Origin of the sequence: Bartonella sp. AP88XZML (assembly GCF_042195565.1) — a bacterium.
Classification (GTDB): domain Bacteria; phylum Pseudomonadota; class Alphaproteobacteria; order Rhizobiales; family Rhizobiaceae; genus Bartonella.
Genome location: NZ_JBHIOQ010000030.1, coordinates 115,344 through 173,014, shown reverse-complemented (window position 1 = coordinate 173,014; position 57,671 = coordinate 115,344). Strand labels below are relative to the sequence as shown.

The 57,671-nt window shown below is 37.1% G+C and carries 37 protein-coding genes, 1 tRNA gene and 1 pseudogene (2 of these 39 cut by a window edge); 17 read left to right on the top strand and 22 right to left on the bottom strand.

What is annotated here, in order from left to right:
- Window positions 1-45: the 3' end of a multidrug effflux MFS transporter gene (locus ACFIK2_RS03680; protein ID WP_375634474.1), read on the top strand. 1,212 nt of this gene lie to the left of the window's left edge; only the last 45 of its 1,257 coding nucleotides appear in the window; its start codon lies off the left edge, out of view; its stop codon occupies window positions 43-45.
- A 339-nt stretch (window positions 46-384) separates the two neighbouring features.
- Here the strand turns inward: ACFIK2_RS03680 and parC are convergent, their stop codons facing one another.
- Together parC and aspS are read right to left on the bottom strand one after the other, a co-directional pair.
- Complete coding sequence (gene parC, locus ACFIK2_RS03675) at window positions 385-2,634, bottom strand: DNA topoisomerase IV subunit A (RefSeq protein ID WP_375642978.1); 2,250 nt, start codon at window positions 2,632-2,634, stop codon at window positions 385-387.
- Window positions 2,635-3,408: 774 nt separating this feature from the next.
- Window positions 3,409-5,202 carry an aspartate--tRNA ligase gene (aspS, locus tag ACFIK2_RS03670; protein WP_375613090.1) on the bottom strand — a complete coding sequence of 598 codons (1,794 nt, stop codon included), beginning with the start codon at window positions 5,200-5,202 and terminating at the stop codon, window positions 3,409-3,411.
- 132 nt (window positions 5,203-5,334) lie between these two features.
- Here aspS and rnd point away from each other — a divergent pair, with 132 nt between their 5' ends.
- Together rnd and ACFIK2_RS03660 are read left to right on the top strand one after the other, a co-directional pair.
- Window positions 5,335-6,489: a ribonuclease D gene (gene rnd, locus ACFIK2_RS03665; RefSeq protein ID WP_375617784.1), complete on the top strand. Its 1,155-nt coding sequence runs from the start codon at window positions 5,335-5,337 to the stop codon at window positions 6,487-6,489.
- Between the two features lie 646 nt (window positions 6,490-7,135).
- A pseudogene (locus tag ACFIK2_RS03660) lies at window positions 7,136-7,320 on the top strand (DNA-binding protein).
- 277 nt (window positions 7,321-7,597) lie between these two features.
- On the opposite strand, the gene ppx reads toward ACFIK2_RS03660, so the two are convergent.
- Complete coding sequence (gene ppx, locus ACFIK2_RS03655; protein WP_375633174.1) at window positions 7,598-9,115, bottom strand: exopolyphosphatase; 1,518 nt, start codon at window positions 9,113-9,115, stop codon at window positions 7,598-7,600.
- Window positions 9,116-9,121: 6 nt separating this feature from the next.
- Window positions 9,122-11,302, bottom strand: a complete 2,181-nt coding sequence (locus ACFIK2_RS03650; protein WP_375642982.1) for an RNA degradosome polyphosphate kinase — start codon at window positions 11,300-11,302, stop codon at window positions 9,122-9,124.
- Window positions 11,303-11,627: 325 nt separating this feature from the next.
- Between ACFIK2_RS03650 and ACFIK2_RS03645 the strand changes: the two genes are divergently transcribed.
- Together ACFIK2_RS03645 and ACFIK2_RS03640 are read left to right on the top strand one after the other, a co-directional pair.
- Window positions 11,628-11,876, top strand: a complete 249-nt coding sequence (locus ACFIK2_RS03645; RefSeq protein ID WP_375617781.1) for a zinc-finger domain-containing protein — start codon at window positions 11,628-11,630, stop codon at window positions 11,874-11,876.
- A 52-nt stretch (window positions 11,877-11,928) separates the two neighbouring features.
- Entirely contained in the window at window positions 11,929-13,176 is a 1,248-nt protein-coding gene (locus ACFIK2_RS03640) for an FAD-binding protein (RefSeq protein ID WP_375634469.1), read from the top strand.
- A gap of 191 nt (window positions 13,177-13,367) precedes the next feature.
- Here ACFIK2_RS03640 and dnaE read toward each other — a convergent pair whose 3' ends face one another.
- Complete coding sequence (dnaE, locus tag ACFIK2_RS03635) at window positions 13,368-16,835, bottom strand: DNA polymerase III subunit alpha (RefSeq protein ID WP_375633192.1); 3,468 nt, start codon at window positions 16,833-16,835, stop codon at window positions 13,368-13,370.
- Window positions 16,836-17,237: 402 nt separating this feature from the next.
- On the opposite strand from dnaE, the gene recG reads away from it, so the two are divergent.
- Entirely contained in the window at window positions 17,238-19,346 is a 2,109-nt protein-coding gene (gene recG, locus ACFIK2_RS03630) for an ATP-dependent DNA helicase RecG (protein ID WP_375633177.1), read from the top strand.
- 391 nt (window positions 19,347-19,737) lie between these two features.
- Here recG and glmS read toward each other — a convergent pair whose 3' ends face one another.
- The 5 genes from glmS to ACFIK2_RS03605 all read right to left on the bottom strand — a co-directional run bounded on the left by glmS (window position 19,738) and on the right by ACFIK2_RS03605 (window position 25,281).
- On the bottom strand, window positions 19,738-21,561 hold the full coding sequence (glmS, locus tag ACFIK2_RS03625) for a glutamine--fructose-6-phosphate transaminase (isomerizing) (protein ID WP_375633178.1): 1,824 nt from the start codon (window positions 21,559-21,561) through the stop codon (window positions 19,738-19,740).
- A 172-nt stretch (window positions 21,562-21,733) separates the two neighbouring features.
- On the bottom strand, window positions 21,734-23,083 hold the full coding sequence (gene glmU / locus ACFIK2_RS03620; RefSeq protein WP_375676890.1) for a bifunctional UDP-N-acetylglucosamine diphosphorylase/glucosamine-1-phosphate N-acetyltransferase GlmU: 1,350 nt from the start codon (window positions 23,081-23,083) through the stop codon (window positions 21,734-21,736).
- Window positions 23,084-23,097: 14 nt separating this feature from the next.
- Window positions 23,098-23,883, bottom strand: a complete 786-nt coding sequence (locus ACFIK2_RS03615; RefSeq protein ID WP_375633180.1) for a cytochrome c biogenesis CcdA family protein — start codon at window positions 23,881-23,883, stop codon at window positions 23,098-23,100.
- 46 nt (window positions 23,884-23,929) lie between these two features.
- Window positions 23,930-24,919, bottom strand: a complete 990-nt coding sequence (locus tag ACFIK2_RS03610) for a carboxypeptidase regulatory-like domain-containing protein (RefSeq protein ID WP_375633193.1) — start codon at window positions 24,917-24,919, stop codon at window positions 23,930-23,932.
- A 38-nt stretch (window positions 24,920-24,957) separates the two neighbouring features.
- Complete coding sequence (locus ACFIK2_RS03605) at window positions 24,958-25,281, bottom strand: HesB/IscA family protein (RefSeq protein ID WP_375639862.1); 324 nt, start codon at window positions 25,279-25,281, stop codon at window positions 24,958-24,960.
- Window positions 25,282-25,389: 108 nt separating this feature from the next.
- On the opposite strand from ACFIK2_RS03605, the gene ACFIK2_RS03600 reads away from it, so the two are divergent.
- The 3 genes from ACFIK2_RS03600 to ACFIK2_RS03590 all read left to right on the top strand — a co-directional run bounded on the left by ACFIK2_RS03600 (window position 25,390) and on the right by ACFIK2_RS03590 (window position 31,048).
- Complete coding sequence (locus ACFIK2_RS03600) at window positions 25,390-26,592, top strand: deoxyguanosinetriphosphate triphosphohydrolase (RefSeq protein WP_375636828.1); 1,203 nt, start codon at window positions 25,390-25,392, stop codon at window positions 26,590-26,592.
- A 30-nt stretch (window positions 26,593-26,622) separates the two neighbouring features.
- Entirely contained in the window at window positions 26,623-28,380 is a 1,758-nt protein-coding gene (gene argS / locus ACFIK2_RS03595) for an arginine--tRNA ligase (protein ID WP_375636827.1), read from the top strand.
- 151 nt (window positions 28,381-28,531) lie between these two features.
- Window positions 28,532-31,048, top strand: a complete 2,517-nt coding sequence (locus ACFIK2_RS03590; protein WP_375676889.1) for an SPOR domain-containing protein — start codon at window positions 28,532-28,534, stop codon at window positions 31,046-31,048.
- A gap of 177 nt (window positions 31,049-31,225) precedes the next feature.
- Here ACFIK2_RS03590 and ACFIK2_RS03585 read toward each other — a convergent pair whose 3' ends face one another.
- The gene (locus tag ACFIK2_RS03585) at window positions 31,226-31,501 is read right to left on the bottom strand and encodes a hypothetical protein (RefSeq protein ID WP_375642999.1); all 276 of its coding nucleotides are present in this window, start codon (window positions 31,499-31,501) and stop codon (window positions 31,226-31,228) included.
- 306 nt (window positions 31,502-31,807) lie between these two features.
- Here ACFIK2_RS03585 and ACFIK2_RS03580 point away from each other — a divergent pair, with 306 nt between their 5' ends.
- A complete protein-coding gene (locus ACFIK2_RS03580; RefSeq protein ID WP_375676888.1) occupies window positions 31,808-32,914 on the top strand; it encodes a branched-chain amino acid aminotransferase in 1,107 nt (368 codons plus the stop codon).
- Window positions 32,915-33,019: 105 nt separating this feature from the next.
- Here the strand turns inward: ACFIK2_RS03580 and glpX are convergent, their stop codons facing one another.
- Window positions 33,020-34,006, bottom strand: coding sequence for a class II fructose-bisphosphatase (gene glpX, locus ACFIK2_RS03575; RefSeq protein WP_375634464.1), 987 nt, complete (start codon window positions 34,004-34,006; stop codon window positions 33,020-33,022).
- A 143-nt stretch (window positions 34,007-34,149) separates the two neighbouring features.
- Window positions 34,150-35,466 (bottom strand): homoserine dehydrogenase, encoded by a 1,317-nt coding sequence (locus ACFIK2_RS03570; protein WP_375633188.1) that lies wholly within the window; start codon window positions 35,464-35,466, stop codon window positions 34,150-34,152.
- A gap of 1,255 nt (window positions 35,467-36,721) precedes the next feature.
- Here ACFIK2_RS03570 and ACFIK2_RS03565 point away from each other — a divergent pair.
- The 3 genes from ACFIK2_RS03565 (at window position 36,722) to ACFIK2_RS03555 (ending at window position 40,340) form a co-directional block, all read left to right on the top strand.
- Window positions 36,722-36,796: transfer RNA gene (locus ACFIK2_RS03565), tRNA-Glu, on the top strand.
- 783 nt (window positions 36,797-37,579) lie between these two features.
- Window positions 37,580-38,794 carry an NADP-dependent isocitrate dehydrogenase gene (locus ACFIK2_RS03560; RefSeq protein WP_375639866.1) on the top strand — a complete coding sequence of 405 codons (1,215 nt, stop codon included), beginning with the start codon at window positions 37,580-37,582 and terminating at the stop codon, window positions 38,792-38,794.
- 118 nt (window positions 38,795-38,912) lie between these two features.
- Window positions 38,913-40,340, top strand: a complete 1,428-nt coding sequence (locus ACFIK2_RS03555) for an MFS transporter (RefSeq protein ID WP_375617767.1) — start codon at window positions 38,913-38,915, stop codon at window positions 40,338-40,340.
- A gap of 44 nt (window positions 40,341-40,384) precedes the next feature.
- On the opposite strand, the gene ACFIK2_RS03550 is transcribed toward ACFIK2_RS03555, so the two are convergent.
- The 8 genes from ACFIK2_RS03550 to ssb all read right to left on the bottom strand — a co-directional run bounded on the left by ACFIK2_RS03550 (window position 40,385) and on the right by ssb (window position 50,522).
- Window positions 40,385-40,549 carry a hypothetical protein gene (locus tag ACFIK2_RS03550; RefSeq protein ID WP_375676887.1) on the bottom strand — a complete coding sequence of 55 codons (165 nt, stop codon included), beginning with the start codon at window positions 40,547-40,549 and terminating at the stop codon, window positions 40,385-40,387.
- On the bottom strand, window positions 40,533-41,585 hold the full coding sequence (locus ACFIK2_RS03545) for an MFS transporter (protein ID WP_375676886.1): 1,053 nt from the start codon (window positions 41,583-41,585) through the stop codon (window positions 40,533-40,535). The genes ACFIK2_RS03550 and ACFIK2_RS03545 overlap by 17 nt, the downstream gene beginning before the upstream one ends.
- A gap of 1,211 nt (window positions 41,586-42,796) precedes the next feature.
- Window positions 42,797-43,915, bottom strand: coding sequence for a tRNA guanosine(34) transglycosylase Tgt (gene tgt / locus ACFIK2_RS03540; protein ID WP_375634460.1), 1,119 nt, complete (start codon window positions 43,913-43,915; stop codon window positions 42,797-42,799).
- Between the two features lie 1,440 nt (window positions 43,916-45,355).
- Entirely contained in the window at window positions 45,356-45,868 is a 513-nt protein-coding gene (locus ACFIK2_RS03535) for a peptidylprolyl isomerase (protein ID WP_375611520.1), read from the bottom strand.
- Between the two features lie 18 nt (window positions 45,869-45,886).
- Window positions 45,887-46,471, bottom strand: coding sequence for a peptidylprolyl isomerase (locus ACFIK2_RS03530; RefSeq protein ID WP_375633838.1), 585 nt, complete (start codon window positions 46,469-46,471; stop codon window positions 45,887-45,889).
- A 2-nt stretch (window positions 46,472-46,473) separates the two neighbouring features.
- A complete protein-coding gene (coaD, locus tag ACFIK2_RS03525; RefSeq protein WP_375633839.1) occupies window positions 46,474-46,980 on the bottom strand; it encodes a pantetheine-phosphate adenylyltransferase in 507 nt (168 codons plus the stop codon).
- Window positions 46,981-47,004: 24 nt separating this feature from the next.
- The gene (gene gyrA / locus ACFIK2_RS03520; RefSeq protein ID WP_375636823.1) at window positions 47,005-49,788 is read right to left on the bottom strand and encodes a DNA gyrase subunit A; all 2,784 of its coding nucleotides are present in this window, start codon (window positions 49,786-49,788) and stop codon (window positions 47,005-47,007) included.
- Between the two features lie 227 nt (window positions 49,789-50,015).
- Window positions 50,016-50,522, bottom strand: coding sequence for a single-stranded DNA-binding protein (gene ssb, locus ACFIK2_RS03515; protein ID WP_375633841.1), 507 nt, complete (start codon window positions 50,520-50,522; stop codon window positions 50,016-50,018).
- Between the two features lie 333 nt (window positions 50,523-50,855).
- On the opposite strand from ssb, the gene uvrA reads away from it, so the two are divergent.
- From uvrA to ACFIK2_RS03495, 4 genes are all read left to right on the top strand, one after another.
- Complete coding sequence (gene uvrA / locus ACFIK2_RS03510) at window positions 50,856-53,771, top strand: excinuclease ABC subunit UvrA (protein WP_375643017.1); 2,916 nt, start codon at window positions 50,856-50,858, stop codon at window positions 53,769-53,771.
- 1,064 nt (window positions 53,772-54,835) lie between these two features.
- Window positions 54,836-55,174 (top strand): P-II family nitrogen regulator, encoded by a 339-nt coding sequence (locus ACFIK2_RS03505; protein ID WP_015856528.1) that lies wholly within the window; start codon window positions 54,836-54,838, stop codon window positions 55,172-55,174.
- Between the two features lie 59 nt (window positions 55,175-55,233).
- Window positions 55,234-56,643, top strand: coding sequence for a type I glutamate--ammonia ligase (gene glnA, locus ACFIK2_RS03500; protein ID WP_375634454.1), 1,410 nt, complete (start codon window positions 55,234-55,236; stop codon window positions 56,641-56,643).
- Between the two features lie 156 nt (window positions 56,644-56,799).
- Window positions 56,800-57,345 carry a hypothetical protein gene (locus ACFIK2_RS03495; protein WP_375621407.1) on the top strand — a complete coding sequence of 182 codons (546 nt, stop codon included), beginning with the start codon at window positions 56,800-56,802 and terminating at the stop codon, window positions 57,343-57,345.
- 34 nt (window positions 57,346-57,379) lie between these two features.
- On the opposite strand, the gene ACFIK2_RS03490 is transcribed toward ACFIK2_RS03495, so the two are convergent.
- Window positions 57,380-57,671: the 3' end of an ATP12 family chaperone protein gene (locus ACFIK2_RS03490; protein ID WP_375643021.1), read on the bottom strand. The gene runs 491 nt beyond the window's last position; 292 of the gene's 783 nt are visible here — the last part of the coding sequence; its start codon lies beyond the right edge, outside the window — the gene reads right to left on this strand; the stop codon is at window positions 57,380-57,382.

Here is a 57,671-nt window from a genome sequence, read left to right as displayed (position 1 = left end):
CGTGGTCATCTTTTTAGGCAATATCATAGTAATCCTAACGAATAAATATTACTACGAAAGATTAATAACATCTCTCTTGAACAATAAGAAGATAAACCTATCAGACAAAATAAAACATCTCCAAATAGAACACTCTTGTGTTAAACATTCACATTGTTTGTTTAAAGGTACAACTCTCGAAATATCAAATCATTTCACGACAGCACCTATAAATGCTGTAATGTTAAAAAACAGTTTTGATTGATTTAACCTGAACAAGATCGAAATAGAAAAAACTTACGCTTTAGGTTTTTCGTTCAATATAAAAATAATAAATTATCTTTATAAATTAATATCTTACACAATCATAAAACCATAGGGAACTTTCCCGTGTATAAAATACATTTAATTGATAAATTTTCCTGATTTTGGAAATCCTCTTGGAACCAAACGCCCGACGCCCGCACGCATTCCCATCCATTCAATGAGATCATCAGCTTGACGGTTAAAGATTCGTTCAGCTGTATCTTGCCAACTTAAGCCTTCTGATAAATTAAAAGTCTTGGCATCAACAACAACACCTTCTTTATAACGCTGTAAACGAACACCCTTACCGCGATTCATTTCTGGTATTTGTTCAATAGAAAAAATAAGCATTTTACGGTTTTCACCGACTACAGCAACATGATCACCATTTACCGGAACACAAAGCTTTACCTTATCAGGAGCTTTCACATTCATCACTTGCTTTCCTTTTCGTGTATTGGCGATCACTTCTGCAGAAGAAACAATAAAACCATTACCGTGAGATGAAACCAAAAGCAATTTTTCCTCGGCGTGATGCACAAAAGCTGTGAGAACATCGTGCTCATCATCCATATCAACTAAGAGACGAATAGGTTCACCATGTCCCCGCCCTCCAGGTAAATTATTTGCACCAATAGCAAAAAACTTCCCCCCCGTACTGATCAGCACAATCTTGTCGGTCGTAAATGCTGGAAAGGCTAACTTTAAACTGTCTCCTTCTTTAAAAGAAAGTGCTTTATAATCGGTCAAATGTCCCTTCAAAGCGCGCATCCACCCCTTTTCAGAAATAACAATAGTAATCGGTTCTTTTTCGATCATTGCTTGTTGAATATCATCAAGATCATGTCTTGGTGCCTCTTCAAACGTCGTACGTCTTTTCCCCAAGAGTGTTTCAGGACCAAAAGTGTTTCGAACTTTTTTGATTTCTTCTGAAATTATTTTCCACTGTTTTATAGGAGAAGCTAACAAATTCTTTAGCTTTTCTTTTTCAGCTTTCAAACTTTCAAATTCTTTACGAATTTCAAATTCCTCAAGCTTACGCAAAGAACGCAAGCGCATATTAAGAATAGCTTCAGCTTGATTTTCTGTTAATTCAAACCGATTAATCAGCTTCTTTTTCGGTTCATCATCTTCACGAATAATCTGAATGACCTCATCGAGATTTAAATAGGCAATCAGATATCCATGAAGAATTTCCAATCGGCTATCAATTTGATCCAGCCGATAATGAGAGCGACGAATAAGCACTTCCTGACGATGTTCAAGCCATTGCTTCAAACTTTCTCGCAAAGAAAGGACATTAGGTATTTTTCCCAAAGACAAAACATTCAGATTAAGGGGAAATCTTACTTCAAAGTCAGTCAATTTAAAAAGAGACTCCATGAGGAGCTCCGGATCAACCGACCGATTTTTAGGAACCAGCACGATTCTGATATCTTCTGCTGATTCATCTTGGATATCCTCAAGCATTGGCAATCGGCGTGCAAGCAATAACTCTGCTGTTTTTTCAATAAGACGTGACTTTTGAATCTGATAGGGAATTTCAGTCACAACAATCACATAAGAACCACGGCTACCAGGCTCCTGATGCCAACGTGAACGCAAGCGAAAAAATCCACGCCCAACACGATAGGATTCCTCAATACTTTTTTTAGGTTCAACTAAAATTCCCCCCGTCGGAAAATCAGGACCAAGAACAAATTGATTTAATTCCTCATCATTTACATCGGGATGCGCAATCAAATGGAGTGCTGCATCACAAAGCTCAGCAACATTATGGGGGGGAATAGATGTTGCCATACCAACAGCAATACCAGAAGAACCATTTGCTAAAAGATTAGGGAAAGCTCCTGGTAAAACAACAGGCTCTTCATCTTCCTCATTATAGGTTAAACGAAAATCAATAGCATTCTCATTAATTCCTTCAAGTAACAATGCAGCCACTTCAGTCATACGTGCTTCCGTATAACGCATGGCAGCAGCATTATCACCATCAATATTACCAAAATTGCCTTGCCCATCAACTAACGGATAACGAACAGCAAAACTTTGAGCCAAGCGCACCAAGGCATCATAAATAGACGCATCCCCATGAGGATGAAATTTTCCCATGACATCACCAACAATCCGCGCACATTTCGCATAAGACTGTCCAGGATTTAGTTTGAGAAGACGCATCGCATGAACAATCCGCCGGTGGACCGGCTTCAATCCATCACGTACATCAGGCAATGCACGGTGTGTAATCGTAGAAAGTGCATAAGCCAAATAACGTTCCTGTAAAGCAGAACGTAATTCTATTGGTTCAATATGTTCTTTATCAAAAGGTAAATTCATTTTATCAGACATAGTATTAAAACAACAATTCCCACAATAATAAGAAATTATTTTATAGGATTTATTTAATGAAATCTTCTATGAGTCGGCTTTTTTATTAAAAGTCAATTACATAAAAACAAACGCTGCAATTAGAACATGAATAGAAAATTATATCAATTTGAAAAATTTATACATATCCTTCCCCCTTGCCCTAAGTAATTTATTGAAAGCTTTGTCAAATCCGACGATAATTTAACTGCCCACAAAGAGTTATTTCATCTTTTCTGGAATGACAAAAGCAGCTTTCAAACATCATCTTTTATTATACAGATAAATTGTATAACAATCCCCTTCAGTTTTTCTATGAAAAACTAAAAAAATGTTCAAAGCTTATGAAATTTAAGCTTTTCAGAGTAAGTCGATAGAATGGAAAATCACATTATTCTCATAAAAACGAAGAGACACAATTCTCTGCTACAACGTTGTAAAAACTTCAATAAAAAAATAAATAATGTATTGACATGTAAAGATAATTTATTTTTTTTCAAATAAAATGAGACTCCCGAATATTATAGAATTCTTTCATTTCTAATTTATTCATGATCAAGCAATCATAATTATTTTCTCACCTATCACAAGGAGAAGAGTCTCTATAGAAACAAGCAATAAAAATGCCTCGTAAAAAATTAAACAATAGCGTTTTGCCTATCTAAATTTTACAAACAGTACACACACACCGATGCTCTTGAGAGGCATCAAAACTTCACTCTACGTAGAAAAGATGAAAACAATCCATTATCAACTTTATGAGCTATTTTTGTGAGTAGGAGCCATGCGGATTCCTAAATCACGTAATTGTGTAGGAGAAACATCAGACGGAGCACTCATCAAAAGATCAAGCGCCTGTTGATTCATAGGAAATAAAGCAACTTCACGCAAATTTTTAACACCTTGCAACAGCATAATGATGCGGTCAATTCCCGCAGCCATACCACCATGTGGCGGAGCCCCATAATGGAATGCACGATAAAGACCACCGAAACGATCTTTCACAACTTCCTTAGAAAGTCCTACAAGTTCAAAAACTTTAAGCATCATTTCTGGTAAGTGATTACGAATTCCACCTGATGCAATTTCATAACCATTGCAAACAAGATCATATTGAAAGGCTTTAATAGTAAGAGGATCTTGACAGGCAAGAGCATTTTCTCCCCCTTGAGGCATGGAAAAAGGATTATGTCCAAAATCAATCTTTTTTTCATCTTCATTCCATTCAAAAAATGGAAAATCAACAATCCACGCCAAAGAGAAACTATCTCTATCAAGAAGATCTAATTCTTCCCCTACCCTTGTGCGTGCTGCTCCGGCAAAAGATGAAAACTTTTTTGGATCGCCAGCTACAAAAAAACAGGCGTCCCCACTTTCAAGTCCAAGCTGTATACGGATTGCTTCAGTCCTCTGTTCACCAATATTTTTGGCGATAGGCCCTGCTCCTTCAAATTTTCCTTCTTCTTCACGCCAGAAAATATAGCCGAGCCCTGGTTGCCCCTCGCCTTGTGCCCATACATTCATACGATCACAAAAAGCACGACTTCCACCCGTTTTAGCTGGAATAGCCCACACTTGTGCATTCTCATCATTCGCTAAAATTTGAGCAAAGACTTTGAAACCAGAATTATAAAAATGCTGAGAAACATCTTCCATAATGATCGGATTACGCAGATCAGGCTTATCAGAACCATATTTTCGCATTGCTTCATCATAGGAAATGCGAGGAAAGCTTTGTGTCACAGTCTTTCCATCTGCAAATTCTTCAAAAATAGAACGCATAATAGGTTCCATAGTTGCTAAAACATCTTCTTGCTCAACAAAACTCATTTCAACATCTAATTGATAAAATTCACCAGGAAGACGGTCGGCCCTTGGATCTTCATCTCTAAAACATGGAGCAATCTGAAAATAACGATCAAAACCTGACATCATCAACAACTGTTTATATTGCTGTGGCGCTTGCGGTAACGCATAAAATTTTCCCTGATGAACACGACTTGGAACCAAAAAATCACGTGCGCCTTCCGGCGATGAAGCTGTCAAAAGTGGCGTCGTAAATTCCGTAAAACCATTATTTTGCATAGCTCGTCTCATAGCCGCAATAATTTCAGTCCGACGCATGATATTTTTGTGCATAGTCTCCCGACGCAAATCAAGAAAACGATATTTTAATCGAATATCTTCTGGATAATCAGGCTCACCAAAAACCGGTAAAGGAAGCTCATCAGATTTTGAAAGAATTTCTACCTCTTGTGCAAAAATTTCAATCTCACCTGTTGGAAGCGTTGCATTAATAACTTCATCAGAACGAGCACATACCTCCCCATCCACACGAATAACCCATTCAGAACGCACTTTTTCAATAACTTTAAAAGCTGGTGAAGCAGGGTCAGCAACAATTTGTGTGATTCCAAAATGATCACGTAAATCCACAAAAAGAATCCCTCCATGATCACGAACACGATGAACCCACCCCGAAAGACGAACTTGTGTTCCTACATCACATCTACGAAGAGCCGCACAATGATGACTGCGATAACGGTGCATGTTTTTTGCCTTTGATTATAATATTCACATGCGCTACAAACGCTTTTTAATAACCATTTGTCAAGATATGAGAATAAAAACTCAGAAATAAAGTCAATAAAGCACAAATTTAATTTATCGAATTATAATAAAATGATGAATCTTATTACACAAACAACAGATCTTGAAATTGCACTTAACGCTCTACGTACCTCTGATTTTGTAACAGTCGATACTGAGTTTATTCGCGAAACAACTTTTTGGCCTCAACTGTGTTTAATCCAGCTCGCATCACCAGATGTCACAGTTTTGATTGATCCCATAGCACCAAATATTGATTTACAACCTTTTTTTGACCTTATGATCGATAAAAAAGTTGTAAAAGTTTTTCATGCTGCGCGCCAAGATATTGAAACAATTTATCATCTTGGAGGTGTTATTCCTTCCCCTCTCTTTGATACGCAAATAGCAGGATCAATTTGTGGATTTGGTGATTCTATCTCCTATGATCAAATTGTACAACGCTGCACGGGGCATCATCTTGATAAATCCTCCCGCTTTACAGACTGGAGTTACCGCCCTTTGTCTGAAAAACAACTGCTCTATGCACTTGCCGATGTAACTTACTTAAGAGATGTTTACCTGTTATTGAAAAAAAGGTTAGAAAAAAATCAACGTGCTCACTGGATGAACGATGAAATAACAATCCTTTTAAATCCTAAAACCTATGATATGCCAGAAGATGAAGCATGGAAAAAAGTGAAAGGAAAAATTAAAAAGCCACGTGAACTTGCTGTATTACAAAAGATAGCAGCTTGGCGGGAACGTGAAGCACGAAAATACAATATGCCACGTCGTCATATCATAAAAGATGAATGTCTTATAGAAATAGCAACCCAACAACCAAAAGATGAATCTGCATTAAAACGGTTGCGCAGTCTTAATAAGAATTGGGATAAACTCTCAATTGCTCAATCATTAATCAAAGCTGTCCACGAAGGATTAGAGGTAGATCTTTCTACTTTACCCCCCATTCCTAAACATAATCCACTCAATGATACGACAGCCGCTGTTATCGATCTGCTCAAAGTGTTATTAAAAATTGTTGCAAATGAAAACAGCATTGCCCCTAAAATTATTGCAACATCTAATGATTTAGAAAAAATTGCCAATGGAGGAATAAAGAAAAATATTCCCGCTATGAATGGCTGGCGCTATGAAATATTTGGACAAAAAGCCGAACAACTGCTAAAGGGCCAGATAGGGTTTTACTGTAACGATGGAAAAATAAACACAAAACAGCTTTAATTTACATTTTCATTTTGAAAAATCCATTATATGCTACTCATTATCTACATCAATTGGTATACCCTATAGGCCAACGGAAATAGGATAAATAAAGCCTACTTCTGACAAAGTTAAAAAATTAAATAGTAAACTCTTATTAAAATGATAGCTAAATCTTTATCAGGTCAATCAAATAGCAATCCCATTAAAAATAATCTAAAAAAACAAACAGCTCCTTATTTAAAAGTTTTGAAAAGAAAAAGTTCTGATATAAAAGCACATTCATTACAAAAATAGCAGCCTAGAAATAGGAACAAACAAAGATATAATGTCTCACGTCACCATATCATATTAAAAAACTACCGAGATTGCAATCTAACAATCAAAAACAAGCCAGCATAACAACTAAAATACCTAACAAAAGCAATATATTGATTTCTAACGATAATCTAGCGTTATTTATATTGAATTAGACCTCCGAATATCGTAAGATTCTCTCATTTCATCTCAATAAGACTCATAAAGTTTCACATAAGAAATTATATGATAAAGCGCTGCTTTTTATAAAATAAACACCTTTCAAAGGATTCAAAAATCATGGTTAATAAATAGTTATGATTTATTTCTATTTTTTATATTGAAAGGATTTTATAATGACTGAAATGATATTCTTTTGACAGACCGTAAAAGTGCAAAACTGTTTCATATGAGTATTTCAACATTCCAGCGTCATGTAACCAATGGATCTCTCCCAAAATCTTTAAAACTTGTTTTTTATCGCGTTGGTTACAATCGAATCTTATCAAGATAATCGAGCAAGCTAAACAGAAACATTATAACGACGCAGCATAAAAAGAAAACCTTTTCACGTAAAAATGGACAAAACTTTTCATTTTCACATGAAGCTTATGAAGTGAAAAATCCATCCTGTGACGCAAATAACAGAATAAAAAATTATGTTTTCTTTTATGAATGCTCAGGCATTAACAAATGCTTTGCGTGGTGTCTAGCATGGGCGCGTTATGGAACAAGTCCTATTGTCCAGCTCATGATGATAGGCTACCTAGTTTATCCCTCGTCAATAGCCCTATATTATAAGACATAAAACACGAATAAATTAGGAAAAAAATCAAAAAATTTCAAAAGCGAGAGGTTGTTTTATTATTTTTGATAACTTCTGTAATCGTCCAAAAGGACGTTCTCCTAATAATCCAGCGTAATTCTTTGGGATCTGCAGGATAATATGATCTGCTTTTCTATGCCACAATAAATGAGGTAAAATTCCTGCAACAGAAGCACTGAAAAGATGAGCAATACGCATAGTTTCGCCAAGAATACGTGCTTTTTTAATTATATTTTGAGTTGCTAATTGAAAAATGGGAAGAGATTCTTTATCAACCAATAAACTCGTATTGCGAAAAAAAACAGCAAGCGCCGCGTAAAGGCGCCCTTCATGAGAAATTCCTGGATAAGATCCTAAAGCTATTTGATTTGCTGCTTCATTACCTCGATAATCTGGATGTATACGCCAACCAATATCCGCAAGAAGACAAGCGGCTTGACGATAACGGCATTCATTTTCCGTTTCTGAAATTCCAAAAACTTCAAAAGCATTCGTCGTAAAATCAATGAGTTCTTCTGCTTGTTTTGGTGAACGTGCCCGTAAAATAGCCATTTCTGTGCATGCTGCAATGAGAGGATCTGAAAGTCGAATCGCCTGCGGCAATCGTGAATAAAGAAAACCTTCACGAACGCCAGCACCAGAAAAGATTATCTTTTCAAACTCCATACACTGAATGAGTTCAATAAGAACTATTGCTCCATAAGATAAAAGTTTTCGACGGTTCTGAGAAACCGCTGCAATCCCTCTCATATTATCAATATTGCCACGTGCTACAAGACGTAAAAAGTTCTCCATTTCAACAGCATCAACTTCATAGCCATGCATAACAGGAAGCCGATAGTGTTTCATTGCCATATGGAGTTTTGCCAAATTACGCCATGTCCCCCCTACTGCATAAAAATAACGTGCTATACCTTTACGAGTACGAACAACAGACGATTTATAAAATTGCTCATGTACAATTTTTGTAGCTACAGCACTATCATTATTTGACATATACTGTAGCCTTAAACCACCCAATGGGAGCGTTATCCCTTCACCAACATCAGAATGATCAATATCAATCAGCTCAAGACTTCCACCACCAAGATCCCCAGAAATACCTTTTGGTTGATAAAAAGTAGACACAACTCCATATGCTGAATACATAGCTTCTTCACTTCCTGAAAGAAGATATATTTTATTTTGCAAAATATCTTCAGCATGCTGAATAAATGCTACGCCATTCTGTGCATCTCGTGCTGCTGCTGTTGCTAAAGTATAGACCTCATCTGCCCCAATCTGTCGACAAAGCGTACGAAACCGTTTCAGTGTTTGCAACGCCATTTTCATCGATTTTTCTTCTAAAAATCCTGTTTTCGCCACACCATGACCGAGACCACAAAGAATCTTTTCATTAAATAAAACTGTTGGTGATCGAACAAGCCCCTCATAAATAACCAACCGAACAGAATTTGAGCCAATGTCAATAACAGCAACAGGCTTACGCCCTTTTAACCGACCTTGAGCATCTCTATATGTCATTGGATTTTAGTCTTTATGTATTTCGGCTCGTTGCCGATGCAACGCAACCAAGCGCGAAACAGAAGACTCAAAAGACTCATTTTCCCCCGCAAAACTTGTATTGGCCATAAAATACTCCTGCGCATTAAATAGACTTTCACCTATCTGCGGTGTAATACGTTTTGATGTTCCATCCTTAAGTATATCAAAGCTTTGTTGATTATCAATGATATTAGCTAACATAATCTGTAAAAGAATTTTTTGACGCACTATTTTATTAAAAACCGGAACCAATATTTCAATACGATAGTCCAAATTACGAGGCATCATATCAGCAGAGCCTAAGTAAACGAGTGCATTTTCATTAGGCAAATCTTGACCATTCCCAAAACAAAAAATGCGACTATGTTCAAGAAAACGCCCGACAATTGATTTTACACGAATATTATCCGAAATTCCTAGAATACCAGGACGTAAACAACATATCCCCCGCACAACCAAATCAATTTGCACCCCTGCTTGACTGGCACGATATAAAGCATCAATAATTTCAGGATCAACCAATGCATTAACTTTCATCCAAATAGCAGCAAACCTTCCCTGTTGTGCATGAACAATTTCTCCCTCAATATGCTCTAAGATACGACCACGCAATGTTAAGGGTGAAAAAGCAATCTTCATTGTTTCATTTGGACGCTCATATTGCGCAATATAATTGAACAATAACGCAACATCATGAGCGATATCATCGTCCGTGGAAAAAAAAGAAAGATCGGTATAAGTTTTAGCGTTAATGGGATGATAATTTCCTGTCCCAAGATGAACATAAGAGCGAAGACGTTTTCCCTCACGTCTCACAGCTAATGACATCTTAGCATGCGTTTTTAATGCAATAAAACCAAAAATAACTTGAACCCCAGCACATTCAAGATCCCGGGACCAACGAATATTTGCTTCCTCATCAAAACGTGCTTTAAGTTCTACCAAAGCAGTCACAGACTTTCCCTGTTCAGCTGCTTCAATCAAAGCGCCAACAATTGGACTATCATTTGATGTACGATAAAGTGTTTGTTTGATTTCCACAACATCAGGATCGCAAGCAGCTTGACGTAAAAATTGGACAACAACATCAAATGTCTCATAGGGGTGATGAATCACAATATCATTTTCACGAATAGCCGCAAAACAATCTCCTTTATGTTCACGAATACATTCTGGAACACGAGAAATATAAGGAATAAATTTGAGATCATCACGGGGAATAGAAACAATTTCTGATACCGTATTAAGCGCTAAAAATCCATCAAGAACATTAATACAATTATCAGGAACAGCGAGACTATTCGCTATAAATTGGCGTAAACTCTCTGGCATTTTTGCGTCAAACTCAACTCGAATAACCTGCCCACGGCGCCGCCTTTTAAGAGCAGTTTCAAAAAAATGAACAAGATCCTCAGCTTCTTCTTCTACTTCAATATCACTATCTCGGATTACTCTAAATGTACCAATTTCTTTAACCTCATAGTTAGGAAATACATATTTAATAAAAAGGCAAATAACATCTTCGGATGCAATAAAACGAAAATGATTGCCTTCTTGAGGAAGAAGAATAAAACGCCTTAAAAGCATTGAAATAGACAACAACACTGTGTGTGAGTTCTGATCAGTTTCTCCAGACAATTGAAGCGCAATAGAAAGCCCTAAATTAGGAATAAATGGAAAAGGATGAGTAGAATCAACAGGCAAAGGTTTTAAAACAGGAAAAATTGTCTCAAGAAAATATTTTTCAAGCCATGACTTTTCAATTTCTGAAAGATCATCAGAACAAATAATTTCAATATCATTCTTTTTTAATTCATCACGTAAAACATTTAATTCTCGTAGTTGGTGAGCCTGCAGCTTTGAAATCTCAGCTAATACAATATCAAGTTGTTCCTGTGGAGTGTGCCCATCTGCACTGCACGCTGTAACGCGAGCACGAATTTGAGCTGCTAGTCCTGCAACACGAACCATAAAAAACTCATCAAGATTTGCAGCTGAAATAGAAAGAAATTGTAGACGTTCTAATAAAGGATGTTTCGAATTAGCCGCTTCCATCAAAACACGATTATTAAATTGTAGCCATGAAAACTCTCGATTAATAAACCGTACCGGATTTTTCATTGTTATATTCGATATAGAAATTTTATCTACCACCCTCTGTTCCATATATCCTAAATAATTTTCTTTTACATTTTCTAAAATCCCTGACGAAATATCTCACATAATATTTGATAATATGTTATCATCATAATAATATATCAATGCCTAACTTCCCTCATCATTTTTCCATTTAATATTTTAAAATACTTGGAATTATTGCTATGCGCAAAGCACTAAAAGTAAAACAACTATTCTAATATAGCATAAAAGAAGAGAAATTTGTCTTAAAAAGCAGCTTGCATTATTCTACGCTTTATTACAAACTCACGCCTATAAAATAGAAGAGCCCAATCATAGCTGATGAGAAAATTTATTCTGGAGTTTGTACGCCATGTCTGATCACAACATTCCTCATTTTCAAAATGACCTTGGATATAAAACAATCGAAATTGGTGTGAAAGAATTTATGTGTGTAGGCGCTACACAACCATTCGATCATCCTCATATCTTTATCGACATGGGAACAGCAGATGAGAAAATTTGCCCTTACTGCTCAACCCTTTATCGTTATGTTCCCTCACTATCATACAATCAAACAAACCCAACAGGATGCTTATATAATCCAGAAAAGCTATTATAATTGCGTTTTTTGGCTTTCTTAATAACTACTCTTTTAATTCTGCTTGTTTAATATGAAATCATTTGTAGAACAATCACCCATCATCGTTGGGGGAGGAATTGCTGGTTTAAGCACCGCTTTAGCACTCGCTCATAAAGGAATTGCAAGCACCATTATCGAAAAGTGTAAGCAACTTGAAACGATAGGCGCTGGTATTCAACTGACACCAAATGCAACATCTATTCTTGCTCGCTGGAAACTTCTTAACAAACTCTCTGAAGTCGCGACAATCCCACATTTTTTTGAGTTAAAAGATGGATTATCTTTAAAAATACATCTACGGGCTCATCTTATTAATCTAACAGAAAAATATTGGAAAGCCCCTTATCTGACGATTCACCGCGCGGCTTTACAAAAAATTTTATATAATGCAGTGATTGAAAATCCTTTGATCAAATACAAAGCAGGCGAAACGATTTTATCTTCTACCCAATCTGCAAGCAACATTAAAATCACGACAATAAAAACAGATACGGCAACAGAACAGCTTTATTCAACGCCCCTCCTGATCGGATGTGATGGCGTTTGGTCAACATTACGGCAACAATCTCCTTTTCATGAAAAAGCAAATTTTAGTGGCTTTATTGCTTGGCGTGCAACAACAACATCTGATAATCTTCCTCAAAACTTTCGTTCTTCATTGCAAAATATGAAGACAATTACGGCTTGGATGGGATCAAAAAATCATCTTGTTGTCTACCCCATTCAATCGTCAGAAAAAATTTTTAATTTTGTCGCCATTACGCATGGAGAAAATTCAAAAGAAGGATGGGCCCATAAAGGAGATAAAGAAAAACTCAAATCTCTTTTTAAAGATTGGAATTCAAAAATCTTAGAAATCTTTGATCATATTGATGAATGGAGCTATTGGCCACTCTTTCAAATGAAACAAAATCGTTTTATCGGTTTAGAGAGACAAGTATTTGTTGGCGATTGCGCACATGCTGCCTTACCTTTTGCAGCACAAGGTGCCGCTATGGCAATCGAAGATGCCGCCACATTAGCAAAAGCACTTTCATTGAAAGATTTTTCATTAACGAAAGCACTTTCGCTTTACGAAACAATACGCACCCCCCGTATTGCAGCAGTAAAAAAACGCGCAGATTTCAATAGATTAGCCTATCACGCAACCGGTCCCATAGCAATTGCACGCAATCTCATGATGAAAATTCGTACACCAGAGAGCATTATGTCAGATCTCAATTGGCTTTACATGTATGATGCGATGAATTCTATAAAAAATAATGATAAAAACTTATAAAATTCTTCCGGCACTTTGAATATTACGAAAGAACGAGATTTTTTTAATTTTATGACACTAAAAAATATCATAATTTACTCAAATAAAAGCAATATTTTTCGAAATCTACAATCCGATTTTAAAAGCTCAATTTTTAGCTCTCCTAAAAGCAAAAACACCACTCAAAATCAGCTCCCATCTTTAATCTTTCTTTAACTCAATTCTACATCAACAACACCCTGAATTAATTTCATAGCATTTGCGACATGTGAATTTACCTTATATCGCTTAGGAAGCGCAATTTCGACTTCTCGCAATTCATCCTCTTGAATTAAAATAAGCCCAACCTCTCCATTCCCCCCAAGATTTAAATTTTGTTCAATTTGTGGAAGCATATCAACTGTTTTTATAAAGAGACGCATCATTTTATGCTGTTGTAATGATTCATTTTCCAAAGACTGAATTGTTTCAATTCGCAAACTAACTCCTTCAGAACGATTTTCTGCGCTCACCGTAATAATAAAAGATTTTCCGGGTTCTAGCATCTCTTCATAATCCGAGAGTGCCTCAGAAAAGAGAACTGCTTCATATTGTCCACTTGTATCAGAAAAATGAATAATTCCCATTTTTTTACCAGATTTTGTTTTGCGCACGCTTTTTCCCACAACAGTTCCAGCAAGCCGTGCAGCTGTTGCTCCCCCTTTAACGGCATTGGCAAAATTACCCCAAGTCTGAATGCGTTTTTTGTCCAGAATAGCTTGATACTCCTCCAAAGGATGCGCAGAAAAGTAAAAACCTATAGCTTGAAATTCTCGATAAAGTTTCTCAGCCGGCAACCAAGGGGTTGTTTGCGATAAAATCAATGGTTCTTTTAATCCGCCTGCCATTCCAAATATATCAACCTGCCCGCTAGAATTGTCATCGAGAATACGAAGTGCACGCGCATGAAGGGTTCCAAGATTGGCTAATAAAACCTCACGTGCAATGTTAAAACAATCAAAAGCACCAGCACAAACTAAACTTTCCATCGCACGCTTATTAACAATACGAGGATCAACGCGCGCACAAAAATCTTCCAAATCCTTAAAAATCTTATTCCCACGACAAGAAACAATATGATCTACAACAGTTTCTCCCACACCTTTAATGGCAGCAAGAGAATAATAAATACTGTTATCACCAACCTCAAAAACACGATGAGATGTTTGTATAGAAGGTGCAATAACTTCAATACCCAACCTTAATGCTTCGCGTCGAAAATCATTGAGCTTATCTGTATTCGTCATATCATATGTCATTGAAGCAGCTAAAAACTCAACGGGATAGTTTGCTTTCATATAAGCTGTTTGGTAAGAAACAATTGCATAAGCAGCAGCGTGCGATTTATTAAAACCATAATCGGCAAATTTTGCTAAAAGATCAAAGATAATATCAGCTTGATCTTTATCCACACCACCTGCAACAGCTCCATTGATAAAACGCGTACGCTGTTTTTGCATTTCAGCATGAATTTTTTTCCCCATAGCACGACGTAGTAAATCAGCTTCTCCAAGCGAATAGCCAGCAAGAACCTGAGCAATCTGCATCACCTGTTCTTGATAGACAATAACACCTTGTGTTTCTTTAATCAGATGATCTATCTTAGGATGAATAGAAGAAATTTCCTCTTCCCCATGTTTGCGTGCATTATAGGTTGGAATATTCTCCATTGGACCTGGACGATAAAGTGCAACCAGCGCAATAATATCTTCAATACGGTCTGGCTTCATTCCAATCAACGCCTTGCGCATACCAGAACTTTCCACCTGAAACACGCCAACCGTTTCACCACGTGCCATCATAGCATAGGTTGCTTCATCATTCAGAGGAATATTTGATAAATCTATTTTAGTCCCCTTTCTGGCAACAAAATCGACTGCCATTTTCAAAACAGTAAGCGTTTTTAATCCAAGAAAATCAAATTTTACCAGCCCCGCCTGTTCCACATATTTCATGTTAAATTGTGTAACAGGCATATCAGAACGAGGATCACGATACATCGGGACAAGCTCCCAAAGTGGACGATCTCCGATAACAATCCCAGCAGCATGAGTTGAAGCATGACGATAAAGTCCCTCCAACTGAAGTGCTATATCTAATGTGCGGACAACAACGGGATCTTTTTTCTTTTCCTCTTCAAATTTAGGTTCATCCTTAATAGCATCAGCTAATTCTACCTGACTTCCTGGCGTGGCAGGAATTAATTTTGTAAGATAATCCACCTGACGATAAGGAACTTCTAAAACACGCCCCACATCACGCAAAACTGCACGTGCCTGTAACTTACCAAAGGTAATAATTTGAGCAACTTGATCACGTCCATATTTTTTTTGAACATATTGAATAACTTCTTCGCGCCGCTCTTGACAAAAGTCGATATCAAAATCTGGCATCGAAACACGATCTGGGTTGAGAAAACGTTCAAAGAGAAGAGAAAACCGCAAGGGATCCACATCAGTAATTGTCAATGCATAAGCAACAAGTGAACCAGCACCAGAACCCCGTCCTGGTCCAACGGGAATGTCATGAACCTTTGCCCATTTTATGAAATCTGAAACGATAAGAAAATATCCAGAAAATTGCATACGCGTAATAACTGAAATTTCATAATCAAGCCGCTGTTCATAATCTGCAATCGTATACCCTTCAGCCAACCCTATTGTTTCAAGCCGCATCTTCAAACCAGCTTTAGCCTGATTTAACAACTCACTATCTTCTATTTCTAAAGTAGTTTCTGAATTAACAGATTGTTCTATAAAACGAGGCAATATCGGTTTTCGAAGAGGCGAGGCAATATGACAACGCAATGCAATTTCAACACTATTTTCCAAAGCTTCTGGAAGATCAGAAAACAGTGTAACCATTTCATCTTGTGACTTCAAATAATGATCTGGCGTCACACGTTTGCGATCTGGATTAGAGACAATTTGTCCTTCTGAAACAGCCATCAGCGCATCATGCGCTTCATACCCTTCTCTTTTCAGAAAAAAGGCTTCATTCGTTGCAACAAGAGGAATTTCATGCGCATAAGCCAATTCAATAAGATCAGCTTCTACACTCCGGTCATAAGAACTATGCCGTTGTAACTCCACATAAAGACGATCCGCAAAAGATTTTTTCAAATAAATTAAGCGCTCAACAGCGTGTTCTTTTTTCTCTTCCGCCAAAGAAAGATTAATAGGTCCTCCCTTTCCACCCGTTAAAGCGATTATTCCTTCACTGTGTTCTGACAACCAATCAGCTTTAATATGAGGAGGATCAGTATCACACTTATCAAGATAAGCACGGCTCACAAGACGAACCAAATGAGCATAACCGGTTTCGCTAGCTGCCAAAAGAACAATAGAGCAAAAATCAGAAGGATTACGCCATTTAGCCAAACGTGAATGATCATTTTCATCACAAAAATCAACAGTAAGCTGACAACCAATAATAGGTTGGACCCCATGAGAAAGACAATGCTGTGAAAATTCCAAAGCACCAAATAAATTATTGGTATCGGTAATAGCAACCGCTGGTGCATGATCTGAAATCGTCTGTTGAATAATTTGGGGGATTTTTAAAGCCCCTTCGAGCAAGGAATAAGCTGAATGCACTCTCAAATGAATAAAGCGAGGAAGAGAATTTTTGTTCTCTTGCATTTGCATTTTATTTTTTACCACTCTCACAATTTCCCACTACAAAATAAATGCTAAACAGCAGCCCTTATAAAAGAAAAAACTTCTGTTTATCATCAAACTTTAAAGCTATAAATTCATCATCCTACATAGGAGCAATATCCCAATTTTATTAATATTTATAAGAGAGTTCTATCAAGAAAATGCTTCTATTCACAGCAAATAAACACCTAAAATAAAAAGAAAAACAATATACCTCATCTAAGCACTTTAATTTTTGACCATTTAATTGTATTTTTCTTTAAATATTAATTTCTCTTCCTAAAGTTCAATGTGTAAATAAAGCAACCTCCTCTTTATGACTTTATCCCCAAAAAGCTCTTCTAAAGGTCTAGAAAAAACAAAAAGGGCAGGTTAAATTTGCTCATGCCTCCAAGTCTTCTTACCCCACTTTTTAATTCTATCCGAACTCTTTCTGGTATTACACCTAAAGTCTATGGTTTATTGACCAAACTCTTAGATGTTAATCCCACACAACGCGAAGCAACCCTTATTGACCTTCTTCAATTAATGCCCCATTCCGTTATAGACCGCAGAATGCGTCCCAACATTACTTGTGCAAAAGAAGGAGATACTGTTACGCTCGAAATTATCATCGATCAGCATCAACCACCACCCCGTGGTCACAACCGAATTCCCTATCGTGTTATTGCCCATGATCAGACAGGAAAAATAAATTTAGTCTTTTTTCATGCTCAACCTCTTTGGCTAAAAAAACAACTCCCCGAAGGAAAAAAAGTCATTATATCAGGAAAAGTTGAATGGTTTAATGGACAGCTTTCAATGGCGCATCCAGACTATATTGCCCCAAGCGAACAATCAAATCAGATACCTCTCATCGAACCTGTCTATCCCTCTACTGCAGGACTAACTGTAAAGACACTAAGACGCGCCATACAAAACGCTCTTGATTTTATTCCTCTTCTACCAGAATGGATAGATGAAAATGTAAAAAAGCAGCAAAATTTTCCTTCTTTTTCTGTTGCTTTACGCCGTATCCATGCGCCCATTAACCCCAATGATCTATCCTTAGAAAGTACAGCACGCAAACGTCTTGCCTATGATGAATTGCTCGCTTGTCAATTGGCACTAGGACTCGTGCGTTTGAAAACTAAATCTCTTGTTGGCACTTCTCGACCATCAACAGGAATTTATACTAAAAAATTGCTCAATATCCTCCCCTTTCAACTCACAACCGGACAAAAAAAAGCAGTAGAAGATATCGCAAATGATCTTGCTTCACCAGAACCGATGCTAAGACTACTTCAAGGTGATGTAGGCGCAGGAAAAACTGTTGTTGCATTGATGGCAATGGCACAAATTGCTGAAAATTCAGGACAATCAGCTTTAATGGCACCAACTGAAGTGCTTGCTAGGCAACATTTTGCCACCATCGCTCCTCTTGCCAAAAAGGTCGGATTACAAACAACGCTTTTAACAGGACGAGAAAAAGGGAAATTGCGGACAAATATCGTGAATGATATTCTGTCAGGTCAAGTTTCTATTGTCATCGGAACCCATGCTCTCATACAAAACAGTGTTACTTATAATAATCTCGCTTTAACCATTATCGATGAACAACACCGTTTTGGTGTCCATCAACGTATCGCTCTTACAGAAAAAGGTAATAAAGCTGATATGCTGGTTATGACCGCCACGCCCATTCCGCGCACACTTGTCTTAACAGCTTTTGGTGATATGGATGTATCTAAAATTACCGAAAAACCAATGGGACGACAACCCATTACAACAGCAACGCTTTCTTTGAAACGTCTTCATGAGCTTATAGAGAGAATCGCAATTGCATTAGAAAAAGGAGAGAAGCTCTATTGGATTTGTCCTTTAGTGGAGGAATCGACAGCTCTTGATCTCACTTCAATTGAAAACCGCTTTGCATTTCTCCATGAGTGCTTTGGAGCACACGTTGGTATGATCCATGGAAAAATGTCTACAGCAGAAAAAGAAGCCGCTATGGCATCTTTTAAATGTGGAAATACACGTATTTTAGTTGCAACCACAGTCATTGAAGTGGGAGTAGATATTCCAGATGCTTCGATCATTATCATCGAACACGCGGAACATTTTGGCCTTTCACAATTGCACCAATTACGTGGACGTGTAGGACGAGGCGATAAAAAATCTTCCTGCATTTTGCTCTATAAAGATCCACTGACTAAAACAGCAGCAACACGCCTTAATATTATCCGCAATACAGAAGATGGTTTTGAAATCGCTGAAGAAGATTGGCGCCTACGAGGCGAAGGAGAGCTTTTAGGTACAAAACAATCCGGAGTCCCAGAATTTCATATAGCAAACCTTGCTGTTCATAGCGATCTTTTGTCAATGGCAAGAAAAGATGCTCGTTTATTTTTACAACGCGATCCTCATCTTTCTTCTGAGCAAGGACAAGCTTTACGGTTGCTCCTTTATCTTTTCGGACACAACGATGCTGCACGCCTCTTACGAGCAGGATAATAAAGACCCTCTAATAAAAAACTTAAATACTTTTCTGTTTAAATATGGTTTTCTCTCTTAGAATTACCCATAAATGATCTACGCAGTCTCTTACCATCTTTATGCTTCATGAACGAATAATAAATCAACAGCACTATCTTCTCTCTCAATCTGAATTATTCTTGCATTAAAACAGTAGAAGCAATATTGCGTCTTTTTTTACCATTATGTTCACATAGCTGATCCATTTTTTGATAGGTAAGAAGATATTTTTTGTTTTATCGTAAAGGATTGAGAAAGAAAAAAACTGTCTACAGCATTCTCGTTCAACAGAGAAAAATGGAAAAATAAGCTTTATTATAAATCAATTTCTTACACTTGATTATTCTTCAAAAGATTCAAAAATATACTTTTATTCAACCGTGACTGATTTTGCTAAATTACGGGGTTGATCAACATCTGTTCCTAATAAAACAGCCGTATGATAAGCGATTAACTGAACAGGGAGTGCATAAATAATAGGAGAAATAAATTCTGGAACATCTGGCAAAGTGATCGTTGATAAAGTCTTAAGAAAAGCCACCTCTGCTCCTTTTTTATCGGTTATTAAAATAATACGACCATTACGCGCTACCACTTCTTGCATATTAGAAAAAGTTTTTTCAAACCACCGATCATAAGGTGCAACAACAATAACGGGTATTGTCTCATCCACCAGAGCAATTGGTCCATGCTTTAATTCACCTGCCGCATAACCTTCAGCATGAATATAAGAAAGCTCTTTCAGTTTAAGAGCTCCCTCCAAAGCAATCGGATAAGAAGTTCCACGTCCCAGATAAAGAACACTTTTTGCATTCACCAAATCACGACAAATACATTCAATTTTTCTCTCTAATTTTAAGACCTCATTTAAAATACGTGGAACTTCTGCCAACTGTTGAACCAGTTTCTTTTCCATTTGAGCCGAGAGATAGCCACGTTGTTTAGCAGCACTAAGAGCGAGTGAAGCAAGCGTTGCCAATTGACAGGTAAAAGCTTTTGTTGAAGCAACACCTATTTCCGGTCCGGCAAGTGTTGGGAGAATAAAATCAGCCTCCCTTGCCATTGTTGATTGCTCTACATTCACAATTGTTGCTGTTTTTACACCCCGCTCACGACAATAACGCAAAGAAGCCAATGTATCAGCTGTCTCACCAGATTGAGAAACAAACAGCGATAACACATCAGACGTTATAGGAGGTTCACGATAACGAAACTCCGAAGCAACATCATTATCAACACTTAAAGCGGCAAATTTCTCAAACCAATAGCGCGCAACTAAGGTTGAATAATAAGCCGTTCCACAACTCGCAAAAAGAAGCCGATGAATATTTTTCCAATCAATCAAATTCTCAAGCGGTCTAACGACATAATTTCCAAGGTCAAGATAATGCGCCAAATTATGAGAAATCACTTCAGGTTGTTCAAACATTTCCTTGTGCATAAAATGACGATGATTACCCTTAGAAATCAATAAAGCCCCTTCGAGTAATGTCGTCACAGGACGTTTTACCGGTTGGTTGTTAGCATCATAAATTGTAACACCCTCCCGTGTGAGAACAGCCCAATCCCCATCTTCCATATAGCTAATATAATCAACGAATGGTGCCAAAGCAATCGCATCTGAACCCACAAAAAATTCATCTTTTCCATAACCAATTGCCAGAGGTGGACCAGAACAAGCAGCAATCATAAGGTTATCTTCACCTTCGAAAATAAGAGCAATAGCAAAAGCCCCCTGCAGCCTTTTCCAACTAGTACGCATAGCTTCTTGCGGAGAAAGACCATCTTTTAATGCACGCGTTATTAAATGTGCAATAACTTCCGTATCCGTCTCTGTTTCAAAGATACAACCATCCTCTATGAGTTCCTTTTGCAATTCTACAAAATTTTCAATAATACCATTATGAACAATCGCAAGCTTTTCAGTCACATGGGGATGCGCATTGCGTTCAACAGCAATTCCATGCGTAGCCCAACGGGTATGACCAATCCCTAAACTTCCCTCCAGAGGTGTTTTTTTTAATTTTTCTTCTAAATGAACAAGCTTCCCCTCAGCACGTACACGATAAAGATGCCCATTATGGACTGTTGCCACCCCAGATGAATCATACCCTCTATATTCAAGACGTTTTAACCCCTCAACCAAAAAGGACGTAACACACCTCTTTCCAAGAATTCCAATAATTCCACACATTAAAAAGCTCCAACCCTCATCTTAAGATTTAAATCTTATAAAACAATCCAACAGCCTTTATTTAAAACTATAAATAATAAAATAATTCAAACATGGAGTACGGCAATCTTTAAGAATAAACATCCTATCCATCGTTAGATTAACACGAAACAAAGGAATAGACTGAAAATAATCATTTTTTCTGTTTGTTTTCTAACAAGCGCTCTCGAAATTTTGTCGCATAGCCCTCTTTTATAACCTGTCGTGCACGCCCAAAAGCCATACTGTTCATAGGAATATTTTCAGTAATAACACTTCCTGAAGCAACATAAGAGCCATCCCCTATTACCAATGGGGAAACAAGTGCCGTATTAGACCCAACAAAAGCATGATCACCAATTATGGTTTTATATTTGTTAAATCCATCATAATTACAAGTAATCGTACCAGCTCCAATATTGGTATGTGCACCAATTTCGGCATCACCAATATAACTTAAATGATTGATTTTAGAAGATTCTCCTACCTTAGCTTGTTTGACTTCACAAAAATTTCCAATCTTTACGGACTTCGCCAACTCTGTTCCTGGACGCAAACGTGCATAGGGACCAATCTGTGCATCCTTACCAACCACAGCACCCTCGAGATAACTAAATGCATGAATAACAGCACCAGATTGTACTTTCACGCTTAATCCAAAATAAACATTTGGTTCTATCACCACCCCTGGTTCAATTTCTGTATCATAAGAAAAATAGAGTGTTTCTGGTTTTAAGAGTGTAACACCCGATAACATTAAATCGCGCGCTTTACGTTTTTGCCACAAAGAATCAGCCTCAGAAAGCTCAAGACTGTTGTTAATTCCTACAATATCTTCAAAAGGAACTTCAACAACACGCACATCTAATCCTTCGCGTATTGCAAGAGCAGCAATATCTGTTAAATAATATTCTTTTTTCACATTGTTATTACCAACCTTCTCTAAAAGAGAAAGTGCAAGTTTTCCACGCATAGCGAGTATTCCACCGTTACAAAAAGAAATCTTTTTTTCTTCATCGCTAGCGTCTTTTTCTTCTACAATTGCGATCAATTGACCATTTTTCTCGAGAAGACGCCCATAACCTGTTGGATTTTGGGTATGAAAACCTGCAAAAACAACATCTGCTCCATCAGCAAGCTGTGCACGCATTTGGTTCAATGAATCTTGCTGAATGAGAGGCGTATCCCCAAAAACAATGAGAACATCATCCACTTCCTTTTGCAAAGCTAAACGAGCAGATAAAACAGCATGAGCTGTTCCTAAACGCTCTTTTTGTTCAAAAATCATCGCATCTTTTAAAAATGACTGAACAACGTGCGTAACCTCCTTAGCACCAAATCCCACAACGACTGCTAATTGTGAAGAGCCTGCCAATTCTATTTGTTTTAGAACATGGCATATAAGAGGCAATCCAGCAATTTTATGAAGTACCTTAGGCAGAGACGATTTCATGCGCGTCCCCTCACCTGCAGCAAGAACAATAGAAAGACAACTTCTAACCATAGAAACACATAAGACTAACGAGAAAATCCAAAAAAATTCATAATATCGTGCCAACGAATATCTTCAATATAACTCAACGAAGGATAATGTTCTAAAAGCCAAAATGAAAGATCCTGCATAGAGCCTGTTAAAAACAAAATCCCTGTAAGAATAAGAAAAACACCAATAATTTTTTCAACTTTTCCTAAATGAATACGAAAAGCTCCTAAAAATCGCATAAAACTGCTCGAAAATAAAGCTGCCAAAATAAAAGGAATAGCAAGACCTAATGCATAAACCGCTAATAGAACAGCTCCCTCTCCCACAGTTTCTTTTGTTCCAGCAAGCGTTATAATAGGGCCTAAAATGGGGCCAATACACGGTGTCCAACCAAAAGCGAAAGCTAACCCAATAATATACGCGCCTAAAGGACCAGAAGGTGTTTTTTTGGTCTGAAAACGCGCTTCACGGAATAAAAAAGCGATCTTGAAAATCCCCAAAAAATTTAAACCAAAAATAATAATGACAATTCCAGCAGCAAGGGCGAACCAATCACGATAATAACCGATGAATTTCCCAATTGTGCTAGCACTGGCACCTAAAGCAACAAAAACAGTCGTAAACCCGAGAACAAAAGCAATAACAGAAGACAATAAAGCCCACCGTACAAAGACTTTCTCATCACGATTTTTTGAACGAAAATCATCAATACCAACACCTGCCATATAGCAGAAATAAGGAGGAACTAATGGCAAAACGCAGGGCGACAAAAAAGAGAGTGCCCCAGCAAAAAACACACCAACTGTTGAAATTTCAATCAAAACTCATACCCCGTCTCTCATCATAGTTTACCCCCATGAACAACAATCAATCCACATCTTCATCAATTCGTTGCATATTTTGCTCATTCGCCACCACACTTATATCTTCATCATGACCAGAAACGACTGAAAAAACTTTTTGATAGATTTTATCTTTATTTTTAGCAATTGCAATATACTCTCCCTCCGCTAACACGAGTGAAACATAAGCACCAACTGTTTCATAAACGATATCACCAGAATCATTGGCAAGAGACCAACTTGTATCTGCAAGCGCTTCCCCTCCTTCTTGTCGTACCAGCTTTAAGACAATCTGAGCAGCCTGATGTTCAAGGGTAACTTCTGTCATTTTACCAGCATCCACTTGAATATCCGAACGAGCCGTCGCATTAATAGAACCATAATGGGAAGCAACATGGTAGCGGCCAGCTTTTAAACGCACAACTGATTGGGGTTTAACATTTGATAAAATCACCCCCGTATCATCATTTTCTTTTTCATCCTCATAAATGGTAAAACGTAATTCCTTTTCATTCATTACACCATTGAGCAGTGTTGCATTTAAAATGACTCCACCAGCCTCAAGATTAAAGTTTTTTACAAGACTCTGTCCATTTTTTAAACGAATATGGCGCACAGCACTCATATGACCAAATGAGACATGAACAAGATAATTTCCTGGTTCGAGATCAAAACGCGCACTTCCCCCCTTATAGGTTGCCACTAATGGTAATTTATTATCAATCCCTAGAATAGGGGCATAAACCCGCCAGACAAGCCCTTTTTCAATATCCGGATGACTATTTGTTAATCGAGCATTCAAAATGAGTTGTGTTTGAGATGCTACATTTTCTTTTTCCTGCTCTTGAGACTTTACAATAAAACTCCTTGATTGTCCCTGCTGCTGATCTTTCCCTTCTCCTTCTTCAGAAAAAGCACAGTGGCTCCAGATCAATAAAGTAAGCACCACGCACAACCATACACATCGGTGCACTATTTTTATAAGAATACCCATTCTCACATTGTTGACCAACATGATATTTTTTTCAAGAAACAATATCACAAAGCCATCATTTAAATTGAGAAACTTACACCACAACCACACGATGAAACAGCATTGGGATTGTGGATTTGAAAAGACTGCCCCATAAGATCATCAAAAAAATCAATCTCAGCTCCTTCCATAAAAGGAAGTGATAGTAAATCAATAAACACAACTGCCCCGTCTTTTTTGAGGACGAGGTCATCTTCACACATTTCAGAAACCAAGTCATATTTATAAGAAAAACCAGAACACCCACCACCTTCAACAGAAATACGTAATGCTATTTTATCGGGTTCACGCAAAAGTATCTGTGCAATTTTTTTGGCAGCAACATCTGAAATTTTCACATTCATTTTATATATCCTTGCATTAAACCATCAAGAAAGAGTATCCCATACTCAAAGAGCAGTTTATTTGTCATAAACCACTCTCAATTTTAAGATGATAATGGGCAACTTGCAATGGATATAGGCAATATCAACTTTAATTACCAATCTCGAGCAGTGTACAGTGCTCATCCGCAAACAAGCCGTGGTAGATTATTCCATGAAACGATGAGTACCACACGCTCACCTTTTCAACGAGATAGAGATCGTATTATCCATTCTAATGCATTTCGACGTCTTAAACATAAAACGCAAGTATTTATTGCTGACGAAAGCGATCATTATCGTACTCGCCTAACCCATTCCATAGAGGTCTCTCAAATTGCAAGAACATTAGCCCGTGCCCTGTGTCTTGATGAAGACCTTGCCGAAGCCATTGCCCTTGTTCACGACTTTGGACACACGCCCTTTGGCCATGCTGGAGAAGATGCACTTAATGAAGCCATGGTACATTATGGCGGCTTTGATCATAATGCACAAGCATTACGCATTGTCACAAAACTAGAACAGCGCTATGCAAATTTTGATGGACTTAACCTTACATGGGAAACCCTCGAAGGACTTGTAAAGCATAATGGTCCCCTTTTAGGTCCTCACGCGAAGAATAAGGAAGTTCCTATCGATATTTTACAATACAATGCAGAGCAAGACCTTGCACTCGATTGTTTTGCAGGACTAGAAGCGCAATGTGCTGCTATTGCAGATGATATCGCATACAATGCGCATGATATTGATGATGGTCTACGTTCGCAATTTTTAACACTTGATCAATTTGAACATGTTTCACTAACAGCAGCAATATTAAAAGATATAACAGATGAGCATCCCCACCTCGACCAAACGCGTCGCGGTTACACACTTGTACGAAGACAAATAACAACCATGGTTGAAGATGTTATCAAACAGTCACAAAAAAATTTAGCACGCATCAAACCAACAAGCATAAACGATATTCACCAAGCAAAACAAACTATTGTCACCTTTTCACCGACAATGACCGTTTATGAAAAAGAACTAAAAAACTTTTTATTTAAAAATCTTTACTACCATGAACAAGTTCTTAGTCGTCGCAATGCAGCAAAATGCATTGTACAAAAATTATTCAATTGTTATTATGAAAATCCAAATACAATGCCTGAAAGTTGGCAGAGCAAAACAGTGCACTTAAAAAATCAAGAGTTAGCACGTTTGATTGCTGACTTTCTTTCAGGCATGACGGATCACTACGCTCTACGTGAATATCAGCGTTTATTTGACCATACAGATAATTTCGTCTAATGGCTTTTGGCATCATCATGGAAGCTAAATATGAATATCTTTAAAAACTTCGAAAAAAAAATTAAGAGATCAATTGAATTATCTGATATAAAAGGAAAAAATGGAGAAGATCTAGATTTATCAAAAATCACTGTTGATCCTCCGCGTGATTCATCCCATGGTCATTTATCAACCAATGCTGCTATGGTGCTTGCAAAATCTATTGGAATCAATCCACGTGCACTTGCAGATAAAATCATAGAACTTCTTAAAAATGATTCCTCTATCGAAAATATAGATGTTGCCGGTCCTGGTTTTATAAACATAAAGCTTACAAAATTATTTTGGCAAGATGCTATAAAATCCATGCTTGAATCAGGCACTTCTTATGGTCGTATCCCAATGGGACAAGGAAAACGCGTCAATGTTGAATATGTCTCAGCAAATCCGACAGGACCAATGCATGTAGGACACTGCCGCGGAGCGGTTGTTGGGGATGTTCTCTCCAATTTGCTACAATTTACGGGCTATAACATTACGAAAGAATATTATATCAATGATGCTGGTCAACAAATCGAAGTCCTCGCCCACTCTGTACTATTGCGCTATCGTGAGGCTCTTGGGCAAGAAATTAATGAAATTCCAGAAGGGCTCTATCCTGGAGAATACTTGATACCATTGGGACAATCACTTGCTCAAGAGTTTGGTGACCAACTCCTCACGATGGATAAAGATGAAGCCTTATCTCTTGTGAAAGAACGTGCAATTCATGCAATGATGTCCATGATTCGCGAAGATTTGGCTGCTCTTAATATTTATCATGATATCTTTTTCTCTGAGCGAATGCTTTATGCAGATAATGCACGCGCCATTCGTAACACCATTAACGACCTCACTTTAAATGGTTATATCTACAAAGGAAAACTCCCCCCTCCCAAGGGACAAAATACAGAAGATTGGGAACCAAGTGAACAAACTTTGTTCCGTTCAACAAATGTTGGTGATGACCAAGACCGTGTTTTAGTCAAATCTGATGGTTCTTACACTTATTTTGCTGCTGATGTTGCTTATTTTCGGGATAAATTTAATCGTCATTTTGATGAAATGATTTATATTCTAGGCACAGACCATGCTGGCTATGTAAAGCGGCTAGAGGCAATGGCAAAAGCAATTTCTGGGGATAAAGCTAAATTAAGCGTCTTCTTATGTCAATTGGTAAAACTTTTTCGCAACGGTCATCCTGTACGCATGTCAAAAAGAGCGGGATCTTTTGTCACTCTACGGGATGTTGTCGAAGAGGTTGGGCGTGATCCTGTGCGTTTTATGATGTTATACCGTAAGTGTGAAGCACCTCTTGATTTTGATTTTGCAAAAGTAACAGAACAATCAAAAGATAACCCCATCTTTTACGTACAATATGCAAGTGCACGTTGTCACTCAGTCTTTCGTCAAGCACAAGAAGCGCTTCATATTAAAAGCTTTTCAAATGATACATTAATCGCCCATCTTCATCGATTAACAGATGACCATGAAATATTGTTAATACGCAAACTTTCTGAATATCCACGTATCATTGAACAGGCCGTCGTTCATAAGGAACCGCATCGATTAGCGTTTTATCTTTATGACCTTGCTTCCAGCTTTCACACCCATTGGAATAAAGGGAGTGAAAATCTCAATTTACGCTTTATTCAACCTGATGATAAAGAGTTATCCTTTGCAAGATTGGGGTTGATACAAGCTGTTATCAATATTTTATCATCAGGACTTACCATCATAGGAGTCGAAGCACCAATAGAAATGCGTTGAAAAAGTTCTATAAATACATACAATAGGTACTCTATTGATAAACTTTTTCATGTATCCTTGCATGAGAGGGGGAAAATTTATAATTTTAATATAACAAATCAAAATCAACCATTGATTGCACGCAGATGCAAATCACCATGTGAGAAAAGCTATGAGCGATAACGATCGCAAAAATCTACACGAAACAAAACACGATCATGAACACCATGATCCTTTGGAAAGGCTTACGCGCATTTTTAATCCGCACAAACAAAGCGGAAACCAAAATGAGCAATCTTCTTTACAGACAGATCGATCAACATCTCACCCCGAAACATCATCCCATGATGATGATTTTGATTTGTCCTTTCTAGAAGAGGAACTTGAAAATAATTTAGCACATGACTTACCGCTTGATGATCAAAAAAAACAATGGGACTTGCGTGCAACCAGCAACGCAACAGCCTCAGATATTGCACAAACTGTTTCTTTCAACCATTCAAAACAAAATAATTTATCTGAAGAGAAATATTCTTCACCTAGCAGTCATGATGAAGAACAAATTTTAGATGAGCTTTCTCCATTACCAATCCCAAAGAATCAATCCCCTCAAGAGAAAACAACAGCAACCAGTGCTGATCCGTTTCTTAAAAAAAGTAACCTTATTTCACAATCAGAATCAGAAAATTTCTTTTTTGATAAATCTGAAAGGCGCGAAAATAAGAAAGAGATTCCAGAATCTGTTGAACAAACTAATCGTTTTTCACAAACAAATTCACAACAGCCTAAAACTACGGATATACAACAAACTTATGATGACAATCAAAACCTCTATGACACTCCTGTAAACCATCCCTATAAAATTTCAGCTGATCAAGAAAATTGGATCAAAAAAGATTATCCTGATGTCTCCTCTTCTACAGAGGCAAATGAGTTTTTCTCATCTTCTAATCTTATGTCAGAAAGACAAAACACTGCAAGAAATCAAACAAGAAGTACCTTCTCCTCACCTTTAGATTCTCCACCAGTTGATAGACAATCTTATTTAAAGGGGGCTTCACAAGAAGATCATACAACCAATTATCCCCATTTTTTTGCAGAAAACCCCTCACAACAAAAAACTTATGGCGAAAAAGTTCCGATATATGATGAGGCTCGAGCCCAATACATCAATAACGCCGAAGGTGCCTCTAACCCAAATAGAGAAATTTCATATAATGAAAATAATTTAGATGAGTTTCTTTCCTCATCCCCCTCTTTAAATACAAAACAAACGGATGGCTTTTTTGCCCATAACTATACGCACAGAGATACTCCCCCTCCCAATGTTGATACTTATAAATTTTCAGAGGAAATCGTAGAAAAAACTGGTCCTATTATGGTTCCAGAAGTCCCGTATGAAGCGCCAGAATATGATGTGCCAACTAGTGGTGGTTTAGAAGAAGAATTTGCTGATGTACTTAATGTAGGAAATGTCCAAACGGATAATTTTTCTCAAAAACAACAGAAAAATGAAGTTTTTAGTGAAGTTTTTCATCAGTCTATGCAAAATTCAAAAGAAGGTGTTTATGTAAACTCTAAAGAACAAAATTCCGACTATTTTTCTTCTGACAATATGGAATATAATTTTCCCCTTTTTAGCGAGAATTCATCATATACAAGCTCAGATGAGGTTCCCACGCATCCACCAGCTCCTCCTCCCTTAAAAAGTTTTATTTTTAGTAAAACTTTCGTTAAAGGTATTTTTATACTTATTTTAATAGGAATTGGGTTTTCTGCTTATTCGCATTTTTTTATGCCATCACAAAAAAATGAAGAAACGGTCATTATCCACGCTGATAATACGCCTTTTAAATTCAAACCAGAAACAACTGAAACGAAAAATGATGTTGCACATAATTTAGATATCTATAAACAAACAACTGAACAAAATGAGAAACAAGAAAATACACAACAATTTCTTATTGATAACTCTGAACAACCTGAAAATTTAAAAGAATTAAACCCTGAAGAATCTTCAAACATTTCCTCATCGTCTTTAAATGAATCTGATGTTGAAGATGCAGTCACAGAAGCTATAAATCATACTATTCCAATGCGAGAAGTACAAACTGTTATTGTCAATCAAGATGGTACAGTTACACTAGCCCCCGCGCATCAAACAAACAGCAAAACTGCTGCTCAATCTGAAGAAAGCATTGATCAAGCTTCTAATGAACTTCAAGATTCGTCCCTTGTTTCGTCGCATAATTCTGATATAAACGACCAAGAAAGAGATCATGATCTTAAAAATAATATTGATAAAATAATCGCAGAAAATAATTCTAGCTCAAATATTGAAGAAAAATTTATCCCTATTCCTTCTCATGCAGAAAGAAATACACAAGTTGAAACACCAGCCGCGTCTCGCCCCATATCACCAAACAGAGTCGCAGCACAAAATTCAGAAAGTTATTACGTACAACTTGCATCTCAGCCAACGCATGAGCTCGCTAGAAGTTCTTTAAAAAATATGAAATCTAAATTTGGATTCCTTATCGGTGCCCGTTCTTTAAATATTCAACCCGCTTTTATACCAGGAAAAGGCACTTATTACCGTGTTCGGATTCAAACACAAGACCGTAATGAAGCCATAATCCTTTGTGAAACCATTAAAAGTTCTGGAGGAAGTTGCTTCATCACGCGCTAAACCAATAATGCAACGGTTTTAACAACCGTTGCATTATTTATTTCCATACCATTTAATTACTTATAAAAAACTTCAGAAATTAAAATCGTTCCTCTCTTTTTTATGTCTTTGCGCTGACTTTATTCTTTAGTCTACGTCGATTTTCGTCCTATCTAAAAGATTATATTTATAAAAAAATCACTCCGTACCCTTATAAGTATAAGGTACAGAAGGAAGCGAATTTAAATCTTTTTTGGGCGTTGTTACGCTTTGGCTTGTTTCTGGAGTATTATAACGCGAACTATGTTCAGGAGATTTTGCAAAAAAAGATCCTAAAAAACCAAAAACAAACCAGAGAATAACGACCGCAAGAAGAATAGCAAAAATACCCTTAGCAATTGAAACACGTTGTTCACTATCTCTTCTTTCTGCTGCCATACGTTCTTCATATGTGCGATAATTTTTATCAATCATAGTAGATTCCTTTTCTCAATTCCCTTACCTTTTAATTTCTAGACAATATGCATATATGAAATTATTCAGATACTTATTTTGAGAAAACGATAATTATAGAAAAAAGTTCCAGCTTACTTCATAAAGTTGAGAAAAAGAGGCGAGAGTAGAATTAAAATATCTATCATAGCCTTTGAATTCTATAATAAACCTCTTTGTGTTTTATAATAAAACATTGACACAAAGGTTTTGTTAATAATAGAGTTGTGATCAAAATATCTCATTATTTTTATTAATAAAAATGAAACATACTCAAAAGGTTTTTTTATGAAATCTCCTATATCGTCGCTTCCCTTAAAAATAGAAAAACACCCATCTCCTCTGTCAGAAGAAAAATGTGAAGAAATTTTAAAAAGTCCCGGTTTTGGTCAATTTTTCACAGACCACATGTGTACTATTCAATGGACTGAAGACAAAGGCTGGCATAATGCCATCATTTCTCAATACAAAGCTTTAGAAATTAACCCTGCAAGTACCGTTTTACATTACGGACAGGAAATTTTTGAGGGTTTAAAAGCATATCGAGCAAAAGATGGGCGCATCTTGCTCTTCCGTCCTGATGCCAATGCACAACGCTTTATAGAATCAGCGAGGCGTTTAGCTATGCCAGAATTGCCAAAAGATATTTTTCTGGATGCCGTTCATAAATTAGTAAAAATTGATCAAAAATGGGTTTCTAATCATCCCAACGCTAGCCTCTATATCCGTCCATTTATGTTTGGCAATGAAAACTTTTTGGGAGTCCGCCCTTCTCAAGAATATCTTTTTTGTATCATAGCCTCTCCAGTTGAATCCTATTTCAAAGGAGAAGAAAAATCTGTCAATGTATGGATTGAAACAGATTATAGCCGCGCTGGTCCAGGGGGCACAGGCGCTGCAAAATGTGGAGGAAACTATGCAGCAAGCTTACTGGCACAAAAAACTGCAACTGAAAATAATTGTAGCCAAGTACTCTTTCTTGATATGATTGAACATAAATGGATTGAAGAACTTGGTGGTATGAATGTCTGCTTTATTATGGCAGATAGTACACTTGTAACCCCTGCGCTTAACGGCACTATTCTTCCAGGGATAACTCGTGATTCAATCTTAAGGTTAGCTCAACAAATGGGATTAAAAATAGAAGAGCGTCCTTATTCTTTTGCAGCACTTCAAGAAGATGCAAAGAGTGGACACCTTAAAGAAGTCTTTGCTTGTGGTACAGCTGCCGTTGTCACATCAATTGGTCGTTTTAAATATAAAGGGGGAGAATTTATTATTGGAAATGAAACAGTTGGAGGAGTTACAAAGCAGCTTCGTACACAATTGGTTGGCCTTCAAAAAGGGAACATAGAAGATAAAAATGGCTGGGTTCATTCTGTCCAGCTCTCATAATAATAAGATATTCTCATATCTATAAACGCTTCCATAAAAATAGATTCATGGAAGCGTATTTCCTAGAAAAACTCCCTCTATTTTTAATGACGAAAAAAGAAAGCATTAATCAAATTTTGAATGATCTCTATGCTGCGCTTTAATATTACGGACTGTACCCGTATGGGAGCGCATTATGAGAGTTTCCGTTTGAATGTAACGAGATGTAAATTTAACACCAGAAAGCATATTGCCATCTGTCACCCCTGTTGCTGCAAACAAAACATCACCCTTTGCCATTTCTTCCATTGTATAAGCTTTATTGGGATCACTAATCCCCATTTTAGCTGCACGAGCAATTTTCTCTTCTGTATCTAGCAGCAAACGACCTTGCATCTGTCCTCCAATACAGCGCAAAGCAGCAGAAGCTAAAACACCTTCAGGTGCTCCCCCAATCCCCATATAGATATCAATACCTGTTTCTTCTGGATCAGTTGTATCAATAACAGCAGCAACATCTCCATCCCCAATCAAGCGAATCGATGCCCCTGTTGCACGTACTTCATTAACCAATTTTTCATGACGAGGTCTATCCATAATACAAACAACAATCTGATTAACAGCCACTCCTTTAGCCTTCGCAAGAGCATGGATATTATCGGTAGGACAAGCATCTATATCTACTACTCCCTTTGGATAACCAGGACCAATAGCAATTTTTTTCATATAAACATCAGGAGCGTAAAGGAGATTACCTTTTTCAGCAATTGCAATTACTGCCAAAGAATTGGCAATATTTTTAGCACAAAGTGTTGTTCCCTCTAGTGGATCAAGTGCAATATCGATCGCCAACCCACTTTGAAGACCTACTTTTTCTCCAATATAAAGCATAGGCGCTTCATCCCGCTCACCTTCACCAATCACCACTGTACCATCAATAGGCAATCGATTAAGTTCCTGCCGCATTGCATCTACAGCAGCCTGATCCGCAGCTTTTTCATCGCCACGCCCGCGCCAGCGTGCAGCAGCAACAGCAGCACGTTCAGTAACACGTACCAATTCAAGCGTCAAAATACGATCAAGTCCATTTAAAATCTTCTGAGTTGTGGGCATATGAAAAAATCCTACCGAATGAATACCAGAAAAAATATGAGTCCTTATTAAATACTAAGAATAAAGTTTTTGGCAAAGATGAAAATTTTCCACAAGAAACAAAAGAACTCAAGCTTGCCTTTTTGTCATTATCAAGAAAGTTATCAATTCTCTGCCATAGGCTCAATACGAATAAATTGAGATTTTGCAACAAGATGTCCATCTTTTTCAATTTCTGCAAGTGCCTGTCGTACATTCACCTCTGTTGTTTCATGCGTAATTAAAATAATTGTTTTTTCAATTTGATCTTCTACAAAAGATCTTTGAACAATCGACTCCAATGAGATGTGATTATCAGCCATATGCCTTGCAACCGCGGCAAAAACACCAGTACGATCATGAACATTTAAACGAATAAAATAACCCCCTGCATGATGCGAAATACGTGCTTTTTTATGAGGAGTAAGTTCTAATGCTGGACGTCTTAAAACAGGTGCATACTGAAAACCAGAACGCGCTTTTGCTATATCAGCCAAATCACCAATAACGGCTGATGCTGTTGCCATTCCTCCGGCGCCAGGACCAGAAAACAGTAATTCACCTAATAAATCACTTTGAATAGAAAGAGCATTGGTTACGCCATTTATCTGTGCAATCATTGAAGATGTTGGTACCATTGTTGGATGAACGCGTTGCTCTATTCCAGAATCCGTTTTTAATGCAACTCCTAAAAGCTTAATCCGATACCCTAATTCATCAGCTGCTCGAATATCAATTTGCGAAATATTATGAATTCCTTCAACATAAACATCATCTAACGAAACAGCTGTTCCAAATGCCAAGCTTGTCAACAAAGCTAATTTATGAGCAGTATCATTTCCCTCAATATCAAAACTTGGATCTGCTTCAGCATATCCAAGTCTCTGTGCATCTGCTAAACAATCTTTAAATGAAAGACCTTCCGTAAACATGCGTGTTAATATATAATTACAGGTTCCATTGAGAATACCATAAATTCGCGATATCTGATTACTGACAAGTGATTCTCTCATCGCTTTGATGACAGGAATTCCCCCTGCAACAGCTGCTTCAAAATGAAGAAAAACTCCTTTTTTTTCTGCAATTATAGCCAGCTCTACTCCATGTCGAGCAAGAAGGGCTTTATTGGCTGTTACAACATGATGTCCCGCCTCAAGCGCTCTCTTAACAGCGGTGTACACCACATCCAATTCACCACCAATTAACTCTACAAAAACATCAATCTCATCAGAAGCAGCCAACTCCACGGGTGAATCAAACCATTTTATATCACTGAGATCAATTCCACGATTACGGCTTTTATCGCGCGCACTAACAGCAACGACTTTGATGAATCGCCCACATTGACAAGCTAAACTATTCGCTTTTTCACATAGAGCTCGAACAACTGAAGTACCAACCGTACCAAGTCCCGCAACACCAACTTTTAAAGCTTCTGCCATTATTAACCACTGATCCCTCTCTTCACTGAAAAATCGTTTAAATGATGTGCCAATCAACACAAAGAATACTTACATCCATAAGAACAAAAGAAATACCCCGCTCTATTCACTTCATGTTCTCCAATAGAATTATTCCCGCTTGTTCAATCAACATTCCTAAAAATATAATATTTATTGTCTTCAAAGATTTCAGAATCTTTATAAAATATCTAATTCAGAATGAAAATCTGTAAAACTGATAAATGCAAATTGCCATAAAGAAAAGTTCTAAAAAATAATCAATAACAAGTTAAAGAATATTAAGGACTTAGTAAGAAAGAATAAAAACATCTCTTCTAAATTAACAAATACGGAACAAAAAACATTCTTTCATATGAAAAATTAAGAGAATGGATAAAACAAAGTAGATCAGTAAATAATAACACATTTCTTCCTACCATTCCATAGTTTGAAATATAAATCTTTAATGCAAAAATCTTAATGCACTTATATATCAAAATAGAACCTTACATTAAAGTAAAAAACAAGACTTAATATGTGCACACCATAATTCTGAAATATTATAAATATGGAGAATAAATTTGCAAAACTCAAATATTTTACCTAAACTTACTGCCACCTCTTTGAAAAACTAGCGAATTGAAATGACAAAAATCTCAATCTACCCTTTACCCATGCTAATTCATTTTCAAATAAATAACCTTCTCAACATGTGAGGGAACAAATGAAGGGGTTTTAATTTTAAATTCCTTATAAACATGTAAAAGTAAAGATAAGAAAAATATTTTTAATATATTCTGTAAATAATTGCTTTAATATTTTTATTTTCATCATACAGAATCCATTTATATTTTTTAAAATAAAATTAATCTATGGTTTATGCCTAAAAAAACTTTTGTATGATTGGTATTATTTGCTAATTTGGTAATAAATATTTGTTTTATACTTCCATAAATTATACAGTTTTTTGCTTTATGATAAGCTCAAATGAGAAATCTTCTGTATAAAGGCTCTTTCTAGCAAGTTAAATAATATTCTCATATACAAGCAAAGATAACAAACGATAAAATATGCAAAAAATAAACACACTTAAAATAATGTTTTGATCATTTTTGCCTACTAGTCAAAATGAAAAGAAACAATCCAAACAGGAATTGCTCAAAAATTATTCAATAAAACACACTTTTTTCAAAAAAAATGACACAGAGGGCTTGCGAAGTAAAAAGATCCTCTCTATAAGCCTCATCAATGGTTTGCGCCCATCGTCTAGCGGTTAGGACATCGCCCTTTCACGGCGGAAACAGGGGTTCGATTCCCCTTGGGCGTACCATAATTCTTTTTTCTATGTGTAATACATTCATTTTATTCGTATTCTTAAAAATGAGGAATGCATAAATAAAAACGAGGGAATAAGATTTTTAAAGGGATCTCTTCGTAAAAAAGATACAAGAATCATTAGATAATTGATTTCTTTGTTGCATTTCGAAGATAGTGTTTTACTGCGCAAAGTTAATAACAATAAAAATCGATAAAATATAAAAATTAGAAGGTTCTAGCTCGTGATCCGGTGAGTTTATAAGCCATATTCTTGCGTATACCGTTAATTTTTAAATTAAAACCAGCCACATCATTTATACGTTTCTTCCAACCTTCAAAACTAAAATTCACCCCAAAACACATCTTATATGAAGCATTTTTAATTACGGTGCCTTTTCACATTAAACTTTTCTATAAACAAACAGACCGTAATCTTAGAATTGAAATGCGATATAAAAATAGATTCTTATTCACCTAACACAACAAATCAAGAAACTATAATTTAGAATACAATCAACTTATTAAATGGAAACTCTGATAATAAAAATGCATAATCCTTGACCCCCAGTGATCTAACTACCTTATCTATTAAACAGATTCTTCATCAATCATAGAATAATTATAGATTTGCAAACACATCACTTCTTTTCAAAAATTAAACCCTCCAACAAAATTTACACTCTATTGATCATAGATTCTAAAAGATCATATTTGAGTGCTTTTTTCCCTTATTTTTACTTTTCATTATAAACTTGAAAGTGCTATAAAGTAGTATCGCTTAAAAAAAGGACTTCTAATGGCAAAGATCAAAGTAGAAAACCCCGTTGTTGAACTTGATGGGGATGAGATGACCCGTATCATCTGGAAATATATCAAAGATAAATTAATCCATCCCTATCTCAACATTGATCTCAAATATTATGATCTTTCCGTCGAAAATCGTGATGCAACCAATGATCAGGTCACTATCGATTCTGCCAATGCTATCAAAAAATATGGGGTTGGTATAAAATGTGCAACCATCACACCTGATGAGGCACGCGTTAAAGAATTTAACCTAAAAAAAATGTGGAAATCACCTAATGGCACAATCCGCAATATTTTAGGAGGAGTCATTTTTCGCGAACCCATTATCTGTAAAAATGTCCCTCGCCTTGTTCCTAACTGGACAAAGCCAATTATTATTGGACGTCACGCTTTTGGTGATCAGTACAAGGCAACAGATTTTAAATTTCCAGGAAAAGGGAAATTAAGTATTAAATTTGTAGGTGATGACAATCAAGTTATTGAACATGATGTTTTTGATGCCCCAAGCGCAGGGGTTGCTATGGCTATGTATAACCTTGATGAGTCAATTCGTGATTTTGCTCGAGCATCCTTTAATTATGGACTACAAAGGAATGTCCCAGTTTATCTTTCAACAAAAAATACCATTCTAAAAACTTACGATGGTCGTTTTAAAGATATCTTTCAAGAAATATTTGATACGGAATTTAAAACTGAATTTGAAAATCGTAAATTATATTACGAACACCGCCTCATTGATGATATGGTTGCTTCTGCAATTAAATGGTCAGGAGGCTATGTATGGGCATGTAAAAACTATGATGGTGATGTTCAATCTGATATTGTTGCCCAAGGCTTTGGTTCTCTCGGTCTCATGACTTCTGTTCTTATGACACCTGACGGTAAAATTGTTGAAGCAGAGGCAGCACACGGCACTGTAACACGCCATTATCGTCAGCATCAAAAGAATGAAGAAACATCAACGAACTCTATTGCATCTATTTTTGCATGGACGCGTGGACTAGCGCACCGTGCTAAACTAGATAACAATGAGAAGTTAAAAAACTTTTCCACGACATTGGAAGAAGTTTGTATTAAAACCGTCGAAGAAGGTTTTATGACTAAAGATCTCGCACTTTTGATTGGGCCTAAACAAAAGTGGCTTTCTACAACAGGTTTCCTCGATAAAATTGATGAGAATCTCAAAAAAGCAATGGGCAATTAAGTTATTACTTAAATTAAAATTCAAAGCTCTAAACAGAGCTTTGAATTTCTCTTGGCAAATTCAAAGAAGTACCTTATAAGTAAAAAGAGGATAAATTTTTATTAAATAGCAAAAAACAGTGAAAAAACAGGGCTGGTCTGCGCTTTTATTGGGTAAAAATGGTCTTTGCTTTTTAACGTTTACAGGTGGAGTTGTGTTACACGCCACCAACGTTTATATTGTTATTACTATTTTACCCTCTCTTATGAATCATATTGGGAGTGAAATATATTATTCTTGGGTAGCTACTGTCTTTATTACAGCTTCACTCGTGGGTACTTCACTTGCAACAAAAATATTAGGGAAATTAGGTCCTCGCAATGCGTATGTTATTTCTGGACTTATCTTCACCCTAGGCACTTTTATGTGCAGCATTTCTTCATCTATGCCATTGTTTTTAATAGGACGCTTTATTCAAGGATTTGGAAGTGGTTCTTTGTTATCCCTATCCTATTCCATGGTACGGATTGTTTTCAGCCCATCTTTATGGTCACATGCATTAAGTATTATCTCTGGAATGTGGGGAATATCAACCTTGTTAGGACCAGCAATCGGGGGGCTTTCTGTATATTATGGCCTATGGCGAGCATCCTTTTTGGTCATTGGCGTATTAGCTATATTTTTCTCACTCATCGCCTTTAAATTTTTACCAAAAAAGAATGAAAACGATGTTCCAACACCCCCTCTTCCTCTTCTCCAGCTTTTCATACTCACCTTATTGATTTTTATTATTTCTGTTGGAGGGGCTATGGAGTCTACAATAGCAAAAATTTGCGGATTAGTTATCGGACTTAGTCTTCTCTTTGTTCTAGCAAAAATCGAATCATCTACCCCTCATCCTATGTTGCCCCGCAAATCCTTTTCTTTCTCTTCTGAAATCTTTTCTGTTTACGCATTGATACTTGTTATGACAACAGTCGTATACAGTATAGAACTTTATTTTCCACTTTTTCTTCAAGAGCTTCATGGGCAAGCTCCACTTATTGCTGGTTATATAGCAGCACTTATGAGCCTAGGGTGGACATGTGGAGCCATCTCAAGTGCTGGTGTCTCCACAAAAAAAATTCGCAACATCATTGTATACTCGCCCCTATTAAAACTGTTAGGCATAGTGATTCTTTTATGGCTCATCCCAACAGAAGTTTCCGCGCTTAAATATATTTTTATTATTTGCTTAGCACTGTTTTCTATTGGAATCAGTGCGGGCATAGCATGGCCACATTTGCTCACAAGGATCTTACAATGTGCAAATGATGAAGATGCTCTCCGTGCCAGTGAATCCCTTACCTCTGTACAACTATTTTCAGCGGCCTTAAGTGCAACTCTAGCAGGAGTCATCACCAATCTTGCTGGTCTCTTTAATCCTGGAGGAACAATAGGAATGATCTTAGCAGCAAAAACTCTTCTTATAGTGCTCATGGGTCTTTTATTTTGTCTTGCTATTCCATTAGCACTGCGCATTTCTTACTGCATATTAAAAAACCCAACAGGACATTCCAATAACTAAAAATAAATATAAAAATTCCTTCTTCATTTTAAAAATGAAAAATATTAAGCATGCTTTTCCATATACCATGAGACGCAAAAAACCATTAATCCACACAAAGTTAGAACACTTCCTAAAACAGCTGTATATTCATAATTATAACCCAATTTTAAAACTAATGCTCCAGATTCTGCACCAAGAGCGTTGGCAATATTAAAAGCAGACTGCATTAATGCTCCTGCCAAAATCTGTCCCTGTAGTGCAACATCCATAATTTTTGTTTGTATAGAAGGCATAGCAGCAAAAGAAGTTCCAACAAAAAAGCATCCTATTGCCGCTGTTAACGGAGCATAGGATAAAAAGAAAAAAACAAAAAAAAACAAATACGCTCCAAAGCATAGACAAAAATATCATCGGCGAAATACCAATTTTAACGGCCAATTTAGGCCCCAAGAGATTTCCTACCACCATACCCAATCCAACTAACGGCATGATAAATGGTACCAACTCAAGTGAAACACCAGAAATATGCATTAACGTTGGCTTGATATAAGTAAAAACAGAAAATAATCCTGACGCTCCCACCGAAACCATCAACAAAAGAAGCCACACCTGCTTTTGCTTTAATGCACCCATTTCGTGCAAAGGATTCGTTTTTGGAAAACTTAAATCACAAGGTAAAAAATTCCAAATAAGCAAACAACATAATAAAGCAATCATACCCACAAGGACAAAAGCAATCTGCCAACCAATAAGTTGACCAATCCAAGTAGCACTGGGTGCTCCCAAAACGGTTGCAATTGTTAAGCCAAGCATAACATATCCAACAGCTTTAGAACGTTCTTTCATTTCTACCATTGAAGAGGCAACCATAGCCGCAAGTCCAAAATAGATTCCATGGGGAAGTCCACTGAGAAAGCGTAATACTACTAATATGCTAAAATCAGAAACAAAGGCACTAGCAATATTTGCTAAAGCATAAAAAAGCATCAATCCTATCAAAACAGTTTTGCGTGATACCTGAGCTGTTGCCACAGCTAAAAGAGGTGCTCCAATCACAACTCCTAATGCATAAGCAGAAATATATTGACCAGCGGTAGGAATATCAACATATGAACTTCGTGCTATCTCTGGCAGTAGCCCCATTGCAACAAACTCTGCAGTACCAATAGCAAAACTCCCCACGGCAAGAGCTAAAATTATTAAACGCCGTATTCTCGAATCAATTTCCAATGCAAGAACCTTTTGTTTATAAGAATCCCTCATATCATCACTTCTGGATAGGAGTTTTAACTGTAGATATCTGTAATACACACAAACAAAAATTCAAAACATTGTTATACGCATGCCCAATAGTCCCCAATGAAGTTTTAGAAATATTTTGATATATAAAGCATTTTATGAAGCTTTAGGTAAGATTCTTTAATGGAAAATCTTTGAAACCCTCAAGGTTATAAACGTATTCACCTATTTTTATCAGATCTGCCAAATAATAAACTTTGTCTCCTATTTTCAGCAGTTCCAATTTTACAGTGAAACCTTTTTTTGCAACTATATACTATACCCTATAAATAATTCTAAAATTTGTCGAATAATGCACTTCAAACAAGTGAACCACATCTCATTATTATCTTGATATAAGGATTAAACTTCTCCAAAACTTATTGTTTCTTTGTTTTTGCTACCTGAATGCAGATCCTCCAAATCGATAAGCTATAATTTCAACTTTACGCCATTCTTATAAATTATTATAGATTCTTTTAAAAATTCTCATGATAATAGTACTTGGTTTCTAGATTTATTAAATATCCTCTTTTAGGCATCTTTACCCCTCCCTCCTCTAACAGAGGAATCGCATCAGATATCTAACTCATTATCTTTAAATTAAAATATTCACGTAAATATATTGTACTTATTTTCAGATAAATTCTATAAACAGAGCATAAAACAAATATAATAATTTTTATCTCAATATATTCATCGATATTTTATAAATGTGCTAATTATCGTGATTAATATTTAATTTTTTATGACATAAAATATATAATTATAATATTTAAAATGTTGTAATCTTATTTTAGTTTTCTTTTAATTTTCTAAAAATTTATCTATTCGATTGTATATAACCTATTCTTTACCTTTAGTAATAAAAAACACAAATTATCTCATAAAAATAAAATTTTCATACTTCTTTAAGAGTTCGCTAACGCCTCATTAACATTGTTGCTTTAAACAGTCATCAGAAACAGAAATAAACTGTTTTTCTCCGGATCAGGTAGCGCGTACCGGAGTAACAGTTTCTGTTTTATATAGTAATTAGAAAAAGAATATATGCCCTATAAAACCGCACTTCTATATCTTAGGATAGTGGAATTTATAATTTTGGAAGGTGTTTCTAATTTCATATTTTTAGCTAAATTTGTAAATGCAAGAATAAATTCAATAAAAAAATGAAACGCTATATTACGATTAATATTTTAGCGTCCTTGTGCCCATAGAGCGCGCGTTTCAGCGCAAAAATCAGCATAACAGCCTTCTTCAATGGCATCACGAATTCCCTGCATCAGTTGTTGATAATAAAAAAGATTATTCCAAGTCAACAACATCCCCCCAAGAGATTCACCAGATTTAATCAAATGATGCAAATAAGCACAACTATAATCATGTGCTGCTGGACAAAGTGACTGCGGATCAAGAGGATGTGGATCTTCTGCATAACGCGCATTACGCAAATTAATTCTACCAAAGCGGGTAAAAGCTAAACCATGACGTCCTGCACGCGTCGGCATAACACAATCAAACATATCAACACCACGAGCAACACTTTGTAAAATATCATCAGGTGTCCCTACCCCCATAAGATAGCGTGGTTTATCCTCTGGTAAAATCGGACAAGTAGTATCCAATACTGCTGTCATAACACTCTGCGGCTCACCAACAGCAAGCCCTCCAATAGCGTAACCTTTTAAATCCATTTCTTTTAATGCTTGAGCAGAACGTTCACGTAGTTTCATATTATCACCACCTTGAACAATACCAAACAATGCTTTATTGGGCTGATCTCCAAAAGCTGTTTTACAACGCTGCGCCCACCGCAATGAAAGTTCCATAGCTTTTTCCATTTCTTTTTCAGTTGCAGGTAACGCAATACATTGATCCAACTGCATCTGGATATCTGCACCAAGAAGTTCTTGAATTTCGATAGAACGCTCTGGACTCATTTCATAGTAAGCTCCATTAATGTAAGAGCGAAAAATCACACCTTGTTCAGTAATTTTACGGATTCCCGCCAATGACATAACCTGAAAGCCACCAGAATCGGTTAAAATAGGTCCGCTCCAGCGTGAAAATTCATGTAATCCTCCCAAACGCGCAACACGTTCAGCTCCTGGACGTAACATTAAATGATAAGTATTCCCTAAAATGATATCTGCACCAAGATCACGTATCTGATCCATATACATAGCCTTAACGGTTCCTGCCGTTCCAACAGGCATAAATGCAGGTGTACGAACACATCCTCGCCCCGTTATAATTTCGCCTCGACGTGCATACCCATCTTGAGCAATTTTTCTATAATGAAATGTCTTTATCATAACTCTCGTCTTTTTGATTCCATCACTGCATATCTCTATAGAAAGAAAAAAGATATCCCCTTACGAGCATTGTCATAAGCTTTATGAATTAATTTTTGATTCGCTCAATATTGTAACCAGCATAAAAAATTAAACGAGATAAAAGAACATTTCTTGTTAAGAAATCACCATAATAAAAGTAATAATCTAGCTCCAGAAAAATAGTAAAATCCTTATAATATCATACCTCAAAATACCTACGCTTAACGCACTAAAGCCTTAATAGAACTACAAAATTATTATCACAATAATCTCATCTTAACATACTTCCATAAGCAATAACTTTGTACGCATAGAAGAAAATTCTGAACGCATTGTACAGCCTACAATATTGTTTACTTTTACAGATAAAAATTTTTCATCTGCTGAGCACGGCGATCCCCACGCTTAATAAAAGCGCAAATGAGCATAATCATTTATCCCCTTACAATATTGAGATAGCTCTTGGCACTTGAGATAATTCACAAAAGGAATTAACGTGTAAAAACACTTAAAAAAACTAAAAATGCTTTTTGTAAAGATTCTCAAATATCAAAAGCTCTATCGTAACATTAGAGGCTGAAAAAGCGTATGATGTCCCCCTCTTGCTCCTTCACAAGCTTTAAAGATGGTGGTGCATAATAGATTTATAGCTTTAAAACTATACACGCCACGAACGTCATTATGGAAGTGAATGTTGATATGTACTGAGAAATGCTTCTTAAAAAACACGTAAATGTGCAACATTAAGTATATTCCATTTGGAGCGTTCCTCTATTAAAAAACGAGAAAAATAAAAGCGTAAGTCCATGCATAATCTTCATTATTTAAAAGATATTGCATTAGATACTTTTAAAAAAGTAAAGCTGCATTAAAAAGGAGATGGCAAGACTAGCCATTTGTTTCACTTCTGCGCCTTTATTATATTCTTCTAAGATTAATTCTTATTTTAAAGATTACGATAATATATAAATGCTGGTTTTCCACCTTACTAGGAAAACTGGATGAGCTAGTAAAGCTCTTATCCGTCTTAATATGTGTTTCAAATATGCTTCTGCATTAGGATTGGATGTTGATTTACGAGCAGAAACAAAAGCACACGCTCTCTTAAGAAAGTAACATCATAAAACCATTAAGACCGACAATGGATTGAAGAAAAATGCCGAATTTTTTATAAAACACTTTGCCAAACAACAACCATAATACAACAGACTTTGCGTTTTCTTATTCTGACAGGTGTTTGTACAAATCCTTTGCATTATATTCTTCAGGAAGATCCGATTGAAGAAAATATATGGACAATGCTTAGCTCGAAATTATAAAAGGTAAGCCTGATACTACAAAAGAGTTTCGTGTGCCTTTATTGATCAGAAAAGAGTATTTTTTCTTAGAAACTTACAATTGAAATCAGTATAGTTTATACTATTCTACATCTGCAGCAATAATGGCTTTGGTAATTGAATCTGGATCTGCAACAGGTTCACCACGTTTAATTTTATCAACATTTTCCATACCTTCAACAACCTGCCCCCATATGGAATATTGACGATCAAGCCACGGAGCATCTGCAAAACAAATAAAAAACTGAGAGTTAGCAGAATTTGGATTCTGACTCCGTGCCATAGAAACTGTACCACGCTTATGAGAAAGATTTGAAAACTCTGCTGTTAAATTTGGTTTTTCTGCCCCCCCCATACCAGCACGTGATAAATTGAATTTTTCACTATCCTTCTTTCCAAATTGCACATCCCCTGTTTGCGCCATAAAACCATCAATAACGCGATGGAAAATAACATTATCATAAGCACCTTCCCGTACCAGTTCTTTAATACGTGCAACATGACAAGGTGCTAAATCAGCAAAAAGCTCAATAACAACTCTGCCCTTTGTTGTTTCAAGAATTAAAGTATTCTCTGGATTTTTATTCTCAGCCATATGGAAAGCTCCCTTGATTCATTTCTCAACTTGTAAAGTAGCAGCATTAATAACATCAGGATTTTTTACAGATCCATTATTACTTGTCGTACCTTTTTTTATTTTATCAACAACATCCATCCCCTTTATAACCTCTCCAACAACCGTATACTGACCGTTTAAAAAAGCAGCATCATCAAAACAAATGAAGAATTGAGAATTCGCGGAATCCGGATCTTGTGATCGTGCCATCCCAACTGTACCACGCTTAAATGACTGTTTTGAAAACTCTGCCGGTATATTAGGATAATTTGAGCCACCCATACCAACGCGTTTCAGATCAAAATCTCTACTGCCTTTTTTTCCAAATTCTACATCACCAGTTTGCGCCATGAAATTAGAAATTACACGATGAAAAACAACATTATTATAGGCCCCCTCCTCTGTTAATCTTTTGATTTGCGCAACATGTTTTGGCGCCAAATCAGGACGCAGACGAATAATAACATCACCATCTTTGAGAGATAAAACAAGAAGGCTTGCATCACTTGCTGGGCTAGGATTACCAGCGACAGCAGACAATGAAAAAAAACATATCAAAACAGCAAAAATTCTACGAAACACACTTATTCTCCCTTAAAAGATTGGTATTTCGAGCTTAAAGCTTGTGCAACATTGGGCGGTACAAATGGTGTCACATCACCTCCCATAGAGGCAATTTGGCGTACCAATGTAGAAGTTATCGCACGCCCAGAAACACTTGCCGGCAAAAAAACAGTTTGCAATTCAGGAGCTAGAATGCCATTCATCCCTGCCATTTGCATTTCATAATCAAGATCAGTACCATCACGCAATCCACGAACGAGAAATGAAGCACCAACTTCACGCGCCTTTTCAATGAGAAGGTTACTAAATGAAAGAACCTGCAATCGATTAGAATCTGCACCAAATAAGTCCTTCCCGACCTGCGTAATGAAATCAACACGCTCTTCGAAGCTAAAGAGTGTTTTTTTGTCAGCCTGTATCCCTATAGCGACGACCACCTTATCAGCTAACACAAAACACCCTTTCAAAACATCAAGATGACCATTTGTAAGAGGATCAAATGAACCTGCGTAAAGAGCAATTTTCATGATTTTACTCCTTCCTCTTCAAAATTATTTTTCTTCGCTCATATCAATCGTATCAGAATGCTTCACACTTTCATCATCTAATGAACTCGTATCATCTTCAGGTTCAGAAATACGTTCAACCGATACGACTCTTTCACCTTCAGCTGTATTAAAAATCGTAACGCCCTTAGTTGAGCGCCCAGCAGTACGAATTCCCTCAATAGGGACACGAATAAGCTGCCCCCCATCTGATACCAACATAATTTGATCTTGCGCCTTCACCGGAAAAGCCGCTACTAATTTACCAATTTCAGCTGTTTTAGATGGATCTGTTGCGCGAATCCCTTTTCCGCCACGTCCCGAAATCCGGAACTCATAGGAAGAAGAGCGTTTACCATAACCAAACTCACTCACCGTCAAAAGCATTTGTTCACGTGCATGAAGTTCTGCATAACGTTCATCTGTTAACTCTGTTTCAGCACCCCCATCTTCCTCATCAAGAGTTATAATATCTTCAATATCAGCATCTGTACCAGAAGCACGCCGTTCATTCATTACACGTTTAATATAAGCAGAACGCTCAATGGACGTCGCCTCGACATGCTCTAAAATTGTCATCGAAATGACTTTATCGCCTTTAGCTAAATTGATACCACGAACTCCCACAGAATTACGCCCAGCAAAGACCCGAACATCAACAACTGGAAAACGGATACATTGTCCATTGGCTGTTGTTAGAACAACATCATCATGTTCTGTACAGGTTTCAACAGAAAGAATTTCATCTTCTTCATCAAGTTTCATCGCAATTTTACCATTACGATTAACCTGAACGAAATCTGATAATTTATTACGACGCACAGTTCCACGTGTTGTCGCGAACATAATATCTAATGCACTCCAGCTCGCTTCATCTTCAGGCAAAGGCATAATCGTTGTAATACGCTCACCTTGTTGTAAGGGAAGCATATTGATCAAAGCCCGCCCACGCGATTGGGGTGTCCCCAGCGGCAGTCGCCAAACTTTTTCCTTATAAACAATCCCACGTGATGAAAAGAAAAGAACCGGAGTATGCGTATTGGCAACAAACAACCGCGTTACAAAATCCTCATCCTTCGTGGACATACCAGAACGCCCCTTACCACCACGTCGCTGTGCACGATAGGTATTAAGAGGCACACGCTTAATATAGCCACTATGGCTTACCGTTACCACCATATCCTCTGATGCGATCAGATCTTCACTCTCCATCTCAGCGCTACCAAAACCAAATACGGTACGTCGCGGCGTTGCAAATTCCTCACGAAGAGCACTCAACTCATCCTTAACAATACACATAATGCGTACACGTGATGCCAAGATCTCAAGATAGTCAGCAATATCCACACCAATTTTATTCAATTCATCAGCGATTTCATCACGCCCAAGGGCTGTCAATCGTTGCAAACGCAATTCTAAAATAGCACGCGCCTGTTCTTCAGAGAGATTATAAGTACCATCCTCATGAATAATATGACGAGGATCATCAATAAGTTTAATCAAAGGCGCGACATCCATTGCTGGCCAGCGTCGCTCCATTAACTGTGCACGTGCTGTCTGCGGATCAGGAGCTTTGCGAATAAGCGCTATAATTTCATCAATATTGGCAACAGCAAGGGCAAGACCAACCAAAACATGTGCTCGCTCACGCGCTTTACGCAAAAGATATTTTGTTCGCCGACTGACAACTTCTTCCCGAAAAGAAACAAATGCACGAAGCATATCAAGCAACGTCATCTGTTCGGGTTTTCCCCCATTCAAAGCAACCATATTACAACCAAAGGAAGTTTGTAGCGGCGTATACCGATATAATTGGTTTAAAACAACTTCCGCAACAACATCTTTCTTCAGCTCAATAACAACGCGATATCCATCACGATCAGATTCGTCACGCAAATCAGAGATTCCCTCAATGCGTTTATCGCGCACCAATTCAGCCATTTTCTCAATCATTGTTGCCTTATTAACTTGATAAGGGATCTCACTCACAATAATTGCTTGTCGACCACTGCGAATTTCTTCGATCTCAACTTTAGCACGCATAATGATTGAGCCACGCCCTGTTTCATAAGCTGCACGAACACCAGAGTGGCCAAGGATAATACCCCCTGTAGGAAAATCCGGACCAGGAATAATTTCAATTATTTTATCGAGTGTGATATCGGGATTATCAATCAAAGCGATACAACCATCAACGACTTCACCAAGATTATGGGGAGGAATATTGGTTGCCATTCCCACAGCAATCCCCCCTGACCCATTAACCAAAAGATTGGGAAAACGCGCTGGCAAGACAACCGGTTCACGCTCACGCCCATCGTAATTATCCTGAAAATCAACAGTATCTTTATCAATATCAGCTAAAAGTTCTTCTGAAACTTTTTCTAAACGACACTCAGTATAGCGCATAGCCGCGGGTGGATCACCATCAACGGAACCAAAATTTCCCTGACCATCAATCAATGGATTTCTTAAAGAAAAGTCCTGCGCCATACGCACTAAAGCATCATAAATTGAAGCATCACCATGGGGATGGAATTTCCCCATAACCTCACCAACAACACCAGCAGATTTACGATATGACTTATTAAAAGAAAGCCCCATCTCATTCATAGCATAAAGGATACGTCGATGAACAGGCTTAAGACCATCACGAACATCAGGGAGTGCACGTGAAACAATCACGCTCATCGCATAATCGAGATAGGAGCGTTGCATTTCATCAATAATACTGATTGGTTCAATACCTGTTAGCACATCACGTTCTGGGTGTGGAGTAAGATCGGTCACAATTTTAAAACTTTCAAAAAAGAATCATTTCACTTTATTTATATCGAAAAATACACCAAAATGCTAATTTCTCCCCCATGACAAAAAGTCATTTAACAATATTTTTCAATATGTTATTAATTTATGTTAAAATTACCAATAATAATCAACAATTTTCACTTCGCTAAACTTCAAAAATCTGAAACAAACAAATCATAAAGTAATCGTAATACGACAAATAAAGACTCTTAAAAAGGTACGTCATCATCTAATTTGTGTGAAAAATTTTCTCCCAATTGATTATTATTTTGACCAAACGTATTTCTCTGATTTGAGTTACTATCGGCAAAGCCACCACTATAACTCCCCCCTTGACTTGCTCCTTGCTCCCCGCCCGCGGCTCCCCGCCCATCAAGCATTTGTAATTCGCCACGGTACTTTTGCAAAACAACCTCTGTTGTATAACGGTCATTTCCATTTTGATCTTGCCATTTTCTTGTCTGTAACTGCCCCTCAATGTAAATTTTGCTGCCTTTTTTTAAATATTGCTCTGCAACTTTGACAAGGTTTTCATTAAAAATAACAATATTATGCCACTCAGTGCGTTCTTTTCGCTCATTTGTATTCCTATCACGCCAACTTTCTGAAGTAGCAATACGTAAATTTGCCACTTGGTCACCAGAATTCAAACGGCGGATTTCAGGATCCGCACCAAGATTACCAATCAGAATAACTTTATTAAGGCTACCAGCCATCGCATAAACTCCAAAATTTTAATTCGTAAAATACTCTGTTTTATAACAGTTATAACCATCTCGACCTTCAATTTACATGTCTGCAATTGACCTTCAATATGGATATTGCTATCCTTTCCCAATATTGTATCCGTGTAATTATAACAAAAGATGATAAAGACGCATAGTTTATTCCACCACAAGAGAATAAAAAGCTGCTCATTTGTATTTTTCTTTTCACAAAACTTATACCTTCCTTTAGCATTAAAGCAGTTAAACACATTGTAATTCTAAAAAAACAGTTTTATTCCATTTTAGGTGCTCAATTTTTGCCACATATGCCAAGGATAAAGTATGACTCATCAAAAATATATCTCCATTCGCGGTGCACGTGAGCATAACCTTAAAAATATTGATCTCGATCTTCCTCGTGATAAACTCATTGTTATAACAGGACTTTCTGGATCAGGGAAATCATCCTTAGCGTTTGATACAATTTACGCTGAAGGACAGCGTCGCTATGTCGAAAGCCTTTCAGCCTATGCACGCCAATTTTTGGAAGTCATGCAAAAACCTGATGTCGACCGTATAGACGGTCTCTCTCCAGCTATCTCCATTGAACAAAAAACAACCAGTCGCAATCCTCGTTCAACGGTAGGTACCGTTACTGAAATCCACGATTACATGCGTCTTCTCTTTGCACGTATTGGTATTCCTCATTCTCCTGTGACAGGACTTCCTATTGAAAGCCAGACAGTAAGCCAAATGGTGGATCAAATTATGTCCTTACCAGAAGGAACGCGAATTTTTATTATGGCCCCTTTGGTGCGAGGACGAAAGGGAGAATATAAAAAAGAGCTAACAGAACTTTTAAAAAGAGGATTTCAACGCGCTAAAGTTGATGGAAAATTCTATGAAATCGCTGATATTCCACCTCTTGATAAAAAATATAAACACGACATCGATGTCGTGGTAGACCGCATTGTTGTACAGAAGGATATCACCTCTCGCTTGGCTGATAGTATAGAAACCTGTTTACAGCTAGCAAATGGGCTTGCCATTGCTGAAATGGCAGACCAACCCTTAGCACAAAAAGAAACGACAAAGGAATCTGCTCATAAGTCGAAAAATAATACACACAAACGGCTCATTTTTTCAGAAAAGTTTTCCTGCCCTGTATCGGGTTTTTCTATTCCTGAAATTGAACCACGCCTTTTTTCGTTTAATAATCCTTTTGGCGCCTGTCCTCTCTGCGATGGACTGGGCATCAAAAAAGCAATGGATCCACTGAAAATTGTGCCCAATAAAAATCTTACCCTCAAAAATGGCGCCATTGCTCCTTGGGCTAAATCGGATTCACTTTATTATAGCCAAACCCTAGAAGCATTAGGAAAAGCTTACGGTTTCAAACTCACAGATCAATGGTGTGAACTCTCTAATGAAGCACAACAGGCTATTCTCTACGGTACAAAAAGAGATGAAATTTCTTTTATCTATAAAAATAATTCTGGTTCGCATAAAACGACCCAACCTTTTGAAGGAATCATCCCTAATATGGAGAGACGCTGGAAAGAAACTGATTCTGCTTGGTCTCGAGAAGAAATCGAACGTTATATGTCTTCTTCGCCCTGCCCAGCTTGTCACGGTTATCGTTTAAAACCAGAGGCACTTGCTGTAAAAATCAACGGAATGCATATTGGGCAAATATCAGATCTTTCTATTCTAAAAGCAGATGATTGGTTTGCCAATGTTCATCAATATCTCACAGAAAAACAACGTAATATCGCCGTACGTATTTTAAAAGAAATTCGTGAACGTTTGGCTTTTTTAAATCATGTAGGATTGGAATATCTTACCTTGTCTCGAAATTCAGGAACGCTTTCAGGTGGAGAAAGCCAACGCATTCGGTTGGCATCCCAAATTGGTTCTGGTCTTACAGGCGTTCTTTATATTTTAGATGAACCATCTATCGGTTTACACCAACGCGATAACGAACGCCTGTTGGAAATGCTGCGCCATTTGCGCAATCTTGGCAATACAGTTATTGTTGTTGAACATGATGAAGATGCTATTCTCACAGCGGATCATGTTGTCGATATGGGGCCTGCCGCGGGCGTTCATGGTGGAGAAATCATAGCGCAAGGGACACCGCAGGAAATTATAGAAAATTCAGCCTCTCTCACAGGCCAATACCTTTCAGGAAAAATGGCTGTTAAAATGCCGACAGAGCGACGCAAAATATCAAAAACGAAAATACTTAAAATCATCGGCGCCAAAGGCAATAACCTCAAAAATATCAATGCGAATATTCCTCTTGGAACCTTCACATGCATAACTGGTGTTTCTGGAGGAGGAAAATCAACATTTCTTATTGAAACGCTTTTCAAAGCAGCATCACATCATATCATGGGCTCTCATCATACTCCTGCCAGCTATGACAAAATTGAAGGATTAGAATTTCTTGATAAAGTCATCGATATCAACCAGTCCCCTATTGGACGCACCCCACGCTCTAATCCCGCAACCTATACAGGCGCTTTTACACCGATTCGTGAGTGGTTTGCCGATCTTCCAGAATCAAAAGCCCGCGGTTACAAAGCTGGGCGTTTTTCATTTAATGTTAAAGGAGGACGTTGCGAAGCATGTCAAGGTGATGGAGTCATCAAAATTGAAATGCACTTTTTACCTGATGTCTATGTTACTTGCGATGTCTGTAAAGGAAAACGCTATAACCGAGAAACACTAGAAATAAAATTCAAAGGACAGTCTATAGCCGATATTTTGGATATGACAATTGAAAAGGCAGAGGAATTTTTCCAAGCTATTCCCGCTATTCATAATAAAATGGAAACTCTCATTAAAGTAGGATTGGGTTACATAAAAGTAGGACAGCAAGCAACCACACTTTCTGGTGGGGAAGCACAACGTGTAAAACTTGCGAAAGAACTTTCTCGTAAAACAACGGGACGTACACTCTATATTTTGGATGAACCGACAACAGGTTTACATTTTCATGATATTTCCAAACTTCTTGAAGTGCTTCACGAACTAGTCGAGCAAGGCAACACAGTTATAGTCATTGAACATAACCTTGATGTTATAAAGACAGCCGACTGGATTATTGATTTAGGACCAGAAGGTGGAGATCGCGGTGGTGAAATTGTTGCAATTGGACGCCCTGAAGACATCATTAAGGTTCCCGCCTCCTATACGGGAAAATTTCTAAAACATGTTTTACTGCGCCCATCTCTCTATAATTCCAATTCTTAGAAACGCTTTCTATTGTAAAATACAGCATACTAACAAAGCCTGTACTTTTATTATTACCTGTAAACCAACACCTAATTTCAGTGGTGCAACACGTTTGAAGCAAAGACTAAAAACAATTTAGCGCTTTATAAGCTGTTTCAGTTGTCGTATTGCCAAATAGGAACGCGCACATAATTGCGTATTTATTCTCTGTTTTGTTTATACCTGAAACGACCAGACAACCTAAACTGGGAAGAATATGAAGTTTTAAGGGTATAAATAAATTTCTATATTTCCATTTCCTTTTAATTTATCTTTATGATTTTCCAAGGCATCCACAGCAATATCTTATAATGAAGATTGCCATTGCTTCACACTTTTATTTATCGCGTTCCTTAATGAAGATCACATTCCTCACGAAGGAACAAAACGCCCCAAACGGAATATATTTGCGTTGCCAATTCCCACATCTGTTTTAAAGAAACATTTCTCAATGCTCTCAAGCCCATTTCACAACGGCTCCTATGAATGCTATAATGATAAACTCATTATTGTACACCACCATCTTTACATTTATGAATCGGCATCATCACACTTTTTTCCAATATTTTTCTTCCCTACTCCCTAATATTGTAAAGCCTTTAATTATCGAAAGCTTTCATAAAAAGCATTTTATTTCTTTTTTCAAATGTTGTTATCCACACACTCATAACTATTTATGATATATAAAAGTATCGTTTTGATTGATTGACGATAAAAAGATCTAAAATGAGAAAATCTTACGCTATTAGAGTTTCTCATTCAATGTGGAGAGCGTCTAATTATCCTTATAAGTCAAGATATTATCTAATAAAAAAGAAACAAAACTCTTTTATTATATTATTTGAATTCTGTATAAGAATTGTAAGTTTTTTTCCCAAAAAACAGTATTTGGCTGTATTCTACAAAAGAAACTCTCCTAACAAAGCATAGAGTGTCATTATTTTCGACTTTTTGTGCACAAAGTATCTGTTGGACATCTTACAGTTGTCAATATAATGTGATGCAGTCTAAAAAGACAAAATAACGTTGGAGATAATTTCAGCATGAAAAAAATTGAAGCCATTATAAAACCTTTCAAACTTGATGAAGTGAAAGAAGCGCTTCAAAAAATTGGGTTACATGGTATTACAGTAACAGAAGCGAAAGGTTTTGGTCGTCAAAGGGAACATACAGAACTTTATCGTGGTACGAAATATGTTGTTGACTTTCTACCTAAAGTAAAGATTGAAATTGTTGTGTCCGATGAAAAACTGGAACAAACTGTTGATGCAATACGTAAAGCAGCTCAAACCAAACATATAGGGGATGGAAAGATATTTGTCTTTTCCATTGATGATGCAATTCGTATAGGCACGGACGAAACCGGTATCGATGCCCTTTAATAAATAACGAGAAAATTCACTTTTTTATCCACCTCAACGCCATATTAAGGAAATTGAATATGACAACCGCATCAGATATTATCAAACAGATTACAGACAACGAAATCCGTTTTGTTGATTTACGTTTTACTGATCCACGAGGAAAATTGCATCATATTACAATGGATATCGCAGAGATCAGCGAGGATACTTTTAGTGATGGTGTCATGTTTGATGGTTCTTCAATTGCTGGTTGGAAAACAATTAATGAATCTGACATGATTTTAATGCCAGATCCAGCAACAGCACATATTGATCCTTTTTTTGCTCAATCTACTTTGGTCATATTTTGTGATGTACTTGATCCTGTCTCTGGTGAGTTTTATCGTAGAGATCCTCGTTCTATCGCCAAAAGGGCTGAGGTTTATATGAAATCTTTAAACATTGGAGATACAATCAATGTGGGTCCAGAAGCTGAGTTTTTTATCTTTGATGATGTACGCTATAAAACGGACCCTTACAACACAGGGTTTAAACTCGATTCAAGTGAACTTCCCTCTAATGATGATACGGAATATGAAACAGGAAATCTAGGGCATCGCCCACGAATAAAGGGAGGCTACCTTCCTGTTCCGCCGATTGACTCCTGCCAAGATATGCGTTCTGAAATGCTCACAGCACTCAAGGATATGGGCGTACAGGTCGAAAAACACCATCACGAAGTAGCAGCAGGACAACATGAATTGGGTATTCGTTTTGATACACTTGTTCGCGAGGCTGACAAGATGCAAATTTTTAAATATGTTGTACATCAAATAGCAAACAGCTATGGGAAAACAGCAACCTTCATGCCAAAACCAGTTTTTGGTGATAACGGCTCTGGAATGCATGTCCACATTTCCATTTGGAAAGATGGTAAACCCATTTTTGCAGGAAATGAATATGCCGGACTATCAGAAACCTGTCTGTTTTTTATCGGTGGTGTTATTAAGCACGCAAAAGCAATAAATGCTTTTACCAACCCATCCACAAACTCCTATAAACGTTTGGTTCCTGGTTATGAAGCTCCTGTTCTTCTTGCCTATTCAGCACGTAATCGTTCTGCATCTTGCCGTATTCCTATGAGCTCCTCACCAAATTCAAAACGCGTAGAAGTTCGTTTTCCAGACCCAACAGCAAATCCCTATTTGGCATTTGCAGCCCTTTTAATGGCTGGTCTTGACGGTATCAAAAACAAAATTCATCCCGGACATGCTATGGATAAAGATCTTTATGATCTTCCCTTAAAGGAACTTAAAGAAATCCCTACTGTTTCAGGAAGCCTGCGTGAAGCGCTTGAAGCACTTGACAAAGATCGTGGCTTTCTTAAAGCTGGCGACGTTTTTGATGATGATCAGATTAATTCCTTCATTCAAGTAAAGATGCAAGAAGTCTTGCGTTACGAAACAACACCCCATCCTGTTGAATTTGATATGTACTATTCTGTTTAAACAATCAATACGCATTCTTTTGATTTTAAAAATGGAGGCTTTTGCCTCCATTTTTGTGGATATTCTTCTCATGCAAAAGCGCAAGAGGCTTTTTGCTCGTCCGCTTTTCCTTTATAATGTGTTGAATCTCTTCAAATGAATTAACAAAGGTTTCTAATGCCGCGAATTTGTTTTCTCGTTCCCGTTCTTTTATGCATTGTCTTTATCACATCAACAACTAAAGCACATACAATAACCAACCAAAAACTTACAACTCTTGAGAAAGCAACATCTGCTTATAGTAAAGCACTTAAAAATGCCGATGCAAATGCCATCTTAAATGCTATTCCTCCCCAAGTCATCAACCGCTTAACCGCCAAAAAAAATCTTAATCAATCACAATTTCTACAAATCATGAAAAGCCAAATAGAACGGTTGGCAGAAAGTTACAAGATTGAAACGATCAACATTGATCAAAAACAAAAACGTGAAGGTACCCTTGATAATGGTACCCCTTATTTTGTTATACCCGTGGAGCTTGTAACCACAACAAATGCTGGAAAAAAATGCTCTATTCAAACTGAAATTATTGCCCTACTTCACGATAACCAATGGTATTTTATCCGTGGCAATGACGAAGCGCTCTTAACCATAACCAATGAACTATTTCCTGGACTTGATAAAGTAAAAACCAATCCTCAAAAAGTCACAAAAATACTCTGAGCGAAAAGAATGCACGTAAATAAAAGATTTTCCCCTATAAACAAGTTGTAACAATTGTAGCAGCAGCATTAAATTCAACTTTTTTATGAGCACGGCGTGCTATTGTGTCTTTATCCGTTCCCCATTGCTCCATCATCCAATCTTCATCTAAATGGGCAATAGACCAAGCATGATCAGCATCAATGTTTCCCGCAGCAACAGCAAGAGCAATGAGAGCAGATCCCGTTAATGTTGTCATCATATGAAGTGCCGCAAGTATATAAGCAGACTCAACTCTACGTAAATAATGACTCACAGCTTGAAGTGCTTCTGGTGATTGTTCCACA

Coding starts and splice junctions, on each gene's coding strand:
- ACFIK2_RS03560 (WP_375639866.1), top strand. CDS start 37,580: ATGGCAAAGATCAAAGTAGAAAACCCCGTTGTTGAACTTGATGGGGAT.
- argS (WP_375636827.1), top strand. CDS start 26,623: ATGAATATCTTTAAAAACTTCGAAAAAAAAATTAAGAGATCAATTGAA.
- glmU (WP_375676890.1), bottom strand. CDS start 23,083: ATGGTTAGAAGTTGTCTTTCTATTGTTCTTGCTGCAGGTGAGGGGACG.
- ACFIK2_RS03550 (WP_375676887.1), bottom strand. CDS start 40,549: ATGCAGTCTGCTTTTAATATTGCCAACGCTCTTGGTGCAGAATCTGGA.
- glpX (WP_375634464.1), bottom strand. CDS start 34,006: ATGCCCACAACTCAGAAGATTTTAAATGGACTTGATCGTATTTTGACG.
- recG (WP_375633177.1), top strand. CDS start 17,238: ATGCCTCCAAGTCTTCTTACCCCACTTTTTAATTCTATCCGAACTCTT.
- tgt (WP_375634460.1), bottom strand. CDS start 43,915: ATGATAAAGACATTTCATTATAGAAAAATTGCTCAAGATGGGTATGCA.
- glnA (WP_375634454.1), top strand. CDS start 55,234: ATGACAACCGCATCAGATATTATCAAACAGATTACAGACAACGAAATC.
- ACFIK2_RS03505 (WP_015856528.1), top strand. CDS start 54,836: ATGAAAAAAATTGAAGCCATTATAAAACCTTTCAAACTTGATGAAGTG.
- coaD (WP_375633839.1), bottom strand. CDS start 46,980: ATGAAAATTGCTCTTTACGCAGGTTCATTTGATCCTCTTACAAATGGT.
- ACFIK2_RS03600 (WP_375636828.1), top strand. CDS start 25,390: ATGGATATAGGCAATATCAACTTTAATTACCAATCTCGAGCAGTGTAC.
- aspS (WP_375613090.1), bottom strand. CDS start 5,202: ATGCACCGTTATCGCAGTCATCATTGTGCGGCTCTTCGTAGATGTGAT.
- parC (WP_375642978.1), bottom strand. CDS start 2,634: ATGTCTGATAAAATGAATTTACCTTTTGATAAAGAACATATTGAACCA.
- ACFIK2_RS03570 (WP_375633188.1), bottom strand. CDS start 35,466: ATGGCAGAAGCTTTAAAAGTTGGTGTTGCGGGACTTGGTACGGTTGGT.
- ACFIK2_RS03610 (WP_375633193.1), bottom strand. CDS start 24,919: ATGTTGGTCAACAATGTGAGAATGGGTATTCTTATAAAAATAGTGCAC.
- ACFIK2_RS03535 (WP_375611520.1), bottom strand. CDS start 45,868: ATGGCTGAGAATAAAAATCCAGAGAATACTTTAATTCTTGAAACAACA.
- ACFIK2_RS03640 (WP_375634469.1), top strand. CDS start 11,929: ATGAAATCATTTGTAGAACAATCACCCATCATCGTTGGGGGAGGAATT.
- ACFIK2_RS03580 (WP_375676888.1), top strand. CDS start 31,808: ATGAAATCTCCTATATCGTCGCTTCCCTTAAAAATAGAAAAACACCCA.
- glmS (WP_375633178.1), bottom strand. CDS start 21,561: ATGTGTGGAATTATTGGAATTCTTGGAAAGAGGTGTGTTACGTCCTTT.
- ppx (WP_375633174.1), bottom strand. CDS start 9,115: ATGACATATAGAGATGCTCAAGGTCGGTTAAAAGGGCGTAAGCCTGTT.
- dnaE (WP_375633192.1), bottom strand. CDS start 16,835: ATGCAAGAGAACAAAAATTCTCTTCCTCGCTTTATTCATTTGAGAGTG.
- ACFIK2_RS03495 (WP_375621407.1), top strand. CDS start 56,800: ATGCCGCGAATTTGTTTTCTCGTTCCCGTTCTTTTATGCATTGTCTTT.
- ACFIK2_RS03645 (WP_375617781.1), top strand. CDS start 11,628: ATGTCTGATCACAACATTCCTCATTTTCAAAATGACCTTGGATATAAA.
- rnd (WP_375617784.1), top strand. CDS start 5,335: ATGATGAATCTTATTACACAAACAACAGATCTTGAAATTGCACTTAAC.
- ACFIK2_RS03585 (WP_375642999.1), bottom strand. CDS start 31,501: ATGATTGATAAAAATTATCGCACATATGAAGAACGTATGGCAGCAGAA.
- ACFIK2_RS03605 (WP_375639862.1), bottom strand. CDS start 25,281: ATGAATGTGAAAATTTCAGATGTTGCTGCCAAAAAAATTGCACAGATA.
- ACFIK2_RS03650 (WP_375642982.1), bottom strand. CDS start 11,302: ATGGAACAGAGGGTGGTAGATAAAATTTCTATATCGAATATAACAATG.
- ACFIK2_RS03545 (WP_375676886.1), bottom strand. CDS start 41,585: ATGAGGGATTCTTATAAACAAAAGGTTCTTGCATTGGAAATTGATTCG.
- uvrA (WP_375643017.1), top strand. CDS start 50,856: ATGACTCATCAAAAATATATCTCCATTCGCGGTGCACGTGAGCATAAC.
- ACFIK2_RS03590 (WP_375676889.1), top strand. CDS start 28,532: ATGAGCGATAACGATCGCAAAAATCTACACGAAACAAAACACGATCAT.
- ssb (WP_375633841.1), bottom strand. CDS start 50,522: ATGGCTGGTAGCCTTAATAAAGTTATTCTGATTGGTAATCTTGGTGCG.